General features: G+C 55.3%; 51 protein-coding genes (2 of these 51 running past the window's edge). 25 read left to right on the top strand and 26 right to left on the bottom strand.

The annotated features are described in order from the left end of the window. Together B880_RS0115010 and B880_RS0115005 are read left to right on the top strand one after the other, a co-directional pair. Positions 1 to 13, top strand: partial view of an ABC transporter permease gene (locus tag B880_RS0115010; RefSeq protein ID WP_017348258.1) — the 3' portion only. The gene continues 752 nt to the left of window position 1, outside the view; 13 of the gene's 765 nt are visible here — the last part of the coding sequence; the start codon falls outside the window, past its left edge; its stop codon occupies positions 11 to 13. A 21-nt stretch (positions 14 to 34) separates the two neighbouring features. Then, on the top strand, positions 35 to 967 hold the full coding sequence (locus tag B880_RS0115005; RefSeq protein ID WP_017348257.1) for an ABC transporter substrate-binding protein: 933 nt from the start codon (positions 35 to 37) through the stop codon (positions 965 to 967). Between the two features lie 44 nt (positions 968 to 1,011). Here the strand turns inward: B880_RS0115005 and kup are convergent, their stop codons facing one another. The 7 genes from kup to B880_RS0114970 all read right to left on the bottom strand — a co-directional run bounded on the left by kup (position 1,012) and on the right by B880_RS0114970 (position 9,582). Then, positions 1,012 to 2,877 (bottom strand): low affinity potassium transporter Kup, encoded by a 1,866-nt coding sequence (kup, locus tag B880_RS0115000; protein WP_017348256.1) that lies wholly within the window; start codon positions 2,875 to 2,877, stop codon positions 1,012 to 1,014. A gap of 178 nt (positions 2,878 to 3,055) precedes the next feature. After that, on the bottom strand, positions 3,056 to 4,237 hold the full coding sequence (locus B880_RS25095) for an MFS transporter (RefSeq protein WP_017348255.1): 1,182 nt from the start codon (positions 4,235 to 4,237) through the stop codon (positions 3,056 to 3,058). Positions 4,238 to 4,338: 101 nt separating this feature from the next. Beyond that, on the bottom strand, positions 4,339 to 5,646 hold the full coding sequence (locus tag B880_RS0114990) for an NtaA/DmoA family FMN-dependent monooxygenase (RefSeq protein ID WP_017348254.1): 1,308 nt from the start codon (positions 5,644 to 5,646) through the stop codon (positions 4,339 to 4,341). Beyond that, the gene (locus tag B880_RS0114985; RefSeq protein WP_017348253.1) at positions 5,646 to 6,440 is read right to left on the bottom strand and encodes an amino acid ABC transporter substrate-binding protein; all 795 of its coding nucleotides are present in this window, start codon (positions 6,438 to 6,440) and stop codon (positions 5,646 to 5,648) included. The genes B880_RS0114990 and B880_RS0114985 overlap by 1 nt, the downstream gene beginning before the upstream one ends. Before the next feature lie 16 nt (positions 6,441 to 6,456). After that, positions 6,457 to 7,125 carry an amino acid ABC transporter permease gene (locus B880_RS0114980; RefSeq protein ID WP_017348252.1) on the bottom strand — a complete coding sequence of 223 codons (669 nt, stop codon included), beginning with the start codon at positions 7,123 to 7,125 and terminating at the stop codon, positions 6,457 to 6,459. A 17-nt stretch (positions 7,126 to 7,142) separates the two neighbouring features. Next, positions 7,143 to 7,877 carry an amino acid ABC transporter ATP-binding protein gene (locus B880_RS0114975; RefSeq protein WP_026042677.1) on the bottom strand — a complete coding sequence of 245 codons (735 nt, stop codon included), beginning with the start codon at positions 7,875 to 7,877 and terminating at the stop codon, positions 7,143 to 7,145. A 142-nt stretch (positions 7,878 to 8,019) separates the two neighbouring features. After that, entirely contained in the window at positions 8,020 to 9,582 is a 1,563-nt protein-coding gene (locus tag B880_RS0114970; RefSeq protein WP_017348250.1) for a BCCT family transporter, read from the bottom strand. A gap of 157 nt (positions 9,583 to 9,739) precedes the next feature. On the opposite strand from B880_RS0114970, the gene betI reads away from it, so the two are divergent. The 4 genes from betI (at position 9,740) to B880_RS0114950 (ending at position 14,607) form a co-directional block, all read left to right on the top strand. After that, positions 9,740 to 10,339: a transcriptional regulator BetI gene (gene betI / locus B880_RS0114965; RefSeq protein ID WP_017348249.1), complete on the top strand. Its 600-nt coding sequence runs from the start codon at positions 9,740 to 9,742 to the stop codon at positions 10,337 to 10,339. Continuing rightward, positions 10,339 to 11,811: a betaine-aldehyde dehydrogenase gene (gene betB / locus B880_RS0114960; protein ID WP_017348248.1), complete on the top strand. Its 1,473-nt coding sequence runs from the start codon at positions 10,339 to 10,341 to the stop codon at positions 11,809 to 11,811. The genes betI and betB overlap by 1 nt, the downstream gene beginning before the upstream one ends. Positions 11,812 to 11,826: 15 nt before the next feature. Then, positions 11,827 to 13,500: a choline dehydrogenase gene (gene betA / locus B880_RS0114955; protein ID WP_017348247.1), complete on the top strand. Its 1,674-nt coding sequence runs from the start codon at positions 11,827 to 11,829 to the stop codon at positions 13,498 to 13,500. A 174-nt stretch (positions 13,501 to 13,674) separates the two neighbouring features. Further along, entirely contained in the window at positions 13,675 to 14,607 is a 933-nt protein-coding gene (locus B880_RS0114950; RefSeq protein WP_017348246.1) for a nucleoside recognition domain-containing protein, read from the top strand. Between the two features lie 52 nt (positions 14,608 to 14,659). Here B880_RS0114950 and B880_RS0114945 read toward each other — a convergent pair whose 3' ends face one another. After that, positions 14,660 to 15,433 (bottom strand): AraC family transcriptional regulator, encoded by a 774-nt coding sequence (locus B880_RS0114945; RefSeq protein ID WP_017348245.1) that lies wholly within the window; start codon positions 15,431 to 15,433, stop codon positions 14,660 to 14,662. Between the two features lie 182 nt (positions 15,434 to 15,615). Here B880_RS0114945 and B880_RS0114940 point away from each other — a divergent pair, with 182 nt between their 5' ends. Continuing rightward, positions 15,616 to 16,839, top strand: a complete 1,224-nt coding sequence (locus B880_RS0114940) for an MFS transporter (RefSeq protein ID WP_017348244.1) — start codon at positions 15,616 to 15,618, stop codon at positions 16,837 to 16,839. A gap of 65 nt (positions 16,840 to 16,904) precedes the next feature. Here the strand turns inward: B880_RS0114940 and B880_RS0114935 are convergent, their stop codons facing one another. Then, entirely contained in the window at positions 16,905 to 17,930 is a 1,026-nt protein-coding gene (locus B880_RS0114935; RefSeq protein WP_017348243.1) for a LacI family DNA-binding transcriptional regulator, read from the bottom strand. Positions 17,931 to 18,198: 268 nt separating this feature from the next. Here B880_RS0114935 and B880_RS0114930 point away from each other — a divergent pair, with 268 nt between their 5' ends. The 7 genes from B880_RS0114930 to B880_RS0114900 all read left to right on the top strand — a co-directional run bounded on the left by B880_RS0114930 (position 18,199) and on the right by B880_RS0114900 (position 26,039). After that, on the top strand, positions 18,199 to 19,224 hold the full coding sequence (locus B880_RS0114930) for a Gfo/Idh/MocA family protein (protein ID WP_017348242.1): 1,026 nt from the start codon (positions 18,199 to 18,201) through the stop codon (positions 19,222 to 19,224). A 9-nt stretch (positions 19,225 to 19,233) separates the two neighbouring features. Further along, on the top strand, positions 19,234 to 20,409 hold the full coding sequence (locus B880_RS0114925; RefSeq protein ID WP_017348241.1) for a Gfo/Idh/MocA family protein: 1,176 nt from the start codon (positions 19,234 to 19,236) through the stop codon (positions 20,407 to 20,409). A 13-nt stretch (positions 20,410 to 20,422) separates the two neighbouring features. Then, positions 20,423 to 21,418, top strand: coding sequence for an inositol 2-dehydrogenase (gene iolG / locus B880_RS0114920; RefSeq protein WP_017348240.1), 996 nt, complete (start codon positions 20,423 to 20,425; stop codon positions 21,416 to 21,418). Then, the gene (locus tag B880_RS0114915; protein WP_017348239.1) at positions 21,418 to 22,383 is read left to right on the top strand and encodes a sugar phosphate isomerase/epimerase family protein; all 966 of its coding nucleotides are present in this window, start codon (positions 21,418 to 21,420) and stop codon (positions 22,381 to 22,383) included. Before iolG ends, B880_RS0114915 begins: the two co-directional genes overlap by 1 nt. 67 nt (positions 22,384 to 22,450) lie before the next feature. Then, positions 22,451 to 23,407, top strand: a complete 957-nt coding sequence (locus tag B880_RS0114910; protein WP_017348238.1) for a sugar ABC transporter substrate-binding protein — start codon at positions 22,451 to 22,453, stop codon at positions 23,405 to 23,407. Between the two features lie 12 nt (positions 23,408 to 23,419). Then, positions 23,420 to 24,967 carry a sugar ABC transporter ATP-binding protein gene (locus tag B880_RS0114905; RefSeq protein WP_017348237.1) on the top strand — a complete coding sequence of 516 codons (1,548 nt, stop codon included), beginning with the start codon at positions 23,420 to 23,422 and terminating at the stop codon, positions 24,965 to 24,967. Between the two features lie 19 nt (positions 24,968 to 24,986). Beyond that, positions 24,987 to 26,039, top strand: coding sequence for an ABC transporter permease (locus B880_RS0114900; RefSeq protein WP_026042674.1), 1,053 nt, complete (start codon positions 24,987 to 24,989; stop codon positions 26,037 to 26,039). Positions 26,040 to 26,116: 77 nt separating this feature from the next. Here the strand turns inward: B880_RS0114900 and B880_RS0114895 are convergent, their stop codons facing one another. Continuing rightward, positions 26,117 to 26,614, bottom strand: a complete 498-nt coding sequence (locus B880_RS0114895) for a DUF2938 domain-containing protein (RefSeq protein ID WP_017348235.1) — start codon at positions 26,612 to 26,614, stop codon at positions 26,117 to 26,119. Between the two features lie 141 nt (positions 26,615 to 26,755). Between B880_RS0114895 and B880_RS25750 the strand changes: the two genes are divergently transcribed. Together B880_RS25750 and B880_RS0114885 are read left to right on the top strand one after the other, a co-directional pair. Continuing rightward, the gene (locus tag B880_RS25750) at positions 26,756 to 26,950 is read left to right on the top strand and encodes a helix-turn-helix transcriptional regulator (RefSeq protein ID WP_054963703.1); all 195 of its coding nucleotides are present in this window, start codon (positions 26,756 to 26,758) and stop codon (positions 26,948 to 26,950) included. Between the two features lie 111 nt (positions 26,951 to 27,061). Further along, positions 27,062 to 28,087, top strand: coding sequence for a LacI family DNA-binding transcriptional regulator (locus B880_RS0114885; RefSeq protein WP_017348233.1), 1,026 nt, complete (start codon positions 27,062 to 27,064; stop codon positions 28,085 to 28,087). A 208-nt stretch (positions 28,088 to 28,295) separates the two neighbouring features. Here B880_RS0114885 and B880_RS0114880 read toward each other — a convergent pair whose 3' ends face one another. The 11 genes from B880_RS0114880 to B880_RS0114830 are packed head-to-tail and all read right to left on the bottom strand — an operon-like array spanning position 28,296 to position 42,527. After that, complete coding sequence (locus B880_RS0114880; protein WP_017348232.1) at positions 28,296 to 29,288, bottom strand: ABC transporter permease; 993 nt, start codon at positions 29,286 to 29,288, stop codon at positions 28,296 to 28,298. Continuing rightward, complete coding sequence (locus tag B880_RS0114875) at positions 29,285 to 30,217, bottom strand: ABC transporter permease (protein WP_017348231.1); 933 nt, start codon at positions 30,215 to 30,217, stop codon at positions 29,285 to 29,287. Before B880_RS0114875 ends, B880_RS0114880 begins: the two co-directional genes overlap by 4 nt. Further along, positions 30,198 to 31,832, bottom strand: a complete 1,635-nt coding sequence (locus B880_RS0114870; protein ID WP_017348230.1) for a dipeptide ABC transporter ATP-binding protein — start codon at positions 31,830 to 31,832, stop codon at positions 30,198 to 30,200. The genes B880_RS0114875 and B880_RS0114870 overlap by 20 nt, the downstream gene beginning before the upstream one ends. A 10-nt stretch (positions 31,833 to 31,842) precedes the next feature. Further along, positions 31,843 to 33,594: an ABC transporter substrate-binding protein gene (locus B880_RS0114865; RefSeq protein WP_017348229.1), complete on the bottom strand. Its 1,752-nt coding sequence runs from the start codon at positions 33,592 to 33,594 to the stop codon at positions 31,843 to 31,845. A 23-nt stretch (positions 33,595 to 33,617) separates the two neighbouring features. Beyond that, a complete protein-coding gene (locus B880_RS0114860) occupies positions 33,618 to 34,826 on the bottom strand; it encodes a GNAT family N-acetyltransferase (RefSeq protein WP_017348228.1) in 1,209 nt (402 codons plus the stop codon). 9 nt (positions 34,827 to 34,835) lie between these two features. Continuing rightward, positions 34,836 to 36,056 carry an acyl-CoA dehydrogenase family protein gene (locus B880_RS0114855; RefSeq protein WP_017348227.1) on the bottom strand — a complete coding sequence of 407 codons (1,221 nt, stop codon included), beginning with the start codon at positions 36,054 to 36,056 and terminating at the stop codon, positions 34,836 to 34,838. Between the two features lies 1 nt (position 36,057). After that, positions 36,058 to 37,464, bottom strand: coding sequence for an LLM class flavin-dependent oxidoreductase (locus tag B880_RS25090; protein WP_017348226.1), 1,407 nt, complete (start codon positions 37,462 to 37,464; stop codon positions 36,058 to 36,060). Then, positions 37,461 to 39,119 carry a nickel ABC transporter ATP-binding protein NikE gene (gene nikE / locus B880_RS0114845; RefSeq protein ID WP_017348225.1) on the bottom strand — a complete coding sequence of 553 codons (1,659 nt, stop codon included), beginning with the start codon at positions 39,117 to 39,119 and terminating at the stop codon, positions 37,461 to 37,463. The genes B880_RS25090 and nikE overlap by 4 nt, the downstream gene beginning before the upstream one ends. Continuing rightward, positions 39,116 to 39,958, bottom strand: a complete 843-nt coding sequence (locus B880_RS0114840; RefSeq protein ID WP_017348224.1) for an ABC transporter permease — start codon at positions 39,956 to 39,958, stop codon at positions 39,116 to 39,118. The genes nikE and B880_RS0114840 overlap by 4 nt, the downstream gene beginning before the upstream one ends. Beyond that, entirely contained in the window at positions 39,958 to 40,911 is a 954-nt protein-coding gene (locus tag B880_RS0114835; protein WP_017348223.1) for an ABC transporter permease, read from the bottom strand. Before B880_RS0114835 ends, B880_RS0114840 begins: the two co-directional genes overlap by 1 nt. After that, positions 40,908 to 42,527: an ABC transporter substrate-binding protein gene (locus B880_RS0114830; protein WP_017348222.1), complete on the bottom strand. Its 1,620-nt coding sequence runs from the start codon at positions 42,525 to 42,527 to the stop codon at positions 40,908 to 40,910. Before B880_RS0114830 ends, B880_RS0114835 begins: the two co-directional genes overlap by 4 nt. A 225-nt stretch (positions 42,528 to 42,752) precedes the next feature. Here B880_RS0114830 and B880_RS0114825 point away from each other — a divergent pair, with 225 nt between their 5' ends. Then, positions 42,753 to 44,123 carry an LLM class flavin-dependent oxidoreductase gene (locus B880_RS0114825; RefSeq protein WP_017348221.1) on the top strand — a complete coding sequence of 457 codons (1,371 nt, stop codon included), beginning with the start codon at positions 42,753 to 42,755 and terminating at the stop codon, positions 44,121 to 44,123. 253 nt (positions 44,124 to 44,376) lie between these two features. Here the strand turns inward: B880_RS0114825 and B880_RS0114820 are convergent, their stop codons facing one another. Both B880_RS0114820 and B880_RS0114815 read right to left on the bottom strand, forming a co-directional pair. Next, positions 44,377 to 44,685, bottom strand: a complete 309-nt coding sequence (locus B880_RS0114820) for an addiction module antidote protein (RefSeq protein WP_017348220.1) — start codon at positions 44,683 to 44,685, stop codon at positions 44,377 to 44,379. 3 nt (positions 44,686 to 44,688) lie between these two features. Further along, entirely contained in the window at positions 44,689 to 45,006 is a 318-nt protein-coding gene (locus tag B880_RS0114815; RefSeq protein WP_017348219.1) for a type II toxin-antitoxin system RelE/ParE family toxin, read from the bottom strand. Positions 45,007 to 45,131: 125 nt separating this feature from the next. On the opposite strand from B880_RS0114815, the gene B880_RS0114810 reads away from it, so the two are divergent. Then, positions 45,132 to 45,683, top strand: a complete 552-nt coding sequence (locus tag B880_RS0114810; RefSeq protein WP_017348218.1) for a GNAT family N-acetyltransferase — start codon at positions 45,132 to 45,134, stop codon at positions 45,681 to 45,683. A gap of 18 nt (positions 45,684 to 45,701) precedes the next feature. Here B880_RS0114810 and ilvD read toward each other — a convergent pair whose 3' ends face one another. Continuing rightward, positions 45,702 to 47,543 carry a dihydroxy-acid dehydratase gene (gene ilvD / locus B880_RS0114805; RefSeq protein ID WP_017348217.1) on the bottom strand — a complete coding sequence of 614 codons (1,842 nt, stop codon included), beginning with the start codon at positions 47,541 to 47,543 and terminating at the stop codon, positions 45,702 to 45,704. Positions 47,544 to 47,648: 105 nt separating this feature from the next. Between ilvD and B880_RS0114800 the strand changes: the two genes are divergently transcribed. Then, on the top strand, positions 47,649 to 48,554 hold the full coding sequence (locus tag B880_RS0114800) for a LysR family transcriptional regulator (protein WP_017348216.1): 906 nt from the start codon (positions 47,649 to 47,651) through the stop codon (positions 48,552 to 48,554). A 70-nt stretch (positions 48,555 to 48,624) separates the two neighbouring features. Here the strand turns inward: B880_RS0114800 and B880_RS0114795 are convergent, their stop codons facing one another. Beyond that, on the bottom strand, positions 48,625 to 49,533 hold the full coding sequence (locus tag B880_RS0114795; protein WP_026042673.1) for a LysR family transcriptional regulator: 909 nt from the start codon (positions 49,531 to 49,533) through the stop codon (positions 48,625 to 48,627). A 128-nt stretch (positions 49,534 to 49,661) separates the two neighbouring features. Here B880_RS0114795 and B880_RS0114790 point away from each other — a divergent pair, with 128 nt between their 5' ends. Genes B880_RS0114790 through B880_RS0114780 form a run of 3 tightly spaced genes read left to right on the top strand, consistent with a single transcriptional unit; the run spans position 49,662 to position 53,341 of the window. After that, positions 49,662 to 50,972, top strand: a complete 1,311-nt coding sequence (locus B880_RS0114790) for an MFS transporter (RefSeq protein ID WP_026042672.1) — start codon at positions 49,662 to 49,664, stop codon at positions 50,970 to 50,972. 18 nt (positions 50,973 to 50,990) lie between these two features. Continuing rightward, entirely contained in the window at positions 50,991 to 52,079 is a 1,089-nt protein-coding gene (locus tag B880_RS0114785; protein ID WP_017348213.1) for a tartrate dehydrogenase, read from the top strand. 2 nt (positions 52,080 to 52,081) lie between these two features. Further along, a complete protein-coding gene (locus B880_RS0114780; RefSeq protein ID WP_017348212.1) occupies positions 52,082 to 53,341 on the top strand; it encodes a glycerate kinase type-2 family protein in 1,260 nt (419 codons plus the stop codon). A 48-nt stretch (positions 53,342 to 53,389) separates the two neighbouring features. Here the strand turns inward: B880_RS0114780 and cadR are convergent, their stop codons facing one another. Further along, positions 53,390 to 53,845: a Cd(II)/Pb(II)-responsive transcriptional regulator gene (gene cadR / locus B880_RS0114775; RefSeq protein ID WP_017348211.1), complete on the bottom strand. Its 456-nt coding sequence runs from the start codon at positions 53,843 to 53,845 to the stop codon at positions 53,390 to 53,392. 80 nt (positions 53,846 to 53,925) lie between these two features. Here cadR and B880_RS0114770 point away from each other — a divergent pair, with 80 nt between their 5' ends. The 3 genes from B880_RS0114770 to B880_RS0114760 all read left to right on the top strand — a co-directional run. Then, positions 53,926 to 56,145 (top strand): heavy metal translocating P-type ATPase, encoded by a 2,220-nt coding sequence (locus B880_RS0114770; RefSeq protein WP_017348210.1) that lies wholly within the window; start codon positions 53,926 to 53,928, stop codon positions 56,143 to 56,145. A gap of 409 nt (positions 56,146 to 56,554) precedes the next feature. Next, a complete protein-coding gene (locus tag B880_RS0114765; protein ID WP_026042671.1) occupies positions 56,555 to 57,283 on the top strand; it encodes a gluconate 2-dehydrogenase subunit 3 family protein in 729 nt (242 codons plus the stop codon). Positions 57,284 to 57,302: 19 nt separating this feature from the next. Next, positions 57,303 to 57,671: the 5' portion of a GMC family oxidoreductase gene (locus B880_RS0114760; protein ID WP_017348208.1), read on the top strand. Its footprint extends 1,401 nt past the window's final position; the window shows 369 of its 1,770 coding nt (coding positions 1-369); it begins with the start codon at positions 57,303 to 57,305; its stop codon lies beyond the right edge, outside the window.

The following is a 57,671-nucleotide window of genomic DNA, read 5'->3' as shown; positions in this document are numbered from 1 at the left end:
GGATACACATTAAAAATTTTACCAAGGAAAGACCATGTTTAAGAAAACGGCGACCGCCCTACTGTTAACCGCCTGTGTTAGTCAGGCGCATGCGGCGGAAAAACTGACACTGATGCTCGACTGGTATGTTAACCCGGATCACGCGCCGATTATGGTGGCAGAGCAGATCGGCGCCTTCAAAGCAGAAGGGCTGGACGTGAAAATCGTTCCACCTTCCGATCCTTCACTGCCGCCGCGTCTGGTAGCAGCGAAACAGGCTGATTTAGCCATCACCTACCAGCCGCAGTTGCACTTCTTCGCCGATGAAGGTTTGCCGCTGGTGCGCGTGGGCACGTTAATCAACACGCCGCTGAACACGGTCATTACCCTCGATCCTAAAGTTAAATCTCCGGCGGAACTGAAAGGTAAGACCATCGGTTTCTCCGTCAGCGGGATTGAACAGGCCACGCTGAACACCATGCTGGCCCACGACGGCGTCAGTGGCAAAGAGGTCAAACTGGTCAATGTTAACTTCCAGCTCACCAGCGCCCTGTTGACGCACAAAGTCGATGCCGTGATTGGCGGTTATCGCAATATTGAAGCGCTGGAGATGAAAATGCAGGGGGCAAACCCGGTGGTGTTCAACGTGGAAGATTATGGCGTACCTGCTTACGATGAGCTGATCATCGTTGCTAACCGCGACGAAGTGAACGACCCACGGATTAAGAAATTCCTCGACGCGCTGAAAAAAGGCAGTGACTACCTGCACGCGCATCCGGAAGAGAGCTGGAAAGCATTTGCCGCCGCGCACCCGGAGCTGAATACCGACTTCAATCATCAGGCATGGATGGCATCACTGCCTCTGTTCGCACGCAACCCGGCGAAGCTGGACAAAGCCCGCTACGACGCGTACGAAAAATTCCTGTTTGATAACAAGCTGATCAAAAAAATCACGCCGGTTGACAGCTACGCCGTCGATCCTGAGTAAGGCCTCCGTGCAGGAAACGCCGTCGCGTTTCCTGCCGCTCCAGGTTAAAACTCCTTCTGTCCACCCAACTCAATCACCCGGTTGGGCGGGATGCGGAACTGCTCGTGAACCCGCAAAGCATTCCGCTGGAAGAAATGGAAGATCCCGCCTTTGATTCGCGCCAGCCCCTTGCGCTTTTTCATCACCAGCGTGTCATGGGAAGTAAAGAATGAGGCTTCGTTAACTGAACAGCCAAAGCCTTCCATGCCGCATAAATGCAGAATCTCCTGCATTGAGGGAACTTCATGCCAACCGTAAGCCGCCGTCACCTGCCAGAAAGTGGGTGAAAGTTGCTGCATGCTCAGGCGCTGCTGATTGTATACGCGTGGCGTATCAACGGTGCGGATGTGCAACAGCACGGTACGCGCATGTAACACCCGGTTGTGTTTCAGGTTATGCAGAAGCGCCTGCGGGATTTCGTACTCTTTACGCGCCAGGAAGATGGCGGTGCCTGCTACACGCTGAGGCGGATTGGCTTCCAGCGACTGAATCATCGCTTTTAAGCCTACGGGGTCATTGTCAAGACGGCGGATCAGGCGGATACGCTCACTGCTCCAGATCCACATAAACAGTAACATGGTAAACGCCAGCAACACCGGCACCCAGCCGCCGGAGAGCAGTTTCATCAGATTGGCGCTAAACAGCGTAACATCCACCAACAGCATCACAGCGAGGCAAACCAGCACCGCAGGCAAAGGCCAGTGCCAGTTTTTAAAGGCCACAATGCACACCAGGCACGCGGTCAACACCATCGTACCGGTAACAACGATGCCATAGGCCGATGAGAGCGCGGAAGACTGGCGGAATGCCAACACGATAACCGCCACGGCAACAAACAACAGCCAGTTCACCACCGGAATATAGATCTGCCCGGATTCGGTAGACGAAGTATAGATAATGCGTACCGGCGGTAAAAAGCCCTGGCGAATCGCCTGATGTGTCAGCGTATAGACGCCACTGATCACCGACTGAGCCGCAATCACTGTCGCCAGCGTCGCCAGCACAATCAGGGGGATTTGCCCCCAACCCGGGGCCAGGATATAGAACGGGTTTTGTACTGCTTCAGGTTGCGCCAATACCAGTGCGCCCTGCCCAAAGTAGTTAATCACCAGCGCTGGCATCACCAGCACTATCCACGCCAGACGTATCGGTTTTTTTCCCAAATGGCCCATATCGGCATACAGGGCTTCCGCCCCGGTCACCGCCAGCACAACCATGCCCAACGCCGCAAATGACAAGGCTTTATGGCTGAATAAGAATTCCAGCGCATAGGCCGGGTTGATCGACAACAGCACGGTCGGATTCATCATAATGCCCCGCACGCCAAGCAGCGCCAGGGTGATGAACCATACCAGCATAATCGGGCCAAAGATCCGGCTCACTTTTTCTGTGCCGTGTTTTTGAATCATAAACAGCCCGACCAGAATCAGCAGAGACAGCGGGACAATAATATGTGACAGACTGGGGGCCACCACCTCGATCCCTTCTATGGCTGAGAGCACCGAAATGGCCGGCGTAATGACCCCATCACCATAAAAGAAAGCACTGCCAATCAGGCCCATTAAGACGATGATTTGGCTGGCACGCGCCGATACATGCTGCCTGGCTAAGGACATCAGGGTCAAAATGCCCCCTTCGCCATCATGATCCGCTCGCATCACAAAGCAGACATATTTAAGCGTGACGATCAGCGTTAATCCCCAGAAAATCAGCGAGAGAAAACCCATAATGGCGGTCGGGGAAATGTGCCCATTTGGTAAGATCGACAGGCATTCCTTAAGGGTGTAAAGCGGACTAGTGCCGATATCACCAAACACAATGCCTGCCGCTGCCAGCATCGCAGCAGGAAGAGGCTGTTTATTTGCGGTCATAAAAAGTGATGATTCCCGTCAGTTGTTGAGCAGCCAAAAATCCAGACAGGTGAGAACCTTGCCACCTGTTCAGTCAGTATAAGCTGACATCTGCGCATCAGGTATGAAGATTAGACGGGGCCAGCAAAGTCCTTATCAAGCACTTTGCTGGCGAGTAGAAAGGGGGAAACTATGCGTATCAGGCGTTCTGTGTTTGCTGTTCATCCCGTGCTGACGTTGAGCAGCACAGCGCCAGAATCACCATGATTAACACCGGCAGCATCGCCATCCGCAACCCGGCATGTTCACCAATAAAGCCCAACGCAGGTGGCCCGACAAGAAACGCGATATAGCCTAAGGTGGCGGCAATCGTCACTCTTACCGCACTGTTTTTGCCTTCACCGGCGGCTGAGATGGTCAACGGGAACCCGAGGGAAGCGCCCATGCCCCAGAACAACACTGCCGCCGCCGCCAGCCATGCGTGGCTGGAAAAAATCACCAGCGCGAGTCCGATTGCGGCAGAGGCTGCGCTGGCACGGAGCATCCAGACCCGACCAAACAGCGCCACCAGAAAACCGCCCAAAAAGCGTCCGGCTGTCATTCCGGCAGTGAAACCCACATAGATCAATGTCCCTGCCGCTGCACCGAAGTTATGACCATCGATCATCAGTAACGGGATCCAGTCGTTGGCAGAGCCTTCCGCCAGCGCCATCGCCAGAATCACCACGCCCAGTAACAGCAACCGCCGATCGCGCAGCTGTGCTTTCACCTGTGTAAGATAATTTTCCTGCTGGGCATGTTCATCTTCAACCGGCTGCGACCAGGGAAACTGACGCCACATCATCAACGCCATCAGCACGGCTACCACGAACACAAGGCTAAAGTGCAGTGCGGTGCTGATATTCAGCGCTGTCATCGCCATGCCAAGTAGCGCGCCACACAGCGTGCCAAAACTGAAAAAGCCGTGCAGCGTGGTCATAATGGTCTGACCGCTGCTTTGCTCAAACGCCGCGCCTTCAATATTGATGGAAATATCAATCCAGCCCGTGCCTGCGCCAAACAACGCCAGCCCCAAAAACGCCAGCGCGGTGCTTTGTAACGCCAGGCCTGCCGCCAGCACCGGCAACCCCATCAGCAATAAAATAAACCCGGCGGCCATCACGGTACGAATACCAAACCGATGGGTCACTTTGCCCGCACTCAGTACCCCAAACAGAGAACCACAGGAAAAACCAAACAGGATCAAACCCATCAGCTCAGTGGATGCGTGTAAGGTGTCACGCATCGCTGGCGTTCGTGTTACCCAACTCGCCCAGCTAAATCCGGGCAAAAACATTAATCCATACAGCGCGGCTTTTTGCCGCCATAACGAAACCGACATGCTCTCTCCAGCGTCCTCAACGACAAAACCCAAACAATATGCATAAGATTTTGTGATAGTGAGTCATTGTAGCGACAAATTCCCTATGTCGCTCAAGGCAATCACACTGCCGGGAGGCCAAGATGCCCGCGCAAGGTCGCATGTTGATACTCAGTACGGAAAATGCCACGCTCCTGCAACAGCGGTACGACTTGCTTGAAAAAGGCGTCTGACGCGCCGGGCACATAGGGCGGCATGATGACAAAACCATCCACGGCCCGTTCCTGATACCAGAGAGCAATGCGGGCTGCTATCGACTCGGCGGTGCCTGCCACAATGAAACCACTGCGCGCCACCCATTTAGTAAACTGGCGCAGCGTCATATTCTCAGCTCTGGCGTGATTTAACATCGGTGAGAAACGCTCACGACGGCCCAACTGGGCTGCAATATCTGGCACGGGTTCATCCAGCGCGTGCTGCGACCAGTCGTAATCCATGGTGTTCGAAAGGTGTGTTAACGTTGCCAGCGGATGATGCAACTGCGTTAGCGCTTCTAACAGCTCATCCGCCTCTTTTTGTGTCGCAGCAATAATCGGTTGTAATCCTGGCAACACCTTCAGGCTGTCTGCTTGCCGCCCTTGCCGTTCAACCAGCGCTTTAAGGTTGGCGTAATAACTTTTGGCACTGGCAAGATCGGCTTTCTCGGCGGCAAAAATAACGTCGGCATGTCGCGCAGCCAGTTCAGTGAACGCAGTGGAACCTCCCGCCTGAATCGTGACCGGATGCCCCTGCGGTGGCCGGGAGAGATTCAGCGGGCCTTTAACCTGGAACCACTGATTATCGATATCGGCATAACGGATTTTTCTGCCATCCGCATACACCCCCTGTTCACGGTCACCTTTTATCGCATCATCCTGCCAGCCATCCCAAAGTTGCGTAACTGCCTGAATAAAAGCTTCCGCTTTCAGGTAGCGCTGGTCGTGGCTAAGCAGTTTCTGACCAAAATTGCGCGCCTCTGCGGCACTGGTGGAGGTGACGACATTCCACCCGGCCCGGCCGGCACTGATATGATCCAGCGTTGCCAGCGTGCGTGCAGTAGCAAAAGGGCTGGCAAATGAACTGGAAATGGTGCCTGCCAGACCAATCCGGTCGGTTACCGCTGCCAGCGCCGAGAGCACTGAAAAGGGATCGGGCCGTTCGGTGACACGATGCTGTACCGCATCGGCAAAGTGGTCAGCATAGATGTCATCCACCGAGAGCTTATCGGCCATGAACACCAGATCGAATTTAGCAGCCTCTGCCTGCTGCGCCAGACTTTTTAGCAGGCGGAAGTCAGCAGGATGAGGCACCTCAGGCAAACCTGGCATGCGCCAGCCCGCGTAGTGACACCCCGTAGTTTCAAGAAATAGCGCCAGGTGTAAGGACATCATCAAGCTCCCTGATGGCTAGCGGGTGGTTGGCTCAAATCAGTATCAAACCATTTCTCGGAAATTTTCTTTAAGGTGCCGTCGGCGCGCAGTTGCTGAATGGCCTGATCTACCTTTTTACGCAGCTCCTCACCGCGCGCATCTTTGCGGAACGGTAATGCAGCAGGTTTCACCCCAAATGGCTCACCAACGACCTTCAATGGCAGCCCTTTCTGTTTGATTTGGCCAAGCAAAATCACCTGCCCGGAGACAAAGGCATCCACTTTGCCCTGCGCCACCGCATTGGCGACCACATCCATCCCTTCAAAAGTCACCAGTTTGATCTGATTTTGCGGGTCAAACTCCTTTAATACGTTGGCGTAATTCGAACCCAGCTCCGCAGCTACGGTTTTGCCTTTCATATCCGCCAATCCGTGTATGTTGTAATTATCTTTACTGACGGCAAGCTGGGCAGCGGAATAGTAGTAAGGCGTGGTGAAATCATACTGTTTGCGCCGTTCCGGCGTATCGGCAAAGTTGCCCACCGTATCAATCTTGCCGGTTTGTAGCGATCCCAGCACCCCGACCCAGTCAGACATCACCCATTCAATTTTCAGGTTGGCTTTTTGGGCAATCGCCGTGATGATGTCAACGCTAAAGCCTTTAAGCTGGCCGTGATCGAGAAAGTTATGGGGATAGCCTTCCGGCGTCGCGCCAACGCGAATCACCTCCTGACCAGAGGCCGCCGTGTCGGTTTTATCACAACCGCTCAGTATCAGACCCGCCAACAAAATAACCCCGGTATGCAACAGCTTCATGGGTAAAACTCCTGTTTCAGTTGTTATAAGGTTTACCGACATACTTCTCTAAGCGCCGCTGCCCTTCTCCCAGCAGAATGGTCAGCGCCCAGTACACCAGCGCGACCGCAGCGTAAGCTTCAAAAAATTTCAGCGATTCGGTTGCCGCCAGTTTGCCCGCCGAAAGCAACTCGGTGACGCCCAGGGTAAACGCCAGCGATGAGTTCTTGATCAGACCAATGTAAACATTGCCGGTCGCGGGAATGGCATTACGACAGACCTGCGGCAACAGAATGCGCCAGCAGGCCACCGGCAGGCTGAGGCCGCTCGCCAGCGCCGCCTCGGTTTGCCCTTTATCCACCGAGTCGATCCCCGCGCGAAAAATCTCTGCCAGATAAGCCGATGTATTTAACGCCAGGCCGATAATCACCGCATAAATCGCCCCCATCGCGTTCAGCACCGGGAATAACTGTGGTAAACCAAAATAGATAATCAGTAATTGCACCAGTACCGGTGTACCGCGAAAGAAGGAGATATATATCGCAGCTAAAGATTTAAGCACCCTGCCACGGCGTAATAATACCGCCATAAACACACCAATCAGGGTGGATATCACCATCGCAGCCACAGAAATCACCAGGGTGACCGGGAGATAAGCCAAAATAACCGGAATCACCTTAAACATGTAAATCAAATCAAAATTCATCGTTCTTCATCTCAAATTTAAATTTCGTAATCATTGACAAAGGCACCAATACGGCTGTTTGCTTCATGATTAAAAAATTGTTCAGGGTTGCCCTGTGCGGTAATTTTCCCCTGTTCCATGAAAAACAGGCGGTCGGAGATTTCTCGGGCAAAGCTCATTTCATGCGTCACAATCACCATTGTCAGTTTCTGCTGGGCGATGTCAGAAATCAGCCGCAGCACGCCGCGCCGCATTTCAGGATCGAGAGATGAAGTCGGCTCATCCATCAGAATGACTTCAGGCTGTAGGCTTAGCGCACGAGCAATACCTACCCGCTGCTGCTGTCCGCCAGACAAGGTTGCTGGATAGGCATCCGCTTTACTACTGAGTCCCACCGTGTTGAGATAATGTAATCCCTGTTCCCGCGCCACCCTGGCACTGAGTTTTTTGCCATATCGCAGCACTTCTGTAATATTTTCCAACGCCGTTTTGTTGCGAAATAAATTATAATGCTGAAACACCATTGACGTTTTTTGTCGGATTTGATTGATCTCTTGATGGCTTATTTTCGCCATATCGACGTTAATGTCAGCAATCGTCATTTTCCCACTGTCTGGCTTGACCAGTAAATTAAGCGATCGCAGCAGCGTCGACTTTCCCGATCCTGAAGGGCCGATAATTGAGACCACTTCCTGCGGTGCCACAGAGAAATTAATATCAGCGAGCGCCTGAAAGGTATGAAATCTTTTATTTATTCCCTGAACACTTATCATCATTTCCCCAAATGGCCATTAACCACACGGGAGTGATTATCATAATTCAACCGGGGCAAACAAAATGCTTTAACAGGGAAAGGTTATGCAGGGAAACACAATGTAGCAGGGCCAGGCAGTCGTCATTGCCTGGCCCATGTAATTACTCAGTCCGTGGAATGGCCACGCTGAGAGTCATTTCCACCTGACGGAGATCGCGGTAGAGGCTCACCATATAAAGCAGTATCACCACGGAAAACGGCAGGCCACAGAGTACCACCGCCGTTTGCATCGCGCTGAAGCTGCCCGCGGATAACAGACCAGCACACACCAGCGTGGTCACCACCGCCCAGAAAATGCGTAGCCATGCGGGGGCATCATCACTGGCTGTCCCGCCGACGCTGGAAAGGTTCGCAATCATCAGCGTGCCAGAATCCACCGGGGTCAGGAACAAAACAAAACTGATTACCACGGTGAAGCCAGCAATCGCCGTGGTCCAGGGCAGGTATTCAAACAATTTAAATAGCGCCATCGGGGGATCGCTAATGGCAATCTGCCCCAGCAGATGTTGACCGCCTTCAAGCACCAGATTAATCGCCGTATTCCCAAACAACGACAGCCAGGCCAGGGTGAAACCCAGCGGGATCAACAGTACGCCAAAGATCAGCTCACGAATGGTACGGCCTTTGGAAATACGCGCAATGAACAAACCGACAAACGGTGCCCAGGCAATCCACCAGGCCCAGTAAAACAGGGTCCATGCGCCCTGCCACGCCTTCGCTTTACCGTACAGATAGACATCAAAACTGCGGTTTACCAGTGATGTCAGGTAGTCACCGGTATTTTGTAACAGCCCGTTTAGCAAGGTGAGCGTCGGTCCGGTCACAAAGATGAAGAACAGCAGCAAGCAGAGGAACACCACATTGAGGTTAGAGAGCATGGCAATCCCTTTCTCGACGCCGGACACAGCCGCCAGCGTCGCTACCGCCATCATCACCACAATTAAAATCAACAACACCTGGGTATTCTGCGGGATGTGGAACAGATAATTGAGCCCGGAATTCACCAACAGCGCCCCGATACCAAGGTTGGTCACCATCGAAATCACCGTGACCAGAATGCCAAAGCTGTCTACCAGATGCCCAGGCCAGCCATGAATACGGTGGCCAAACAGCGGATAGAGCGCCGAACGCAGTGCCAGCGGTTGCTCACGTCGATAAGCAAACCAGGCCAGCGCCGTCGCAATCAGCGCATACAGCGCCCAGCCGTGTAACCCCCAATGGAGGAAGGTAATCGCCATCGCCTGTCGGGCCGCGGCAACCGTGCCTCCCTGGCCTTCAGGCGGTTCGAGGAAGTGATCCAGCGGTTCGTAAGCGCCATAGTAAACCAGCGCAATACCGATACCGGCAGAGAACAACATCGCAACCCAGGAAACATAGCTAAACTCAGGTTTTTCATCTTCGCGTCCAAGCCTGAGATGGCCGAAACGCGACAATGCTAACCAAAAGACAAACACCATACACACCACCATCAGCAGCATGTAGTACCAGCCAAACACATCTGACACCCAAAGCTGGGCTTTATTTAGCCATGCCTGGCTTGCCTGGGGATAAAGAACAATCAGGAGGCTGAGCAGCAGAATAACGCTGGCTGAGCCAATAAAAACAGGGAGATTTACACGTATAGGTGGTTGAGTTTCTTCAGTTTGTTGACTTATCACTGTCATGTTGAAGGTTCCGAGTTCTGAGTGGTAAGAGCCGCTCTTGCTACATCGAATATGACAACTGGCGACATTTATATGACACTTTTGCAGCATATTCGCTATTGATTGATCATTCAATCAATGAATAAAATAAAAGCCTGAACCCTACGGAGAGAACCCGGTGCGCAAAGAAATTCCAGAACAGCGCAAACAGCAGCTGATTGAAGCTGCCTTTGAAGCAATACGTAATGTCGGCCTGGCAGGCGTCACGATGTCACAAGTGGCTAAGCTGGCAGGCATGTCCACGGGTCTGGTCAGCCACTACTTCGGTGATAAGCACGGCCTGCTCCACGCCACCATGCGCACAATCCTGCGGGATTTGCAGCTCGCGGTGGCGGAATGTCGCCAGCAGGCAGAAGGCGATCCGCAGTCGCAGCTGTACGCCATCATTGATGGCAACTTCGATCCCAGCCAGACCAATGAAACCTCAATGCGGGTCTGGCTCGATTTCTGGGCCGCCAGCATGCACTGCGACGACCTGCGTCGCTTGCAGCACATCAACGATCATCGTCTGTTCTCGAATATCTGTTATCAGTTTGCTCGCGTGTTCCCCCAGCAACACGCCCGATCTGCCGCACGCGGCCTGGCAGCGATGATCGATGGCCTGTGGCTGCGTGGCAGCCTGACAGGTAATCAGTTTGATGTAGAAAAAGCCCGCTTAATTGCGCGTGACTATGTCACGCAAAAACTTTCAACTCACTCTGTGGAGAAAGCACACTAATGGCAAAGTTTCCCCTGCAACAACTCTATATTGATGGCCGGTTATGCGATGCCACCGGGAATCAAACATTCCAGACCTTCAACCCTGCCAATGGCGAATTGCTGGCAGACGTACAGGCAGCTAGCGAGGCGGATGTTGAGCGTGCAGTGGAGAGCGCAATCCGAGGCCAACGCATCTGGGCCGCGATGACAGCCACTGAACGTGCCCGCATCCTGTTGCGTGCCGTAGAACTGCTGCGCGAACGCAACGATGAACTCGCCGCGCTGGAAACGCTGGACACCGGCAAACCGCTGTCAGAAACCCAGGCCGTGGATATCGTGACCGGCGCAGACGTGCTGGAGTATTACGCCGGCCTGGCAACGGCGATTGAAGGGCAACAGTATCCGCTGCGTGACAGCAGCTTTTTCTACACGCGCCGTGAACCGTTGGGCGTCACGGCCGGGATTGGTGCCTGGAACTATCCGATTCAAATCGCCTTGTGGAAGTCCGCTCCGGCGCTGGCCGCCGGTAATGCCATGATTTTCAAACCTAGTGAAGTCACCCCACTGACGGCCCTGAAGCTGGCGCAAATCTACAGCGAAGCGGGCTTGCCTGATGGCGTGTTTAACGTGCTACAGGGCGTAGGCGCACAAGTCGGACAATGGCTGACTGAGCATCCTAAAATTGAAAAAATCTCCTTCACGGGCGGGGTGGAAACCGGCAAAAAAGTGATGGCCAGCGCAGCGGCGTCGAGCCTGAAAGAGGTGACCATGGAGCTGGGCGGAAAATCACCGCTGATTATTCTGCCAGATGCGGATATCGAACAGGCTGCAGATATTGCCATGATGGCTAACTTCTACAGTTCCGGCCAGGTCTGCACCAACGGCACCCGGGTATTTATTCATCGTTCGCAGAAAGCGGCCTTTGAGCAGGCGTTGTTGGTACGTGCTCAGCGCATTCGTCTGGGCATGCCGACCGATCCCGCAACCAACTTTGGTCCTCTGGTCAGCTTCTCACACATGGAAAAAGTGCTGCACTACATTGAACTGGGTAAACAGGAAGGCGCAACCCTGCTGACCGGCGGCCAGCGTGAAACCCGTGGTGAGTTCGCCAACGGTGCCTTTGTCCAACCCACCATCTTCACCGACTGTACTGACCACCAGCGTATTGTGCAGGATGAAATTTTTGGCCCGGTGATGAGCATTCTTACCTGGGATGACGAAGAGGAAGTTATTCGTCGTGCCAACGCAACCCACTTTGGTCTTGCCGCTGGCGTTGTTACGCAAAACCTGGCCAGTGCCCATCGCATCATCCACCAGATTGAAGCCGGTATTTGCTGGATCAACAGTTGGGGAGAATCTCCGGCGCAGATGCCGGTAGGCGGTTACAAACAGTCGGGGGTCGGGCGTGAAAACGGCATTTCCACCCTGGCACACTACACGCGTATCAAGTCAGTTCAGGTCGAACTCGCGCCCTTCAGCTCAGTGTTTTAATCCAAGGAGACTGCAATGACCACCATCAGGGAATATGACTACATCATCATCGGTGCCGGTTCTGCTGGCAACGTCCTGGCAACGCGCCTGACTGAAGATCCGTCTGTGTCGGTGCTGTTACTGGAGGCCGGAGGCCCGGATCATCGCCTTGATTTCCGCACCCAAATGCCCGCCGCGCTGGCTTACCCACTTCAGGGCCGCCGCTATAACTGGGCCTACCTGACCGATCCTGAACCCCATATGAACAACCGTCGCATGGAGTGTGGTCGTGGCAAAGGGCTGGGTGGATCTTCGTTGATCAACGGCATGTGTTATATCCGTGGGAACGCGCTGGATTACGATAACTGGGCGCGCCAGCCTGGGCTGGAAAACTGGAGCTACCTCGACTGTCTGCCCTACTTCAAAGCGGCAGAACGCCGTGATATTGGCGGCAATGATTACCACGGTGAAAGCGGCCCGGTGAGCGTCACAACCCCTAAAGCCAGCAAAAACGTCCTGTTCAACGCCATGATCGAAGCCGGTGTACAGGCGGGCTATCCTCGTACGGATGACCTGAATGGCTATCAACAGGAAGGCTTTGGGCCGATGGACCGGACGGTGACGCCACAGGGTCGCCGGGCCAGCACCGCACGCGGTTATCTCGACCAGGCACGATCGCGCCCTAACCTGACCATTGAAGTCAATGCGCTGACTGACCGTATCTTGTTTGATAACAAACGCGCCACTGGCGTGCTCTGGCTGCACGAAGAGACAAAGCATCAGGCGCGGGCGCGCCGTGAAGTCTTGCTGTGTGGCGGTGCTATCGCCTCGCCACAAATTCTGCAACGCTCCGGCGTAGGCCCGGCAGAACTGCTGCGCAGCCTGAACATTGATGTCGTGCATGATTTGCCCGGTGTCGGGGCCAATCTGCAAGACCACCTGGAGATGTACCTGCAATACGAGTGCAAACAGCCTGTTTCCCTGTCACCGGCATTGAAGCTACACAATCAACCGGCGATCGGGGCGGAATGGTTGTTTAACGGCAGTGGGATCGGGGCCAGTAATCAGTTTGAGGCTGGCGGCTTTATTCGCTCGGATGAAGAGTTTGAGTGGCCAAATATCCAGTACCACTTCCTGCCGGTGGCGATTAACTACAACGGCTCCAACCCGATTAAAGAGCACAGCTTCCAGGCGCATGTGGGCTCGATGCGTTCACCAAGCCGAGGCCGCGTGCAAATCCGCTCGAAAGATCCCCATGAGCACCCGAGCATTCTGTTCAACTACATGGAACACGAGCAGGACTGGCGCGAATTTCGTGCCGCCATCCGCATCACACGTGAAATTATGCAGCAACGCGCGCTGGACCCGTTCCGTGGGCGGGAGATTTCACCGGGTGCAGACGTCGTAACCGATGAGCAGTTAGATGCCTTTGTGCGCGAACATGCAGAAACGGCCTATCACCCTTCGTGCTCGAATGCGATGGGGTATCACGAAATGGCAGTCGTAGGTAATGACGGTAAAGTGCATGGCATGGAGGGATTACGCGTAGTCGATGCCTCGATCATGCCGCAAATCACCACCGGGAACCTGAACGCACCAACCATCATGATCGCCGAAAAAATTGCCGACATGATTCGCGGCCGTCCACCGTTACCGCGCGTTGAAGTCCCTTACTATGTGGCGAATGGCGCACCGGTAAAACGTGCGTAATACGCGACAACAGGCAGCCCGTTTGCAGGCTGCCTGTTAATTCTCACCGAAAGAGCAGTACGCACTTTCTTCACCTGTAGCAGCCGCATTGCTCCGCGATCCGTATCACATCAGAGCATGATAAGATAAACGCCTCTTATTCAGCCCCTTATCTTTATCGCATCAGGAAACCAGATGGATCTCATCGGTATTATCATGTCAGCCGGGAAAGCCTCGGTGAATGTGGCGCTTTACACACTTATTCCAATCATGGTGGTCATGTTGATTATCATGCGCTACCTGGAAAATCGCGGCATTCTTGATCGAATCGTCCACCTGATGACGCCGCTGCTACGTCCGTTTGGTGTCACCGGCATGGCTATCTTCGCGCTGATTCAACTGAACTTTGTCAGCTTTGCCGCCCCGTTGGCCGCACTGGCGGTAATGGAAAAACGCGGCATCTCCGATCGCCATATCGCGGCGGCCCTGGCGATGTTATTTGCGATGGGTCAGGGTAACGTGTTCTACCCGCTCATCCCCTACGGCCTCCACATGGGCGCGGCGGTGGCTATCTCCATCGTCGGCGGCTTATGTGCTTCCGCCCTCACCTGGCATGTCGTGGGGCGAAAGCTCTCATCCGCCACCCTGGCGCGTGATGAAGATGAACTGATGCAGGAGAAGAGTAATACCGGGTTGATCGCGATTATTAATGGCGCAGGTGCCGATGCCATTCGCCTCTCTTTAGGCTCAGTGCCAATGCTGATTTTGTCACTGACGGTGGTCGGTATTTTAACGCAGGCAGGTGCGATTGATGCGTTAACGCGCGCGCTGACACCGTTACTCAACTGGCTGACCATTCCTACGGTCTTTGTCCTTCCCGCGCTGACCAAATGTCTTGCCGGGGGAACGGCCTATTTCGGCGTGCTGAGCGATTTAATTCACAAAGGAATGGTGAATGTCCACCAGATCAATGCGTCTGCCGGACTGCTGATCCAGACCTTTGACCTGCCCGGTGTGGGCATTTTCCTCGGCCTCGCGCCGCGTTTCGTACGGCTGTTTCGCTTTGTCATTCCTGGCGTAGTTGTCGGCATCGCACTGCGCGCCGCGCTGCACATGTGGATTTTCTGACGGTATGCCTGATCTGGATGCGCTGTTGCTGGCGCTGGAAAGCGCTACGCATTCACTGCTGAAACTGCCCCGGTGTACTGCCCATCACTTCACGGAAAGCGGCGGTAAACGCTGCCGGGCAGGAGAACCCGAGTTGAAAGGCGATTTGTTTCAGTGAAATGCCATTCGCCAGCAGATCCAGCGAGGCATAGATACGCGCCCACTGCTTCCAGCCACGCAGCGTAAAGCCGGTATCTTTCACGAACTGTCGTGAAAAAGTACGTTCTGACATGGTCGCCAGCTCGGCCAGTTGGCTGAGTGAGGCGTGCCAGTTATTGTGCATCATCATTTCCAGTGCAGCACGATGCAGGCGGCTGTCCAGCGGCATCGGCAGTGCGGCTGGCAAGATCTCCGTTTCACTCAAGACCTGCAACAACAGGCTTGCCATCAGGCGATGACTTTCAGCGTTATAGCTGTGATCAAACATCCCGGCGATCAGTTGACGAAACAGATTGGTGACCGCAATAACATGCACCTCATCACGCGCCTTAAAATCCTGGCACAACGCAATAAACGGCGGCTCAAAATACACCGTTCGCAGTTCAGTGCGGGAAAACACGTTAAAGGTGTGCTCAACGTTGGAAGGCAGCCACAGCGCGCGCTGCGGGGGGATCACCCAACGCTTATTTGCGGACTCCACCAACATCACACCGGTGATGGCAAACAGTAACTGCCCCTGCGGATGTGAATGCGGTAGGCGAATATCTCCGCGCTCATAGGTACGGGCAAGGCATCCCCAACCGGGCTGGGTATTTACTTTTGGCGTGTCATCTATCTTGTTTGGCATTTCGCATTCTGAAATTACATTTAACATGGTTTCTCTGGCGCGATTGGCACCAGCACGCTTGACCTGACTTGGCTTAAGTCAGACAAGTCCTGAAACCAGTGTAGAGGTGAACAGGGCATAAGGTGAAGCGTGATTTTTTGGAAAACAGGGGCTATGGCCTCACCTGCTAACGGAATCTTACTATGTCTCTAACCTCAACCAACGCGCACGCTGCGTCGCCCAACCAGGAAACTGATGCTCAACAGTTACTGGTGAGTATTGTCGGTGCGGTAGCCATTTCACATGGCTGCAATGACTTCCTGCAATCGATGCTGCCGTCGATCTATCCGATGCTGAAAGACAGCTACAGCCTGAGCTACGCACAAATTGGCCTGATTACGCTGGTCTTCCAGATCACCGCTTCGCTGCTACAGCCGTGGATTGGTATGTACACCGATAAGCATCCGAAGCCGCTGCTGCTGCCAGGCGGCATGGTGGTTTCACTGGTGGGCGTCGGCCTGTTGGCGATGGCCTCAAGTTTCGGCCTGATCCTGCTTGCCGCCGCGTTGATTGGCGTCGGCTCCGCGACCTTCCACCCTGAAGCCTCCCGCGTGGCGCGCATGGCCTCTGGCGGACGCTATGGCACCGCACAGTCTACATTCCAGGTCGGCGGTTATATCGGCACGGCTATTGGGCCACTCGCGGCGGCGCTGCTGATTATTCCTCATGGTCAGATGTCGGTCGCCTGGATGATGCTGGTGGCGCTGTTAGCCGTGGTGATCCTGTCGGTGATCAGCCGCTGGACGGTTAAACATGGCCACGCCAACATGAAGAGAAAAGGCGGTGCCGCACTGCGCCAACTGTCGCGCAAAGAGGTTTGGCAGGCGCTGGGCGTAGTGGGCATTCTGATGCTGGCGAAGTTCACCTATATCTCGTCGATCAGTACCTATTACAGCTTTTATCTGATGCAGCGTTTCAACCTTACCCTTGAACACGCACAGTACTACCTGTTCAGCTTCCTTGCGGCTGTGGCGATTGGCACCTTTGTGGGTGGCCCGATTGGCGACCGTATTGGGCGCAAAGCCGTGGTATGGATCTCTTTTCTCGGTGTGATCCCGTTCGCACTGCTGATGCCGCACGCGAACCTGATGTGGACCGTGATCCTCACCATTTGCATCGGTCTGGTGCTGTCATCCGCCTTCGCAGCACTGGTTGTCTATGCGCAAGAAGTGGTGCCCGGACGCACCGGGATGGTGTCCGGCATTATGTTTGGGACCATGTTCGGCATTGGCGGTATTGCCGCAGCGGCACTGGGCAAGTTTGCGGATACCTGGGGGATTACGCTGGTGTATAACGCCTGCGGCTTCCTGCCACTGCTCGGATTTGCCACGCTCTTGATGCCTGAAACCCGTCTGAAAAAACAGTGATACCCGGTGGCGAGCACCTTGTGCTCGCTACGCCTTGGTTGTCTGCCTGCTTCTCACCTTGCCGATCACGGAAAATAGGAATAGCGATTAAACACATGTAGCGGGGTTTTCACGCTGGCTACGGCTTCCCCCCGCCGCATTCGGTTGACCAGCTCAAGACAGTGTTGGATTTCCGTACGGATATCATGTCCCAGCACAATATCCATCTCACCGGACTCCAGTAACAGGCGGCTCTCTTCACTCAGCTCGTGACCGATAAAGATCACGTTCTCCTGCAACTGATACTCTTTTAGCGCCCGCGCCACACCACGATTCCCCCCCGCCATGTTATAAATACCCACCATCGGCGGATTGCTCGCCAGGAATTTTTTCACGCTCTGATAAGCCCCGTCTGACTCATCATTGATATTTACGCGCTCGACCACGTTCAGCCACGGGAACTGTTCACGCAGCACGCGACGAAACCCCACTTCCCGCTCTTCCTGCGTGCGATAGGTTGAACTGTAAACCAACAAAATATTGCCGCTCTGCTGGGGTAACAATCGGCCCATAAACCATCCAGCGGTGGCGCCAGTACTGATTTGGTCAATACCAATATAGGCCGAACGCCGGGAGTTGGGCAGATCGGTAGACAGGCAGATGACATGCACGCCGTTATCCACCGCCTCGCGCACGGCTCGGTTCACTTTGAGGTGATCGCGCGAGACTAAAATGATGGCTTCACACTCACGCGCCCGTCGTGTAATGGTCAGACTGAAACGATCCGCATCAACCTGCACATTGGGCACACTGTCCAGCGTAAAGCTGATATCCGGGCGAGCGGCAATCAGCGCCCGCGCCTCTTTTTCCACCAACGTCAGGAAGCCGGAACCGGCTTCACAAATAAAAGCAATTCGCCGTTTTTCCGGGCTTAACTCCCCTACGGCCTCCGGTTTTCCCAGCCGAAACAAGGCCGCCTCCACTTTTTTACGCGTCGCTTCTCGTACACCAGGGCGACCATTAAGGACGCGATCTGCGGTGGCGGTACTGACTTTTGCCTCTGCGGCAATTTGGCCTATGGTGGGATTTTTCCATGATGGTTTCGCCAGCATCACTGTTTTCCTGATTGTCTAAACCTCATTCAATGCATGAAGCATAACAAATAGATCGCAAAAAAAGAAATCAAGCAATCTATTGATGCGTATAGATAAAGTTCATTTTGATGTTAATTAAATCAAATAAATGTGTGATTTAAATCATTATTTAAAACATAAAACATCACATTGCTTTGACTTCATCTCCCGCCAGGCCGATTAATGACGTCACATTTCACCCCTTTGCCATTGCCTGATGCAGTGGCCGTGATTGTCAGGAGCCGTTATGTCTACCCAAGCAGTAACCAAAACCGCCAACCCCGTACGCTGGGGGATCGTCAGCACCGCCAATATCGCCTGTGCCCGAATTATTCCGGCCCTGCTGGCGAGCAGTAACAGTGTTATCCACGCCATTGCCTCACGTTCGCAGGCGAAGGCCGCCGAAAAAGCGGCTGCGTTTGGCATTCCGGTGGCTTATGGCTCTTATGAAGCGTTGCTCAACGATCCCCAGATCGAAGCGATTTATGTCCCACTGCCCAATGACCAGCATGTGGATATGGTGTTAGCCGCAACCGCCAGAGGTAAGCACGTACTGTGCGAAAAACCGGTGGCTTTGAACGCCGAACAAGCTCGCCGACTGCTGGATGTGCCGCAACATCTGGTGGTGGCGGAAGCGTTCATGGTGCGCCATCACCCACAGTTTGCCCGCCTGCGGACAGAGTTGCGCAGCGGCCGTCACGGCAAACTGCAAACCGCACAGATCCTGCTCTCTTTCCTGCTGGATAACCCAGGGGACTTCCGCTTCGACGTCACCAAAGGAGGCGGAGCGCTGTTTGACCTCGGGTGTTACACGGTCATGACGGCGCGTTATCTGCTGGAACGCCAACCTGAACGGGTGTTCTGTTCCATGGTGCGCTCCCCGGTCAACGGCACCGATGAGCAGACCCACGCGATCCTCGATTTTGGTCACGGCCAACAGGTCACGCTGAGCGTGGGCCTGAAGCAGGCTGCGGCACAACGCGTACAGGTCGTGTGTGAAAAATCGCTGCTCGACCTGAATGCACCTTATGTGCCCAGCCAGGGATCGCCCGCCACATTGAGTATCAGTAGTCACGCCGGGTTGGATGATGCCGCCTTGCAGCCAGAAGCCCTGCCGGTGGTTGAACAATATCAGTGCGAAGTTGAGCATTTTTCCCGTGCGGTACGCGGGGAAGTACAGCCTGAGTTTGGCATTAACGATGCCATTGAACAGATGCAGGTCATGGATGCGCTATTCGCCTCTGCGGCCTCGGGCCAATGGGTCAAGGTTTAAGGAGACGGCATGAAACAGATCAATATTGCCATTATCGGCGCAGGGATGATTGGTGCAGCACATGCCAGCGGCTACCGCAGCCATCAGGCGCGGCTATCCACGAGCCAGCAACAATTCGTACTCCACACGGTGTGTGATGCACGTGAATCCGCCGCCGCTGAACTGGCCGCTGTCTGGGGTTTTGCGCATGTTGCCACTGACTGGCAGGCGGTAGTCAACGATCCCGAGATTCAGCTCATCAGTATTGCGTTGCCTAATTTCCTCCATGCCGAAGTGGCCGCCGCTGCATTAAAAGCGGGTAAGCATGTGCTGTGTGAAAAGCCGCTGGCGTTAACTGCCAAAGAGGCCTGGGAACTGACCCAACTGGCGCAGCAGAGCGACAGCATTTGCGGCAGCGTCTTTAACTATCGCCGCATCCCGGCGGTGGCACAGATTAAACAGTGGGTGGATGCCGGTGAAATCGGCAACTTACAGCATCTGCTGATCCAGTATCAGTGCGGCTATGCCGCCGATCCGCAGCTTCCTTACAGCTGGCGCTACCGCCAGCAGACGGCAGGTGGAGGTGCGCTGCATGACATTGGTGCTCACGCGATTGATATTGCTCGCTTTATTGCCGGAGATGTCGAAACCATCAATGGGGCATGCAGTAGCATCACCATTCCCCAGCGTTTCGTGGCATTAGGCGCAAATGCGGGTCATAGCCATGTGGCGCTGAGCAACAAGAGTGAAACCGTCGATACCGATGACATCGCTTCCTGCGTCATGCGCTTTACCTCCGGGTGCCAGGGGCTGTTCTCCGCCAGCCGCGTTACGGTGGGCATGGGTAATACCCTCTCCTTCACGCTCACCGGCAGCACCGGGACTATTCAGTTTAATTCGGAGCGACCGGGCGAGTTTCAGATCAGTCGCTTTGGCCGTGAAAACGGTGCCTTTGTCACCGTGCCGAACCAGCCCGCTTTTCCTTATCTCAGCCAGTGGATACCGGTGCCCCATGACGGTGTCGCGATTGGCTATGCCGAAGGCTTCGGCTTCATGATCGCCGAGTTTATGCAGGCGGTCAGCGAAAACCGTCCGTATCGCAACGGCACCTTCTCTGACGGCTTTGCCGTTGCCCAGATACTGGAAGCGATCCAACGTGCTGCTGAGCAGCAACGTCCCGTCGCTATCCGTGAACTCACGTTTTAACCGGGGATACATTATGTTGAAAGTTGCTGTTATCGGCGCAGGCCGAATTGGTCAGATTCATGCAGGCAATATTGCAGCTCACCCGCAGTGTCAATTGGTCAAAGTCACCGATGTCTATGCACCCGCTGCTACGGCACTGGCGGAAAAACTGGGGGCACAGGTTGCGACGCTGGATGAGATTTTAGGCGATGCGAGTATCGACCTGGTCGCGATCTGTAGCGCCACCGATACCCATGCCGATTTAATCGAAGCCGCAGCCCGGGCCAAAAAAGCCATTTTCTGCGAGAAGCCGGTGGATTTAAGCCTCGAACGGGTGCGCCGCTGTCTGGCGACCGTGCGCGAACACAACGTGCCGCTGATGGTCGGTTTCAACCGCCGCTTTGATCCCAGCATGGCGCAACTGCGTGAAAGCTTACGGGCGGGTGAAATCGGGGCCACTGAAATCGTCACGATCAGCTCACGTGACCCCGGCGCGCCGTCTCCCGAATATGTGAAAACCTCCGGCGGGCTGTTCCGCGATATGACCATCCATGACTTCGACATGGCGCGCTGGCTGCTGGATGAAGAACCGGTGTCGGTGTTCGCCTCAGCGGCCGCATTAGTGGATGAAAAAATCGGAGCTGCGGGCGATGTGGATACTGCGGTGGTGACCCTGACCTGTGCCAGCGGAAAAATGGCGGTGATCACCAACAGCCGCCGCGCCAGCTACGGCTACGATCAGCGCATTGAAGTTCATGGCAGCGAAGGCATGTTAGCGGTAGTCAATCACCCGGAAACCAGCCTGGTGAAATCCGTCGCAACCGGCGTGATCGCTCAAAAACCGATGCACTTCTTCCTGCAACGCTACGGTGATGCCTACCGCAACGAACTGGCCGCGTTCATCGATCAGCTTAGTAAAGGCACTGCGATTGCACCGGGTGGCGAGGATGGATTACAAGCCCTGTTGCTGGCGGATGCCGCACTGGAATCACTGAAAACCGGCAAACCGGTTGCGCCAGGAGCACTCTGATGCATATCGGCATGGTTACTGACAGCCTGGCGCAGCTCAGCACCGATGAGGTGCTCCATACCGCCGCCGAACTGGGACTGAAATCGGTCGAATTCTGCTGCGGCAACTGGAGTGCCGCACCACACCTGAATCTGCAACAGCTATTGAGCAATACCAAAGCGCGCGAAGACTTCCACGCCAGAGTGCGCGATCACGGCTTGACCATCTCGGCCCTCAACGCCAGTGGCAATCCGTTGCATCCTGGAAAAAGCGGCGCGGAGCACCATGCCTGTGTGGAAGGCACGCTGGAACTGGCTGGCAAGCTGGGAGTGGAACGGGTGGTGATGATGTCTGGCTTACCCGGTGGACCGGGCGATCAATGGCCGAACTGGATCACCGTAGCCTGGCCCCCCTTCTGCGCCCAAATTCTCGACTATCAGTGGAACGACGTGGCGATCCCGTGGTGGAAACAGACGGTGCGTACCGCTAATCAGCACGGTATCGAGAAGCTGTGCATTGAGTTCCACGGCGGGCAACTGGTCTACAACTTGCCGACGTTCTGGCGTCTGCGTGAGGCGGTGGGCGAGACGGTGGGCGTTAACTTCGACCCCAGCCATCTGTTGTGGATGGGTGCCGATCCCCTGGCCTGTATTGATGAACTGGGCGATGCGATTTATCACGTCCATGCAAAGGATACGTCGATTAACCCCCGTCGGGCAGCGCTGAACTCACGCCTTGAGTCACAGCAGCGTGCCCATCCGCGTGAACGTAGCTGGAACTACGTCACGCTGGGCTACGGGCAGGATGAGCGGTGGTGGAAGCAGTTCTGCTATCAGCTGCGTCTGGTGGGATATGACGATGTGCTGAGTATTGAACATGAGGATGCGCAGCTCTCCCGCCTGGAGGGAATACGCAAATCGGTGGATCTGTTGCAGCGCACGCTGGCAGCGGAGCCTTCTGACTATCAACTGCCGGATATCGGTTAATTCGCTGTACCTACAAGGGCGGTGTCATGCCGCCCTCTTATTCCTATAAAAAAGAAGAGAAAACATCATGCGTACAACGTTAAAAACCCTCGCTACCCTGCTTTGCATGTTGCCGCTCTCCACCCAGGTACTGGCCGCCAGCCCACGCGTTAGTGTGACGATGTCGGCCTTTGACGATAATTTTCTTACCGTTTTACGCAGCGCCATCGCTCAGCAAGCGGCGACGGACGGGGTCAAAGTCCAGTTCGAGGATGGAAAAAACGACGTCAGTAAACAATCGAGCCAGATCGACAACTTTATCTCCTCGCAACCTGACGCCATCATCATTAATCCTGTCGACAGCACCGGCGTACTGCCCATCAGTCAGAACGCCGCTGATGCAGACATTCCGCTGGTTTACGTTAATCGTGAACCGATCAACATCAAAACCCTGCCGCCCTATCAGGCCTTTGTCGGCTCCTCCGAAATTGAAGGCGGCACGCTGGAAGCCAACGAGGTGTGTCGTCTGCTGCACGGCAAAGGTAACGTGCTGATTATGCAGGGCGATCTGTCACAACAGTCGGCCATTCTCCGTACCAAAGCGGTGGAAGAGGTATTCAAACGTCCAGACTGTAACGGCATTAAAGTGGTCGATAAACAGATTGGCAAATGGACGCGCACCGGCGGCAACGACCTGATGGCGAACTGGCTCTCCACCAACGTGAAATTTGATGCGGTGGTCGCCAACAACGATGAAATGGCCTTGGGTGCGATTCAGGCGCTGAAAGCCTCTGGTCGGGATATGAAATCGGTCGTAGTCGCGGGGATCGACGCCACTGATGATGCCGTGGCCGCCATGAAAGCAGGCGATTTGGCTGTCACCGTGTTCCAGGATGCCAGGGCTCAGGGCCGCCAGTCGCTGCAGGTCGCCGAGCAGCTGATCAAAGCCAAACAGCAAAACCAGCCCACTGCCGTGCCCAAGTCGATCCTGATCCCTTATACCCTGGTGACCCCGGCCACGGTGAATCAGTATCCGAAAAAATAACCGGAGGCGACAATGATCTCAGCCACTCTGAATCAGGTCGCCCATAGCGGGCAGCCTAAACGTAGCACCTACAGCGGCGATTTTGTGCTGGAAGTAGACCAGGTAACGAAAGCTTTCCCTGGCGTGATTGCACTGGACAACGTGTCATTACGCATCCGCCCCGGCAGTGTGCATGTCCTGATGGGCGAGAACGGTGCCGGCAAATCTACCCTGATGAAAATCATCTCCGGTTTATATCAGCCGGACAGCGGCACGCTGCGTCTGCGGGGCAAAACGGTGCAACTCAACAGCCCACTTGCCGCCCAGCGTGCTGGTATTGCTATGATTCATCAGGAGTTGCTCTTGATGAACTCCATGACGGTCGCCGAAAACATCTGGATTGGCCGTGAACCGCGCAACCGCTTCGGCGTCATCGACCATACCCAGATGCAACGCCAGACCGAAGACTTACTACAGCGCCTGAAGCTGAATCTCGATGCGGAAAGTGAAATTCAGTCGCTCTCCATGGCGAACCGCCAGATGGTGGAGATTGCGAAAGCCGTGTCGCTGGAAGCCGATGTGCTGATCATGGATGAATCGACCTCTTCCCTGACCGAAACCGAAGTCGAACATCTGTTTGCCATCGTTAACGACCTCCGTGCCAGCGGGATTGGCATCGTCTATATCACCCACAAGATGAATGAGCTGTTTGCCATTGCCGATGAGTTTACCGTGTTCCGCGATGGTAAATATGTCGCAACGCATCCGGCCAGTGGCATCACCCGTGAGGCGATCATCAAATTGATGGTGGGTCGGGAAATCAGTCAGATGTTCCCGAAACAACCTGTGGCATTGGGCGAGGTGGTATTAAGCGTTGATCAACTCGGACTGGATGGCGTGTTCGCCAACGTCAGTTTTGACCTGCGTGCCGGTGAGATTCTCGGCTTTGCCGGTTTGGTCGGTTCAGGCCGTTCCAACGTCGCGGAAACGTTGTTTGGTATCACGCCAGCTACCCACGGCACCATCAAACTGAAAGGACAGCCCTGCGTGATCGACTGCGCCGGAACGGCCATCCGCCACCGCCTGGCGATGTTGACTGAAGATCGTAAAGAAACGGGCTGCTTTTTGCCGCTCAATATCCTGGAGAACATGCAAATTGTCGCGTTGCAACAGGGGTACAGCCAACACGGTGTAGTACGTGAAGCCGCCGTAGAACAAGCCTGTCATAACATGGCACAACAACTCCGCGTAAAGACCCCCAACCTGTATGAGTGCATTGAGAACCTCTCCGGGGGTAATCAGCAAAAAGTGCTGATTTGCCGCTGGTTGCTCACCCAGCCTGACATTCTGATCCTTGATGAACCTACGCGCGGCATCGATGTGGGGGCCAAAGCAGAGATCCACCGGCTGATTGTCGAGCTGGCGCGTACCGGTGTCGCCATCATCATGATCTCCTCGGAGTTGCCTGAAGTGCTGGGCATGAGCGACCGCATCGTCGTGATGCACGAAGGACAAGTCACCGGGATTGTCGATGCGGCAAGCGCGGATCAAGTCACCATTATGAGCCTTGCGGCTCGTTAACTTACCCTGAGAACATATTATGAGCGTATCAACAGAGAATTTTCAGGCTCCACGGGTGACACGTCAGCGGCGTGTACCGGCGGAAGTCAGTATCTTTCTGGTGCTGATTGGCATTGCCGTCTTGTTTGAGGTGGTGGGGTGGATAGTGGTGGGACAAAGCTTCCTGTTTAACCTGCACCGCTTGCAGATCATGGTGTTACAGGTGGCGGTAATTGGCATTATTGCCGTTGGCGTGACGTTGGTCATTATTACAGGCGGTATCGACCTCTCATCAGGATCGGTCGTGGCCATGAGCGCGATGATTGCCGCCACGTTTGCACAAACTGCGCAGTGGCCAACCCTGTTCTATCCATCGCTCACCGATCTGCCCTTCTTCGTTCCCCTCGCCATCGGCTTGCTGATTGGCGCGTTAGCGGGCCTTGTGAATGGCATTTTCATCAGCCTGACGCGCATTCCGCCGTTTATTGCCACCCTCGGCATGATGGTCGCCGCGCGCGGTATCAGTAACTGGTTTACCGCAGGCAGCCCGGTTTCGGGGTTCACCACCGGCTTTGCATGGCTGGGCAATGGGCTCGGACGCTGGGCACCGGTAGTGATATTCCTGTTAGTGGCGCTGCTGTTCCACCTGGTGATGCGCTATACCCGCTTTGGCAAATTCACCTATGCTATTGGCGCCAATTTGCCTGCTGCCCGTGCTTCAGGCATCAATATTGAGCGCCATCTGATCAAAGTGTATGTGATTGCCGGTTTGCTGGCCGGGCTGGCTTCCATGGTGGCTATCGCCCGTATTCAAACCGCGCAGGCTGGCATGGGGATGATGTATGAACTTGATGCGATCACCGCTGCCGTGATTGGTGGCGTCTCGCTCTCCGGTGGGCGCGGACGGGTACTGGGCACGGTAATTGGTGCCTTAATTCTCGGCGTCATGATGTCTGGCTTCACCTTTTTACGCGTCGATGCCTATTATCAGGACATCATTAAAGGTGGCATTATCATCATTGCGGTGATCGTAGACCAATATCGCCAGTCGCGAAAAACCCGGAAAAAAGCGCGTGCCTTGACCCAGGGTTAATTGAACAACCCATTTGGGAAGTGTCCCGGATGGGTTTTTTACGTTGAGAGATTCACTTTAGGAAAAGTGCCTGTGTTTTACATGAAAGCCACAAAGAGGGGTTTTAATAACAACGCGGTAATGTAAATTCCGATACCAAAGGAGGTGTGTGCGATCAGACTACGACGGCGAGCAACCGCTGGAGCGGGAGTATGAGATGCTGCGACGCCAAAACCAAATCCAGGCTGCATAATAAAAAATGGTGCGCATACGCTAATGATGCCGGTGAGAAGCGCGGGTATAAACGTGGGTTGTGTAAGCCAGTCGCGCCCTGAAAAAGCGAGCATGAAATAACAAAAAATCATGCCAATCAGATAGTGAGCACTCCATCCTAAGACAATTTCACCACACATTTTCTTTGAATTTAAAATCGTGTGGTGAACGAACTGCCCATGGGTCATGTGGAGCAGCCATCGTCCCACTAAGCGATAATCCAGGCCCGCAATGTTGAATAACCGTTTTTGTAAGATTGCCCAGATATCCATAATCAGCGTTGCCCCAATGCCAAGAAGCGCAGCCTGTAACGCAATATTCATCCTCTAGTCCTTTTAAGAAGTTTCCGGTCAAACAGCATCTTTGGTGCGACTGAACCCATTGCTTGACACTACCACTGACGAGTCATGTGTGATGTTATAACAACCAATAAGTTGATTGAATCATGAGCGAATGTTTTTCCTGTGTCAACTCACCCGATTCACAACAATCTCAATGCTTTTCATGAACTCGCAGAAGTCACCCGCACTTTGAGTAATGCCCATCGTTTGATTCTGCCCGAGCTGATTTCGCAAGGAGAACGTTGGGTGGAACGCCTGGCAGAACTTGCTGGATTGTCGATTGCCAATGATTCTCAGCACCTAAAGCAACTGAAATGATGACATCACCCGAGGTTGATGGCTGTTGCACGGATGATGTTTTAACTCGGTTAGACTTTCTTCTTTGATGCTCTATGATGTGACTCACTCATCATCAATCATGTATCCGCAATGACAAAACCCAGCATTCATAAAAAGATCACCATTCATGAAATTGCGCGTATTTCCGGGCTCAGCACGGCGACGATTGACCGCGTGTTAAATCAGCGTCCTGGCGTGCGTGAAAGTACCCGCTTGCGGGTTGAAGCGGCGATTGCTCAGTCGCAGCAGGCACAGCAACAAGAGTTAGCCACCCAGCGCATCGCCTTTATCATTGAGGCCGGTTCCAGCTTTGCCCAAACCGTACGTGAGGCGATGGAGCAGCTAAAGGCGTACTATCCGCATATCAGTTTTAGCTTTGACAGCGTCCCCGGTTACCAGTTTGACCCCGCCAGTTTCTGCCCTTTGATCGCGGCACGCAGCGCGGAAGCGGATGCCATTATTCTGGTATCACGCGACCATGTTCAGGTTAACAGTGAAGTGCGTAAGGCAATTGCCAATGGCGTACCGGTGATCGCGCTGGTCACTGACTTGCCTTCAGCCAGCGCCTATGTCGGGGTGGATGAAGTCAGCGCAGGCGCTAACGCCGCGCTGTTTATTGGTCGGATGGCACGTTCAGAGGCGAAAAAATTGCTGTTCGTCGCCAGCGCCACTTACCGCTGTCAGGAAGAGCGTGAGATGGGCTTCCGCCGGGTGATCCGCAGTGATTTCCCTGGTCTGGAGATTGAAGAGACCTTTATCTCTAACGACGAATCCGACAAGACCTACGCGTTAATGACCAAATTCCTCGCGAAAAATCCAGGCACCGTCGGGATTTATAATTCAGCGGGCGGTAATCGCGGCATTGCGCGCGCCATTAAAGAAGCACAGCTAGCACAGGATATCGTGTTTGTCGGTCATGACCTGACTGAGCATACGCAGAAGCTGCTGGAACAGGGCGACATGGATGTGGTGTTCTCTTACGACATGAAGCGTGTCGTCAAGCAGGCGATCGATATTGCCAGCCAACCACCGGAAAATATCAGTAGCTCGCGGATTATTCTGCCGCTGATCACTTACACTCGCTACTCGTGGTTTGGTGACATTAACCCGCTTTAACGTGGCGTGGGCGGGAAAAAATAGCGGCTTTTTAACAACCGGTGCAGCTTTGTGTTCAGGTTTCCTGTGCTGCTCTAACGCAACCTGGCCAACACCACCCCCACGGAATATCAGCAGCGCATATTGCAGGAACGCTACAGCACACGACTTTGCTACGCATAACGGCACCAGCGCGGGGAAATCTTCATTGCGCTGGTGCCGTTATGGTTTAATGCGTATCGCCGTAGTAAGCGCTATGCAACAGATCCGCCACCAGATTACAAATAATAAACACGGCAGCAGCAAACACGGTGGTGCCTATTACCACAGGAAAATCGCCGTCCAGGGCGGCGCTGATTGCCAGCCTGCCTATCCCGTCAAGACCAAACATCTGCTCGGTCACTATCGCCCCGCCCATAATGGCTGCCAGTTCCATCCCGGTGAGCACCAACACCGGGCTGAAAGCGGGCTTTAACGCATGGTCGAAATAGATCCGCCACTCACCCACTCCCTTGGCACGAGCCGTGCGGATATAATCGCGGTGCAGCACCTCCAGCAAGCTGGCGCGTAACACCCGTTGGAAAATACCTGCTTCTGCCAGCGCCAGCGTTAACCACGGCAGCAACAGATGGCGCGCCCACTGCCACGGATTTTCCGTTAACGCCACATAGCCGCCCGCCGGAAACCAGTTCAGGTTATGCAGCGACAGCTGATAGAAAAGGAAGAAGATGAGCAGCATTCCACTTAAGAAGGTCGGCAGCGAAAGCACGGCATAGGAAAACAGCCCCAGCAAACGATCCAGCCAACGTCCCTGATAGCGTGCCGCCAGCACACCGGTTAACAGTGAGATCGCCATCCAGATCACCAGCGAGCCCAGCGCAAGTGACAGCGTCACTGGCGCTTTCGCCAGAATAAGCTGGGTAACAGGAGTCTGAAAACGGAACGAGTAGCCAAGCGCGGGTGGCCAGTGCAATAACCCCACCGGCGCACCCTGTATTTCAGGGCCGCGCAGTAAAAAGTAGCGCAGCTGTTGATACCAGGGATCGTTAAGGTGAAGCGCACGAGCAATGGCAGCGATCGCCTCCGCCGTGGCATTACGGGGTGCCAACATCACCGCCGGATCCTGATAGGCGACGCGAGTTAAAAAGAAAGCCAGGATCAGTACCAGCAGCAACGTCAGCAAGGCACGGAGGACGGTGCTGCACAGGCGATAAACCGTCATCGGCGGGTCTCCATGTGGGGATCGAGTACATTACGCAGGCCACTGCTCAGGCAGTTAAATCCCAATACCGTCAGAAATAATGCCAGCGCAGGGGCAATCAAAAACCAGGGTTGCGCCTGGTACATCGCTGAACGCTGCACATCAGCAATCATGTTTCCGAGGCTGGCAGCAGGCGCGGGAATACCCACGCCCAGAAACGAGAGCGTGGCTTCGGCGATAATATTGGTCGGCAGTTGAATCGCCCAGTAAACCCCGACCGCGGGTAACACACCGGGTAAAATATCACGCCAGATAATGCGGCGGCTGGAGAGCCCCATCAGCTGCGCAGCGGAGACATAGGGCTGCTGGCGCAGATCCAGTACCAGGCTGCGCGTCAGACGGGCAAAATAGCCCCATGAGAAAAAGCTGATGATGAAGATCACCACCCAGGCCGGATTGACACGCGGCCCCTCGCTCCCCGCCAGATTCAGGGCTAGCAGGCTTAACGCCGTTACCACAAACGGAAAAGAGAGCACCAGGTTAATCAACTGTTGACAGAGTGCATCGGTTTTTCCGCCACGATAACCGCCCAACAGCCCCACCAGTAAGCCTGTTACCAGCGCGAGGGAAGTCGCAGGCAACGCCACCAGGAGCGAGATGCGTGTGCCATACAGCGTGCGTACCAGCACGTCACGACCGTTATCATCCGCACCCAGCAGAAATGCGCGTGACGGCCCGATGGGGATCCCCATGTCAGACAGCGCGGTGTCGCGAAACTGTTGGGTCTCAGCATGCCCGGTCAGCGTCGCGACCAGCGGTGCACAAAGTGCCGCCAACACCACGCATGCCACCAGCACAATACCGCGTCGCGCCGTTTTCTCCTGCCATAGCCGCTGCCAGAACGAAACGCCTGCCACCCCCGGTGGTCCATCAAGCAGATGCTGCGCCATAATCTCTCTCTCTGTGTTGACCAGGCAGCGCATTCAGCAGCGCCTGGGTCCATGGCTGCTGCGGCGCAGTAAATACCTGTGCCGTCAGCCCCTGTTCGATAATACGTCCGTCCTGTAGCACCATGACCCGATCGCACAATGCTGCCACCGCAGCCAGATCGTGTGAGATAAACAGTATGGCCAGCCCGCGTTCAGCCCTCAGGCGCAACAGCAGTTGCACAATGCGCTGCTGCGTAGTGATATCCAGCGCAGACACCGCTTCATCTGCCACGATAATTTGTGGTTCCAGCGCCAGCGCGCGCGCAATGGCGACTCGCTGGCGCTGTCCACCGGAAAGCTGGGCGGGATAGCGATGCCGGAGTTCGGGTGCCAGTTCTACAGTTTGCAGCAGCTGATCCACCGCGTTAGCCAGGGCCGCCGCTGACAGCGGTTTACCGTCACGTTGGCCAGCACGTATTTGCAATGGCTCCGCCAGGGTGTCACTCAGACGACGGCGCGGATTGAGGCTGCTGTAAGGGTCCTGAAACACCATCTGCACCAGATGACGCTGCGGATGGTGCCAGTCAGGCAATGCGCCACCGGCACGCAGCCATGTCGCACCGTTCAAGTCTATTTGGCCGCGATCCGGTGCATCAAGCCCCACCAGCGTGCGCCCGAGCGTTGTTTTTCCCGATCCCGACTCGCCGACCAGCCCCACTATCTCACCGGCATGCAACGTGAAGCTGATGCCGTCCAGCACCGTATGGATGTGGCCTGACCGGCCAAACAGACGCTGCTGCCGGAATTGTCGCGCCAGATCTTCCACCTGCAACAACGGCTTCGCACCCGCCAGATCGTAGGTTTTTAGGGGGATATGCCCCGCCTGTAACAAACTGCGGGTGTAGGGGTGCTGCGGTGCACGGAACAGCAATTGCGCTGGCCCCTGCTCTACAACCTTGCCCTGCTGCATGACCGCGATGCGGTCAGCAATATCCGCCACAACGCGTAAATCGTGGCTGATAAAGACCAGAGCACAGCCGTGCTGTTGTTGCAGTCGCTTGAGCAGTTGCAGAATCGAAGCCTGCACGGTGGCATCCAGTGCTGTTGTCGGCTCATCGGCGATGATCAACGACGGGTTCAGCGCAATCGCGATGGCAATCATCACCCGCTGCCGCATCCCACCGGAAAACCGGGCCGGCCGATCGTGATAACGCCGGGCCGCGTCTCTGATCCCCACCTCTTCCAGCAGCGCCAGTACCCGGGCTTGTAGCGCACGACGCGGCACCTTATGGTGTGCCAGAATCGCCTCTTCAATCTGCCGACCGATACTTTTCAACGGATGCAGGTTACTCAGTGGGTCCTGAGAAATATAGCCAATGTGAGATCCACGCAGCGCTCGTAGCTGAGACGCTGGCAGGTCTAGCAGCGACTGACCGTTTAACGTCACCGATCCTTGTGCGCGAATGCCCGGCGGTAACAAGCCAGGCACTGACAGCATGGTCAGGCTTTTTCCCGAACCGGACTCACCCACAATCGCCAGCGTTTCCCCCTTTTCCACGCTCAGGTTAACGTGCTGCACCAGCGGTGCAGCATCCTCAGGTCCCACGGTTAACTGACGGATACGAAGCAGCGTCACAGAGACCTCGTCAGGGCTTCAAAGCGATGTTGGTGATATCTGCCTGCGTCGCCAGTGAAGACCAGGTCCAGTGAGTCACCCGATCAGAGGTGATTACCACACGGCGTTTCTCAAACAGCGGTATCCACGGCAGGTCCGCTGACACCAGTTTATCCGCCTGTTGCCATAGCGGCCCGGGGTTATCAGACGCATAGGCTTGTTTTGCCAGCGCATTCAGCTGCGGGTTGCTGTAGCAGATGGCATAGACGTTACCACGTCCGCAAGGGGAGGCATCCGAGTTGAGCCAGCCACCGAGCAACATGCGTGTGGCTGGACCCTGCCAGTCCGGGGAGGTCTGGCCTAATGCCAGATCCCAGCGGTTGGTCGGACTTTGCAGATAAGCCATAAACTGGGGTGGCGGGAGCGGGATCAGGTTGAGTTTAATCCCCGCTTTAGCGACATCTTCTTTCAGGATCACCGCAATAGTGCTGAATTGGTTATTGGCACGGTAGACCAGGTCCAGCGTCAGCCCTTGTGCAAAACCAGCTTGTTGCAGCAAGGCTTTCGCTTTCTCCACATCCCCTTTACTGCCGGGTGTGGCGTAAGGATCGAAGGTTTCATGCCCTAGCAGCGTACTGGTAATGATCTGCCCGAGAGGCAGAGCGGCAATTTTGCCCCCCTGAGCCTGTACGATATGTGCTTTATCAATGGCATAGTCCAGCGCCTGACGCACGCGTAAATCCCGCAGCGCGGTTGCACCGGGACTTTTCGCCTGTGGCTGGGCGTTAATTGAAATGAAGTTAGCGGCACCGCTGTTAGCACTGTGTAAATCAGGGCTGTTGCGTAACAGATATTGACGCAGCGCAGCCTGTGGCGGCACATCCAGATACAGCGACAGGTCTGCGTCACCTGCCTGAATCCGCTGCACTACGCTGTCTTCGGTGTTGCCGGTAAAGCTGATATCGATTTGATCAACGTAAGCTTTACGCGCCGGATCGGCCTCGTGGTTGTAGCCGGGCACTTTCTTTAACACCAGTTGCTGACCGCTAACGTAGTTCGCGACCTCGTAAGGGCCACTGGAGGGGAAATTCTGTCGGAACGCCAGCGAATCCGGGAAATAGCGTGACGCGACCTCCTCCGGTAACGGCGTAACGAAGTTCATAGACAGAATGTTGAGGAAATCGTAGTTCTTACTGTCAGATCGCAGCACCAGCGTTTTATCATCTGGCGCACTGACGCCGGGGATCTCATGGCTGTCGATAAACGCTTTGCTGGCCGCCAAATCGCCGGTGGGCACTTGACTGAACGCCTTGCAATACTCAGCGAAACCGGAAAAAGCCAGGTTGAAGTAATTTACTGCGGCCACCTGCTTATTGGGATCGCAGAAGCGTTTAATCGCATAGACAAAATCCTTTGCGACGATGGGGCGCGTGGTGGGTCCGGCATAGCGGATCCCGTCCCGCAGATGGAAGGTGTAGGTTTTACCGTCGGCACTGACGTCCCACGATTTCGCCAGGTCGGGCACCAGCGTGGTGTCATCTTTCAGGCTTTTCTCCGAGCCGGGATAAGTCACCAACTGGCGCGTCACCGCACGCAGGATCTCCCACGAATCCACCGAATAACCGGTAAGAGGATCAAACGCGTCCATATCGGGCTGAAGCGAGGCAATACGCAGCGTACCGCCGGGTTTTGGTGCCTCATCTGCGCTGACGTTGGCGCTAACACCGGTCAGCAGTGCGCACAGCAGCGCACTATGAATCACAGCAGGGCGTAAATGGCCCATAGCAAACTCTCCTGGTGAAAAAATCAGAAAAAAATACCCGCCCAGGGCTGTTGATCGCTGGCGAACAGCTGTGCCAGCCGCGCCGGTGCGGTGCGGTGATGAACAGTAATCTGTTGGCTTTCGACTAACTGTCTGACCTGATGCCCGCCCAGCAATAACATTGCCAGCGCATCCACGCTGAGCGTCAACTCCGCAGGTTGCTCGGTATGACAGGCACCTTCCGGTGTCAGTTGCCAGTGCCCCTGGTTGTGGGGTAGCAGTGGGTCAACGATTGCCAGTCGGACCGATTGATCGCCGCTGAGCTGACGGGTGTTAAGCACGCGACCAACATCAATAATTCTCAGCCAGCTCTCATCTCGACGCGCTTCGGTCTGCACCGCGCGCGGGTTATCAAGCAGCAGTGGCAGCACGTCATCCACGGGACGACTGGCAAAGCGCACCAAACGGGTGATATCCAACTGCAACAGGTAGCGCAACAGGCTGACGTAGTGGCGGGCATCCGCAGCATGGAGATCGTCCACCACCAGCGTACGTTCCGGGCTGTAGAGCCAGTTATCATTGGGCTGGGCGTGATAACGCACAAAGGCCTGTGCTTCGCCCTGCTCATGCAAGAGCGCGACATAATGATTAAGCGAACTTTGCGCCAGCCGGTGCTGTTGCAGTGCCCACCACTGCGGCCAGCGCTGTAGCGTCCCGGCGCGCGCCAGCGGGAAACGCTGTGCTATTTGCTGCTGTTGTTGCCAGGCGTCACCGGCACTTAACAGCTGAATGCGGGCTTCTGAGGGGGCAGTGGCACCCAGTTCGCGCTTGTCAATCTGAACGCTGTGTAACCAGCTCGCTAGCCCGTAACCAAAGCGGCGATAGAGGTTGCCCTGAGACGCTCGCAGTGAAGCAACCGCAATACCGCGCTGATAAAATTCAGCTAACTGCTGCGAGAACAGTGCGCGCAAGACCCCGCGTCGGCTCCAGTGTGGCAGTACCCCCACGTGCGTCACCGCAGCATGGGGTACAGTGGCTCCGCCGGGTAACGTCATGGCGCTGGTGTAGCTGTTCACCGTTCCGGCCAGTTCCCCTTCCAGCCACGCGCCCCAGACGCGACCCGGCTCAAGATAATGCGCGACCCAGTTTTCGGTGGGTGTGACGCCGCCTGGCAGGCCAAACATCGCCTGGCGAAACAGCGTCGCAGCCGCTTCCAGCGTGGCGTCGTCGTCAATGATGGCAACCTTTACCATTGCGGCTCCTTAGGCCTTCGGTGGCACGTAAACCCGTGGCACCGGCAGCTTACCGCTGAGCAGGTAATCACCCACTTCACGCGTGCGATACGTCACCGGATCGTGCAGCGTATGGGTACGGACATTGCGCCAGTAGATATCCAGCCCATAGTGATTCCCGGTTGAACGTCCGCCAGTGAGTTCGAACAGTTCATGCGTCACTTTTAGCGCCACATTGTTGGCAATCACTTTGGCCTGATCGGTTAAGATCGCCAGCTCACCAAACTGCTGTTCCGTGAGCGTATCGCCAGCGTGGAAAGCGGTCTGATACGCATGCGCGGTTTTTTCGGCCAGCGCAATACCCGCGGCCAGTTCAGAGGCCAGCTCACCGGCTTTCAGGCGGTGGTAGGGATCGTCCAGTGCCTGTTCAACGCCAGACTCTGGCCAGGGTTTCACCGTCTCGCGGAAATAGTGAGCCGCCTGCTGTAACGCCCCTTCTGCTATGCCTAAATAGAAATGAACGAAGATCAACTGACTGAATTGATTACGCAGTGCGTTGCGCAATACCGCGCTTTCCGGCTGCTGTTCTAATCCGCTGAGCCGATCTTCTGGCCGCAGGCGCAGACGGTTGAACTGCAACGTGCCGCTGGCGGTGAGCCGTTGGCCAAGATTATCCCAGTCATCATTGAACTGGATCTCCGGGCGATCGGCAGTGATCTGGTACTGCACCAGCTGGTCTTCCACCCAGACGGCAATGGTCATCACCTGTGAGACAGCGGCTCCGGTGGCGAACGTGCGCCGTCCGGACACCAGTAAATCTTCGCCGTCCCACTCAATTTGCAGGCGCGGATCGCGCGGATTACTGATACTGGACTGGAACCAGCCCTGTTCCGCCACGCCCTGAGCAATAAACTGCCACTGCTCACGGGTACCCAGAATGTAGCTCCAGACGCCGTTAGAGTAGTGATAGGCAATTAACTGTCCCAGGGAGCCGTCCGCCGCTGAGATGATGCGGCTGATCTCCAATGCCTGGACCAGATCGGCCCCGCCGCCACCCTGTGATTTGGGTACTGCCAGTTTGAGCAGCCCGCTCTGGCGCAGCCAGTCGATCTCTTCATGGGGGTGCTGATTGGCCCGATCGCGCGCCAGCAGGCTACTGCGCAATTTTCCGGCGACCTGGTGTGCTACCTGTTTCCAGTGGGTGAACTCAGCAGGACTGACACCTGCGTAAATATCCTCGGCGTGACTCATGTTATTCCTTAGTGGGTGTTGAATAGTGGTGGGGAAGATGACGGAAGCGCACGCCGGGATGGTCATCGCGCAGACGTCGTTGCCCTGCCCCTTGTAACCGTTCCCGCAGCGTTTGCACCGGGCCGCTGGCGCTGCGCATCCGGCCACGTGCCTGTAACTCCGGCACAACCCAGCGAACGAAATCCTCAAAGCTGCCGGGGCTGATGGCATACGCCAGGTTAAAGCCATCTACGCCGGATTCATCGGCCAGAGTTTCCAGTGCATCAGCGACGCTTCTGGCATCGCCCACCAGCGTCGGGTGAATACCGCCGATGCCGATGTAGTCACTGATATCTCCAACCGTCCACTGCCGTTCAGCATCAATGCGCGTCAGACCGGCCAACGCTGAACGCCCAGCGTTGGTTTCGATATACTCCAGCGGCTGGTCCAGCGCCCAACCCGACCAGTCCACGCCGGTCCAGGCGGAGAACAGCGCCAGTGCGGCTTCCTGGCTGGTGTAACGCAGATAATCCTGGAATTTGGCATGGGCTTTTTCATCGCTTTCATCGACCACCACACTGATAGCGGTGATAAAGCGAATCGCCTCATCACCCCGCCCTGCGGCACGCGCCAGCACGCGAATGCGTTCAATATTGTTGCGGATCGCCTGCGCGGTTGTGCCGCCGAGGAACACCACTTCCGCATTCTCCGCAGCAAACTGTCGCCCGCGATCGGAAGTGCCCGCCTGGAACAGCACCGGGGTGCGTTGTGGACTCGGTTCCGACAGATGGGCATCTGGTACCTTGAACCAGCGCCCCTGATGACGGATGGGATGCACCCTGGTCGGATCGGTATACACACCGCGCACCCGATCGCGTTGCACCGCATCCTCTTCCCATGAGCCTTCCCACAGTTTGTAGGTGACTTCCAGAAACTCCTGAGCCCGTTCATAGCGCTCATCGTGGTCCATTTGCTGCTCCAGCCCGAGATTACGCGCCGCAGATTCCAGCACCGATGTCACCACGTTCCACGCCACGCGCCCCTGCGTCAGGTGATCGAGCGTCGAGAACTTGCGTGCCAACAAATAAGGCTGCTCATACGTGGTTGAGACCGTGATACCAAAACCGAGCTGCCGCGTAGCCGCCGCCATAGCGGAAACCAACAGCAGCGGATCGTTCACCGGCGTTTGTGCCGCCGTACGCAATGCAGCGTCAGGTTTCCCCTGATAGACATCAATCTGTCCCAACGCATCGGCGATAAACATTGCGTCAAACCCGGCCTCATCCAGTAATTTGGCAATCTCCAGCCAGTAGTCGAGCGAAGTGTACTCACTGGCGCGATCGTCAGGATGACGCCATAACCCTGCGGAGACATGCCCCACGACATTCATCATAAAGCCGTTAAAAATCAGTGGCCGTTTACTGCTCACGCTGTCACTCCTCTTGGTACATCGCTGTGATACACGCCACTGTGGGTCGGCAATGCATCTTCGGGCAGCAGATAACTGGCCGCCAGTAACCGCTGCGTTACCGGATGCCGCTCTTGGTCATACAGCGCCTGACGCGGAAAATCATCCACGACGCGCCCCTGCTCCATCACCACAATGCGCTGACAAAACTGCGCAACCAGCGCAAGGTTATGACTGATAAACAGACAGGTCAGCGCGTGACTCAGATGCAGCTGCCGTAGCAGTGCGATCACCTGAGCCTGTACCGAAAGGTCCAGTGCTGATGTGGGTTCGTCGAGGATCAGGCAACGCGGATCGGTCACCAGTGCCCGCGCGATATTGGCGCGCTGACGTTGCCCACCGGAAAGTTGATGCGGATAGCGGTTTAGCAGTGTGGCGTCCAGCCCGACTTCATTAAACAGTGCCGCTGCACGGGTGGCGGCCTGCTGACGCTGGTCGGCACTGCCGAGACGCAGCTGGGCACGGATCAGCTGTTCTTTGAGGCGCAGTCGGGGATTAAAACTGGCGAGGCTGTCCTGAAAAACACACTGTATCTGGCGACGAAATTCCGCCATTTGGCCGACATTCTGGCGGTTAATCGGGTTTTGTTGCCAGGCGACTGAGCCACGATCGGCTGGCAGTAACTGAGCCAGCAAGCGCGCCAGGGTAGATTTCCCTGATCCAGACTCACCGATAATCCCGACAATTTCGCCTTCTCTGATGGTCAGCGTGACGTCATCCACCGCCCTGACCGCAACCTTGCCTGACCACCAGCGGCGAGCATCGCGCCGCCAGAAATCCCGCCCAACTTGTCCGGTGCTAAGCAGTATGTCACCGTGCTTCACAGGGATTTCCGATCTGACATCTGGCTGAGGAACCGCCGCCAGCAGGGCGCGGGTATAAGCATGCTGCGGGCGACCAATACACGCCTGGGTTGTCGCGCTTTCCACAATGTTGCCCTGTTGCATCACCAACACTCGCTGGCTTAATGCCGCGACTACAGCAAAATCATGACTGATCAACAGCATCGCCATCTGCTGTTCACGACACAGCGCCTGCAACAGTTCCAGCACTTCACGCTGCACGCTGGCATCCAGCGCGGTCGTCGGCTCATCGGCAATCAGCAGTTGGGGGCGACACATGGCCGCCAGAGCGATCAGCACCCGCTGTCGCATCCCCCCGCTTAACTGATGGGGATAGAGCTGCATCACCTGCTGCGGCTGACGGATGTGCATCCGTTTCAGCCAATCTAATGCTGATTCGCGTAGCGCTTTTCGCCCCCAGGTGGGCTCCAGCCGCCGCAGGTTGTGCTGTAACTGTTTGCCGATAGTCCAGGAGGGATCGAGCGTAGAGAGCGAATTTTGAAACACCATGGCGATCGCCTGCCCGCGCAGGCGATTCAGCCCGCTTGGCGACAGGCGCAAAAGATCCTCGCCGGAAAAGTGAATGTCGCCTCGTACCTGGGCCGCTGAGGGCAGTAACCCAAGAATGGCAGCCGCGGTCACGCTTTTACCTGAACCCGACTCCCCCACCAGCGCCACCACTTCACCCGGCTGAATCTCGAACGAAATGCCTTTGACAACCTCGGGCTGGCGATCAAATTGCACCTGCAATCCTGCTACCGTCAGTAAGCTCACCCTTCACCTCCTGACCGGTGTGGATCAAGCAGGTCGCGCAGGCCATCGCCCAACCAGTTAAACGCCAGAGAGACCAGAACAATGGCCAGTGCGGGCACCGTCGCCACGTGGGGGGCACCCATAATCATGAGCGGAGATCCCTCCCCCACCATCCGGCCCCAGTCCGCCTGTGGCGGCTGAACACCTAATCCCAGAAAACTTAAACCGGCCAGAAACACCACCATGCCGCCTAACAGGGAAGTGGTGTAGGTCACCAGCGGCGTAATGACATTGGGCAGTAACTCGCGCCATAAAATATCCCCATGGCTTGCCCCCTGTGCATGCAGGGCTTCAAGGTACTCTTTCGCCATTTCACTGCGCGTCGTGCGGTAGACGATACGAGTCAGATAGGGGATCACGCTGCAAATCAGCGTGACGGTCACAGTGAGATACCCCGACCCCAGCACCGCAGACAGGCCGATGGCCAGCAGCACCATGGGGAAGGCAAACAGCATATCCATCGTGCGCATAATCAGGGTGGAGAGTAGCGTTGGGCGATAACCTGCCAGCATGCCCAGTATCAGACTCACCAGCGCGGCAAATAACACGGGCAGAATAGCGGCCCCCAGCGTACTACGACCGCCCCAAATCAGCCGGCTGAGGATATCGCGCCCCTGATTATCCAGTCCCAACAGGTGCTGCGGTGTACCGGGTGGTGCGAGGCGCAGTCCATCAAAAGCACGGAGAGGATCATAGGGCGCCAGCCAGGGTGCCAGTGCACTGATGGCAATCAGGCTCACTAGCAGCAGTAACCCGAGCAGCGCCAGCCGCTGCCGGGCAATATCACGTAGCAATGTCATCAGAAGGTCTCCCGATGGCGCGGATCCAGCCCATCCTGTAGCAGATCGCTCACAAGGTTGACCAACAGGAAACAGGTCGCCACCAGCATGACCCCGGTTTGCAGGGTGGGATAATCCTGTCCAGCCGCAGCGTTGTACAACTGCGTACCAAGGCCTGGCCAGGCAAAAATTTTTTCAATAAACAGCACACCGCTCAGCAGGTAGCCCACCTGCAAGCCGGTAATACTGACAATCGGTGCCAGCAGATTGCGCCCCAGATGACGCCAGAGCAGCACCCGTCGTGAGTAACCCAGTGCGCGATAAGTGCGCATAAAGTCCGCATGCATAATATCAATCACGCTGCTACGTACCTGACGGGCAAGGATCAGCATCGAGATCAGCGCGGTGGAAAGCGCAGGCAGGAACAAATGCCATAGCAGGTCGCCCATTCCCTGATCGCCACGCATGTCATACATACCCGACACCGGAAACCAGCGCAGTTTGACGGCGAACAACCAGATAAAAAAGACCGCCAGCCAGAACACCGGAATGTTGTGACTGAACTGCACCAGCAGCATCACCAGACGGTCGCGTTTCTTCCCCTGCCACAGGCCACAAACCACCCCAACCACCACGCCGGGGATCAGGCACAACACCACCGCTGCAAGGGTTAAAATCAGCGTGTTGATAAATGCCGGAGCCAGCACTTCCAGCACGGGCGTGCGCATAGTCAGCGATACCCCCCAATGGCCGCTGAGCAGGTTCTTGAGCCACAGCAAATATTGCCAGCTGGCAGGCTGGTCGAGGCCGTAAAGCTGACGAATTTGCGCAATGGCATCAGGCGAAAGCTGCCCGGCCAACGCATTGCTAATGGGATCGCCCGGTGCCAGCTTCGCCAGCAAGAATACCGCTACTGACATCAGCACCAGCAGGGGTATGCCCTGGATCAGCCTGAACAGGATGAGGCGTATCATGTGCGTAACCAGACCCGCGTCAGATCATAGAAATTTTGCGCAGGAACATTGAAGCCCTGCACCGCAGCCGAACTGGTGAATACCCGGTTTTGTGCCAGTAGGGGGACAAAGGCCGCCTGCTGCTGGAACTGCTGGTTCACCTGATGCCACAGCGCCAGCGCCTGGGTTTTGTCGGTTGTCACAGAAGCCTGTTTAATCAGATCGGCCACACCGGTAATAACTTTCTCACCTTTGCCCCGGCCAAGTATGTAGTTGGTCCAGGCCACATTCAGCCACTGTGGTGAAATCAGCCCCCACTCCATGGTGAATAACCCTGTATCCTCGGCCAGTGTCGCCAGGTGAGAGCTGTAAGTGATCCACTCCTGTGAAACGACCTTGACCGTGATGCCTATTTTGGCGAGATCGCGCTGGATCCACTCAATGATCGACTGATTTTGGTCGTAGGTGATGATGGTGAAACTGACCTCACCGGGTTTGAAACCCGCCTCGGCGAGCAGTTTTTTTGCCCCTTCCGGGTCGTACAGATAATCTTTCTGGCTGGCGAGGAAAGCCTCATTGGCATGATTAACAATGTTGTAGCTGGCGACCGCATGTCCATTCAGCAATGATTTAACCAGCCCTTCACGATCGATACCCTTGATAACGGCCTGTCTGACTGCCAGTTGGCTGGTGTAGCGGTTGGCGAAATTCCAGCCGAGAAACAGCTGATTCGCCTCCTGACTGTCATGCACGTTGAAACCGCTCTGGCTGAGCAGATCCACGGCGTCGGTTGGCGTTCGCGATAAAATATCCACCTGACCAGACTGCAATGCGCTAATCCCGGTGCCGCCGTCCAGAATTGGGCGAAAGATAATTTTCTCCATGTAGGGTTTTTTGCCCCACCAACCGTCATTGCGCACCAACTCCGTTCGGTCATTATGCACCCGCAGGACAAAGCGGTACGGCCCAGTGCCGGTGGGGTGATCGGCAAGTCCATCCTGTCCCCACTTTTTCAGCGCTGTCGGGCTGAAAATACCCGAGACCCAATTCCCCTGCGGCAAAAAACGCAGAAAATCCGGGAAAGGTTGGCTGAAATGATAGGCGACGGTCGCGGCATCAATCACTTCCAGTTGCGTCAGGTGACGATAGACCTGAGCCATAGTGGCTTGTGAACGCGCATCAAAGTATTCGAACTGCGGATCGGTAAAGCGGCGCACGTTGAACTGCACCGCTTCGGCGTTAAAGGGTGTGCCATCGTGAAAGCTCACGCCCTGGCGCAGATGAAAGGTATACACCGTGGCCTCGGCGTTGACTTCCCAGTGGGTCGCCAGCGCCGGGATCAGGGGCGGCGTGCCCTGAGCAGCCGGCACGGATAAGTCTTCCCCCACCAGTGATTCATAGATATGGCGATCAACGCGATAGGTTTCATAGGAGTACTGGCGGTTTGGGTCGTAGAGTGTCGGTTCCAGCGCCTGCCCAACCACCAGCGTTTTACCATAGCGCTGGCGCTCTTCGTCTTCAGCCAACAGCGGCTGAGAGAACCCCATGCCGAGAAAAGCGGTGGAAGCCAAAGCAGACAGTTGCAGAAACTGACGACGCGAACGGCTGAAACGCAATGGCGGCGTTTTGGTTTGCATGGTGATCCCCGATAAATTTCACACGGCCCAACACGGTGAGGCTGAGACTGTTTTTGATATTTTCCGGGACGGTAACACGCGTTTTTTCGCGGGTTAAATGCACATTTCGCAATTGATTTGCCAGCATTTTTATTTCCTTAGGCCGCAAATCTATAGCCGGAATTAATGGTTAGGCCAGGTCAAATAATTCTTTATCATCGCCGCTTTTGACCCAGGCAGATGCCCATGACACAGCCCAAGCCCATCATTCTCAGTGCCTTTACCATGGCGGCGGTTTCTCACATTAATTACGGCATGTGGCGACATCCTGATGAGCAGGGCTGGCGTTACAACGATCTGAGTTACTGGACTGAACTGGCCCGTTTGCTGGAAGATAATCACTTCGATTGCCTGTTTATTGCCGATGCACTCGGGCTGCTGGATAACTGGCAAGCTTCGCCTGCCGCTTCGCTGCGCCAGGGAATTCAGTCGCCGCTGATCGATCCGCTGCTGCTGGTTTCTGCCATGGCGGCGGCCACAAAACGGCTGGGATTTGGCATTACCGTGTCCACCACTTATGAACAGCCCTATCTGCTGGCCCGCAAATTCACCACGCTCGACCACCTGACCAAAGGGCGTATCGCATGGAACGTCGTGACATCGCAACTCGACAGCGCGGCGCGTAATCTGGGCCTTGATGCACAGATGGATCACGATGAACGCTATGAACGTGCGGATGAGTTTCTGGAGGTCAGCTATAAGCTCTGGCAGTACTCCTGGCAGCGTGATGCGCTGCGGCGGGATAAACAGACGGGCATCTATACCGATCCAACCAAAGTTCGCCCGGTCAATCACCATGGTCGCTGGTTTTCAGTGCCTGATGCGCACCTCTCTGAGCCCAGTCCGCAACGCACACCGGTGCTGTTTCAGGCGGGAGGTTCGCCACGCGGCATCGACTTTGCCGCACGTCATGCAGAGGTGGTGTTTGTTGCCGGTCTGGATGCGGCGGGCGTACGCCGCCAGGTCCGTGCGATTAAACAGCGTGCGCGTGACTATGGGCGCGGGCCAGAGAGCATCCGGTTTATTAGTGGCGTGACGGTCATCACCGCGGAAAACGCTGCTGCCGCCCAGCATAAATTTACCCAACTGCGTGAATATTATGATCTCCAGGGCGCGTTAGTCCATTATGCCGCCAGTACCGGCGTGGATCTTTCGGGCCACGATCTCGACTCCCCGCTTGACTGGCAATACACCAATGCCAATCAGTCACTGCTGAAAATGGTGACTGGCGAGCCAGGGCAGCCACGCAAAACGCTACGTGAGGTGTTCCTGCCCGCGCAAGGCCTGGGGCGTCAGCGTGTTTTTGTGGGTGATGGCGAGCAGGTGGCCGATCACCTTGAGCAGTGGCTTGAAGAGAGTGAGACAGACGGCATTAACCTTGCCCAATGGCTGGCACCCGAGAGCTTCCGGGATTTCAGCCAATGGGTGATTCCCGTTCTACGCGCACGCGGTCGCCTGAATCCGGCGGGTACTCACGCCACACTGCGTCAGCGTCTGTTTCCGTCCGGCAATGATGAACCCCCTGCCGATCATCCCGCGCAGCAGCTCGCCGACTGACGCTTATATGTCGATAAAACCGGTTTTTTTAAACATGTCCAGTCAACATGTTGATGTTATCGACACGTTCCAGCGATATGTCGATAAAACCGGTTTTTTTAAACATGTCCTGCCAACATGTTGATGCTATCGACACGTTCCGGCGATATGTCGATAAAATCGGTTTTTTTAAACATGTCCTGGAAGAAATGTTGAAGCGATGTTGAGTATTTTGCTGAAGGTGGTCTGAATGCCTGATTTCATCAGGCGTTCATTACGTACAGGCAAGTGAAGAGAACTGAAAACCAGTAGCATGAATAACATTACGCAAGGTTTTTAAGGTCGGATTACCAGAGGGAGACAAGGTGCGATAGAGCGATTCGCGTGACACCCCCGCTTTTTGCGCAATAGAAGCCATTCCACCTCTTGCTTCAACAATGTGACGTAAAGCCAGCAAAAAACCTTCTTGCCCGCCGTCCTCATCAATATCAAGAAAGGCCTGATGCAGATAAGCCAGAGCAAAATCAGGATCATCTCTTAAGGCTTCAACCATAACATCATCATATAAACGTTCTTTGACCATACATCACCTCATCAAATAATCTTTAAGGCATTGAATAGCCTTGTTAATATCCTCATCCTGAGTACGCTTATCGCCAGCCAGCAGTAATAATACGACTTCCCCATTAACCAGGCTGTAATACACTCGATAACCTGGCCCTTGGTCGATTCTAAGCTCCCAGACACCTTCCCGACAGGGTTTATGATCACCAAAATTTTCAGCTGCCATCCGGTTGATTCGCGACGCTATCTTTGCTTTAGCAACGGGGTCTCGTAGCTTGTTGAAAAACTCAGCATACAGGTTTTGGCCATCATGAGTCAGATAGGTTTTAATCGTTTTCATACTGCATTGTAGCTTATAAGCTACTTCTGTCAACGAGGGAGAAAATTGTGATAGCTCTTTTTCTTATTACCCAACACAGCCAGACAAGCGCAGAATGTTCGCACCCTATAAAAGGACTTCATCCGATGCATCATGACGCCACTGCTGAACATTTGTTGTCGATTCGCCCTGCCACCGCCCAGGACAATATCACTGCATTGACCCAGTTACTCCATCGCGCCTATCAGAGGCTAGGAAACATGGGATTACGGTACATGGCGGTGGACCAAACGGAAGCCGTGACCCAGGAAAGGATGGCACAGGGCACCTGTTTACTGGCCTTTTATCAAGGCAGCTTATGCGGCACCATCCTGCTGCGTAATGCGCAGCAAACCAACGGGTGCCCGTGGTACAACCAGCCTCAGGTGGCTTCTATCGGGCAGTTTGCGGTTGATCCCGACTTGCAGGCTCAGGGCATCGGCTGGCGCTTAATGCAGGCAGCTGAGCAACTGGCACGGGAGAGTGGCGCAAAGGAGCTGGCGCTGGATACCGCCGAACAGGCTGAACACCTGGTCGGCTGGTACCAACGGCTTGGGTATCGCTTTATTGAAACGGTGCAGTGGGGCCATACCAACTACCGCAGTGTGATTCTCAGCCTGAAGCTGCACCAGGAAGCACAGGAGGTGCTGAGCTTATAGCGCAATCCCTGAGCCGTTTCATTCGTCATCTTCCAGCATACGTACCGCGCCAAAGGCGGCACTGGAGGTCATCGCGGCGTAGGCTTTCAGTGCTGCGGAGACACGACGCTGGCGCTGAGCCGGTTTCCAGGCTTGCTTGCCCAGTGCTTCACGTTTCTGACGGCGCAGCGCCAGTTCGTGATCGTCGAGCTTCAGTTGAATGCTGCGATTCGGGATATCAATTTCGATCAGGTCGCCATCTTCAATCAGCGCGATGTTGCCACCTGCTGCCGCTTCCGGTGAGGCGTGACCGATGGAAAGGCCGGAAGATCCGCCCGAAAAGCGCCCATCGGTAATCAATGCGCATTTTTTATTCAGCCCTTTGGATTTCAGGTAGCTGGTAGGATAGAGCATCTCCTGCATGCCCGGCCCACCGCGCGGCCCCTCATAGCGCACCACCACCACATCCCCCGCCTGCACCTTACCGGAGAGAATGCCTTCGACTGCCTCATCCTGCCCTTCAAACACTTTGGCCGTGCCGGTAAAGCAGATCATGCTGGGATCGACGCTGGCGGTTTTCACGATGCAGCCATCCTGGGCGATATTGCCGAACAGCACGGCTAAGCCACCGTCCTGGGTGAAGGCATGTTCAGTGCTACGCAGGCAGCCGCTTTGGCGATTGGTATCCAGCGCGGGATAGTAGTTGCTCTGGCTGAAAGCGACTTTGGTTCTGACGCCACCCGGTGCGGCGCGATAAAATTGACGCACTTCCTTGTTGCGGGTGGATTTGATATCCCACTCCTCCAGCGCTTCGCCCAGGGTCGCGGCATGCACCGTGGTTGCGTCGGCATGAATCAGCCCACCACGGTTCAGTTCTGCCATTACTCCCATCACACCACCGGCTCGGTGAATGTCTTCCATATGCACGTTTTCAATCGCGGGGGCGACTTTGCACAGCACCGGCACTTTACGTGACAGGCGGTCGATATCCGCCATGCTGAAATCCACTTTTCCTTCATGCGCGGCAGCCAGCAGGTGCAACACGGTGTTGGTCGAGCCGCCCATGGCGATATCCATCGCCATCGCATTTTCAAACGCCTTGAAGCTGGCAATCGAACGCGGCAATACGCTGCTGTCGTTCTGTTCATAGAAGCGACGGCACAGGTCCACAATGCGACGGCCCGAATCGAGGAACAGCTGCTTACGCAAGGCGTGGGTGGCCAACATCGACCCGTTGCCAGGTAACGCCAGTCCCATGGCTTCTGTCAGGCAGTTCATAGAGTTGGCGGTGAACATACCCGAACAGGAACCGCAGGTTGGGCAGGCGGCTTCTTCGACCGCTTTCACCTCTTCATCACTCATGCTGTCATCAGCGGCCACCACCATCGCATCGATCAGGTCAAAGGCGCGTTTTTCCCCACGCAGCGTCATTTTGCCGGACTCCATCGGTCCGCCAGAGACAAAGATCACCGGGATATTAATACGCAGCGCCGCCATCAGCATGCCGGGGGTAATTTTGTCGCAGTTAGAGATACAAACCATGGCATCCGCGCAGTGGGCGTTGACCATGTACTCGACGCTGTCCGCGATCAGCTCGCGGGAAGGCAGGCTGTAAAGCATGCCGCCGTGGCCCATGGCAATCCCGTCATCAATCGCAATGGTATTGAACTCTTTCGCCACACCACCGGCCTGCTCAATCTCACGTGCGACCATTTGCCCCAGATCTTTGAGATGCACATGCCCCGGTACGAACTGAGTAAACGAGTTAACGACAGCGATGATCGGTTTATCAAAATCAGCGTCAGTCATGCCTGTGGCGCGCCACAAGCTACGTGCGCCAGCCATATTACGGCCATGGGTAGAAGTACGGGAACGATACATTTTCGGGTGCCTTAATTGTTCTGGTAAGGCCCCAATCTTAGGATGGACAAATTGTGCGGTGAAATATATTCTTTTGTACTGATTAAGTCACTGTGGATATAAGTCATGGATGTTCGACAACTGAAACACTTCGTTACAGTCGCCGAGACGCTACATTTTGGTAAGGCAGCGGAACGCCTCCATATGACGCAGCCTCCGCTCAGCCAGTCAATAATGGCGCTGGAAAAAGAGTTAGGTCACGCCTTGTTTTTTCGTACCAAAAGAAATGTCCAGTTAACGCCTTTCGGCGAGCAATGGTTATTTCACGTTAAAAATAGCCTCAGCAGCCTCAATGCCCTACCGGATATTGCCGACCGGCTAAGTAAAGGGGAGTCAGGACAATTATCACTCTCATTCATCAGCAACGCGGGATATAACATTTTACCGCGCTTAGTCAGTGAATTTCGCCAGCGTTTTCCCTCGGTTGAACTGGTCCTGACCGAAGCCACCAGCGACGTACAGCTGGCCGCACTTATCGCTGAAGAGATCGATGTAGGGATTGTGATCCCACCGCCTGAAGAGAGCTTTCCGCCCACGCTGGATTACCAAAAAATCCTCTCCGAGCCCCTGGTAGCCGCGGTTCCTAAAAGCTGGCTGGAGAGTGACAGGATTTCTCTCACTAGCGGTAAACTCTGCCCGCATCAGGTGATTGCGTCGCCATTGATTCTGTTTCCGCAAAAAGTCGCCCCCTCTTTCCATGCTTTAGTGATGCGTTATTATGCTGAACAGGGTGAGAAACCGAATATTATTCAGCAGGCAATACAAATGCAAACCATTATCAGTTTGGTGGCTTCCGGAATTGGCATTGCGCTGGTGCCAGACTCATTACGTCATCTGGCACGAACCGGGGTGGTTTACGTTGACCTGCTGGAAAATCCGCCTCTGCTGGATATCGGCTTTATCTGGCGCAAAGATAATCCCTCGCCGCTGCTGCAAAAATTACTGTCTTTAAATAAGAATAACGAAGAATAATCCATTACCTTCCTGGCACCATCACCAGAAATATCCTTCTGGTGATGAAAAAATGCATTTCTGGATGCGTCTACAGATCCTTAACTAATTCCTGATGATAACGCGTCAAAATATCCAGAATAATGGTAACAAAACGGTCTTCATTACCGGCATACCACATCACGCTCAGCGGTAATCCAGGGACGTTTTGATCCAGTTGCAGATCTATATATTTCACACCATCGGTATTCATATTGCGGTACGAAGCAGGCACCAGCGCCAGCCCAAGGCCCGCCGCCACCATGCTCAGGATGGTTTGCTTTTCGTCGGCATATTGCGCGATAACCGGGGTTAACCCGACGCTTTTGAAGATATTCATGGTTAAGTCATGACTGTGTGGACGGGTTCTGCGCTCGGGCATAATAATCGCTTCATCATGAAAATCCGCCACACTCACCTGTTGGCGCTGGGCCAGAACGTGCTGCGCCGGTACAGCCAACACCGTCGTTTCACGGGTGATAAAACGTGCCGCCAGATTGACGTCCAGCGTCTCAGGTGGACGCACAAATATCACATCCAGCCAGCCAGAACGTAAACGCGGGATCAGGTTGCTGGTTTTGTCTTCTGTCAGATGGATATCTGCATCCGGATATTCCCGCACAAACAGATTAAGCAGCCCCGGTAACAAGCCGCGTGCAGCGCTGTCAATCACGCCAATGCGCAGGGTTTTTCGCTCGCCGCGTTTGGCTTCACGGTAGCGCGCGGCCAGCGCGTCAAAGGCGGCGACGACCTGTAACGCTTCGTGCAGAAACTCTGCGCCGCGCGGTGTCAATGACACGTTGCGCGTAGAGCGGTTGAGCAGACGCAATCCGAGGTCATCTTCCAGCAAACGAATAAAACGGCTCAGTGACGCAGGCATCATTTCCATTCGCTGCGCTGCACGGCCAAAGTGAAGTTCCTCACCTACCGCGATAAAGCAACGCAATTGATTTATATCCACATTTTCCTCGCCACAATATTATTCAAATTATTTATATAAAGCACTGCCGATGATAAAGCCCGGCAAAAACGCATACTCAGTCTCACTAAAACACAAAAAACCCTACACAAACTGCGGAGCACTCTAATATGAATTCTCACCTGGAAAAAAGGGTGATGCGCAAAGTCACATTGCGCATTATTCCCTTCATCATGCTGCTCTATTTCATCGCTTTTCTTGACCGCGTCAATATCGGTTTTGCCGCGCTAACGATGAATAAAGATCTGGGTCTGTCGCCCGCCATTTTCGGTATCGGCGCGGGGATCTTTTTCATCGGTTACTTTCTGTTCGAAGTACCGAGCAACCTGATTTTACATAAAGTCGGCGCGCGTATCTGGATTGCTCGCGTCATGATCACCTGGGGCCTGGTGTCCGGCTGTATGGCTTTCGTCCAGGGCACCACCAGCTTCTATGTGTTGCGCTTCCTGCTGGGTGTTGCGGAAGCGGGCTTCTTCCCCGGCATCATTCTGTACCTTAGCTACTGGTTCCCGGCAGCACGTCGTGCGCAAGTGACGGCACTGTTTATGGCCGCAGCACCCATCTCAACCGCGCTAGGCTCTCCGATTTCCGCCGCGCTGCTGGAGCTGCATGGCTACCTTGGCTTCGCAGGCTGGCAATGGATGTTTGTACTGGAAGCCGTACCCGCCGTTATCCTGGGTGTTGTGGTGCTGTTCTACCTCACCGATCGCCCAGAAAAAGCACGCTGGCTGGATGAAGAAGAGCGTACCTGGCTGAAAAACACCATGGAAGCTGAGCAGCTGAGCCGCAGCGTTAACAAAGCCAGCCATAGTGCATGGCGTGGCCTGGCAGACCGTCGCGTACTGGCCCTGGCACTGGTTTATTTCGGTACTTCCGCCGGGCTTTATACCTTGGGCATCTGGGCACCGCAAATTATTCATACCTTCGGCGTCTCGGCACTGGAGACCGGATTCCTGAATGCGTTCCCTGCGGTAGTGGGTGTGATCGGCATGGTGCTGTGGGCTCGCCACTCTGACCGGACATCTGAGCGCACCTGGCACGTGATTATTGCCTGCATCATCGCCGCTGTCGGTCTGATTTGTGCCGGCAGCGTCAGCACTTTGCTCGGCGTCATCCTGGCCTTGACCCTGGTTAATCTTGGCATCAGCGCGTCTAAACCGCCGCTCTGGAGCATGCCAACCCTGTTTCTTACCGGCCCGGCTGCGGCCGCAGGGATTGCCGCCATTAACTCAATCGGCAACCTCGGCGGCTTTGTCGGGCCCACCGTTATCGGCGTTATTCGCCAACAAACTGGCAGCTATGCATGGGGACTCTATTTTGTCGCCGGGCTGCTGATGCTCTCTGCCTTAGTGGTGCTGTGGCTCTCCACTAGCCAGCGGAAAGTGCAGAACACTGATTTAACTCATCCTGAAACACACTGATTCGATTTGGAGAAAACAATGCGTACTTATTCTATTGCTGCTATCCCTGCTGACGGTATTGGCCCAGAAGTGATCTCTGCTGGTGTTGAAGTGCTGCGCGCGCTGGAACGCCAAAACAGCGAGCTGAAATTTGATATCGAAACCTTTGACTGGGGCTCAGATTACTATAAGCAGCATGGCGTGATGATGCCGGAAGATGGCCTGCAAACCCTGAAAAAATTTGATGCGATCTACTTCGGCGCGGTGGGCGCGCCAGATGTCCCGGATCACATCACCTTATGGGGCCTGCGTCTGCCGATTTGCCAGGGCTTTGACCAGTACGCCAACGTGCGTCCGACCAAAATTCTGCCGGGTGTGACCTCGCCACTGCGCAACCGCGGCCCAGGCGATTTGGATTGGGTGATCGTACGTGAGAACTCTGAAGGTGAATATTCTGGTAACGGCGGTCGTGCGCACCGTGGCTTACCGGAAGAAGTGGGCACTGAAGTGGCGATTTTCACCCGCGTGGGTGTCACCCGTATCATGCGTTATGCCTTTAAGCTGGCGCAGTCTCGCCCACGTAAGTTACTGACGGTAGTGACCAAGTCTAACGCCCAGCGTCACGGCATGGTGATGTGGGATGAGATTGCCGCTGAAGTGGCGCTGGAGTTCCCGGACGTGAGCTGGGACAAAATGCTGGTCGATGCGATGACACACCGTATGACCCTGCATCCACAAAGCCTGGACACGATCGTTGCGACTAACCTGCATGCGGATATTCTCTCCGACCTGGCAGGCGCACTGGCTGGCAGTCTGGGTGTTGCGCCAACCGCCAACATCGATCCAGAACAGCGTTTCCCTTCCATGTTTGAACCGATTCATGGTTCTGCATTTGATATCACCGGCAAAGGGATTGCGAACCCTATCGCGACCTTCTGGACTGCGGTGCAGATGCTGGAGCACCTCGGTGAACATGATGCGGCGAAGTTAATCATGGAAGGCATTGAGGATACCTGCGCCAAAGGCATTCTGACTCCTGATGTCGGCGGAAAAGCCAATACTGCTGAAGTGACGCGCGCTGTCGTGGCGTACATCGAAGCCAAAATCAACGTGGCAGAAACGGTATAACTATGCGCAATGAAGACGCCAGATCCCTGCTGTGGGATCTGTTTTCCTCTGCGGTTGACAGCGCCCGGCCGGGGCCTGTCGTCCCTCCGGCACTACCGGAAAAACCCGCTGGCCGCTGCGTGGTGATTGGCGCAGGCAAAGCATCGGCGGCGATGGCAGCGGCGGTGGATGCAGCATGGCCGGATGTGGATGTGAGTGGCGTGGTGGTAACACGTTATGGCCATGCTGTCCCGGCCGGACGCATCACCATTTTACAGGCGGCCCACCCGGTCGCCGATGAGATGAGTGAAAGCGCCGCACGTCAGGTAGTCGAAGCGCTACAAGGGTTAACCCCGAATGATTTAGTGCTGGCGCTGATCTCAGGTGGCGGTTCTGCGCTGCTGGCACTGCCAGCCGCAGGACTGACGTTGGCAGACAAGCAGGCCATCACCCGCTCACTGCTGCACAGCGGGGCCAACATCAAGGAGATGAACCTGGTGCGACGTCATCTTTCCGCCATTAAAGGCGGCAAGTTGGCGAAACTGGCGCGCCCTGCTCGTCTGGTGTCGCTGATCATCAGCGATGTACCGGGTGATAATCCGGCTGATGTTGCATCAGGCCCGACGGTAGCGGATGACAGTACCCCACAACAGGCACTCGCGCTGCTGGATCGCTATCAGATCCCGTTGCCGGATGCGGTGCGCCGTCATCTGAGTCAGACCGTCGCCAGTGAAAGTGCGGACGATAATGCGCAAACGCACCTGATTGCCACGCCGTCACTCGCACTGCAAGCGGCGGCAGATGCCGCCCGCCGTCATGGCATTACGCCCCTGATTTTAGGGGATGCCATTGAGGGTGAAAGTCGCGAAGCGGCGATTGTGATGGCTGGCATTGCCCGTTCGGTAAAGCAGTACGGTCAGCCCCTTGCTGGCCCGGCAGTCTTGCTTTCCGGCGGCGAAACCACCGTTACCGTCAGCGGCGGCAAAGCCGGTAAAGGCGGACGCAACACCGAGTTCCTGTTAAGCCTGGCCTGCGCGTTACAAGGCGAGAGCGGTATTTGGGCTATCGCTGGCGATACCGATGGCATTGACGGCACCGAAGATGCCGCCGGCGCGATTATCGGCCCCGATACGCTACAACGCGGCAACGCCGCCGGTGTTAGCGCGCGTGATTATCTCGATGCCCATGACAGCTACAGCTATTTTCAGGCCACCAACGAGCTGGTGATCACCGGCCCGACCCTGACAAATGTGAACGATATCCGTGCCATTTTAATTGTTTAACGCTTTTCTCTGCTTTGCCTGGAGTCGGTTAAGGGCTCCAGGTTTTTTTTAATGCGAATGCACCCCAGCAAGATGCCCATTGGGGATCTCCAGCAGACTGTTATCCCCTTCTGTCGGCTCTTTCAGTTCGCGCAAAATACCGCACTCACTCATACTCCGATCGGCATTACAGTGCTGATTCAACGCTTTGAGCTGTTGTTCCAGCGCCTGCAACTCCTGAATACGTTGCTGAACGTGGTGCAGGTGCTCACTGATGATCGCATCAATTTTGCCGCAGTGCGGTTCCTGCGACTCTTTGGCTTCGAGCAACGCACGGATTTCATCCTGGGTCATATCCAGCGCGCGGCAGCGGCGAATAAACATCAGCCGCTCAACGTGGGTGTGATCGTAGTGACGGTAATTATTTTCGCCCCGCAGCGGCGCATGCAGCAGACCCGACTTTTCGTAATAACGCACCGTCTCTACCGGGCAGCCCGCGAGCGTCGCCAGTTCACCTGTCTTCATTTATTTTTCCTCTTCGGCTTGACCCTGTAGCAGCTTCAGGGTTTTTAATGCCAGTATAGTTAATCGACTGGACAAAGAAAATGCGTCTGATTCCTGATGAAAACCCTCGCCCCTCCGCGATCGTGAAACCCACCGCGTCAGCCTCCGATAGCTGCGCCCAAAGCTGCTGCCAGGCAGCCAGCGAAACCTTAACGCACCTGGCAGGCAGCGAACAGGTGGCGGGTGGAGTGAAAACCGCGATTCGTATCATGCAGATGGATTGCCCGGTTGAAGAGACGCTGCTACGGAAAAAACTCGGCAATATGGCGGAAGTCAGCGCGCTGGAATTTAACCTGATGCAGCGCGTATTGCTGGTTACGCATCAGCCTCAGGCGCTGGAACGCGTACTGGAGGCGATCCGCTCTCTGGGGTTCACACCCGAAACCGGCACCAACCCGGCACCCGTTAACACTCAAGCCAAACCCTGGTGGCCCCTCGCCTTAGCGGGTGTTGCCGCCGCCGCCGCTGAAATCGCAGACTGGATGACCTTACCGCAAGGGGTGGAAGCAGTGCTGGCGCTGGTAGCGATTGCTGCCTGCGGCCTGACAACCTATAAAAAGGGCTGGATTGCGCTACGTAATCTTAATCTCAACATCAACGCGTTAATGAGTATTGCGGTTACCGGCGCACTGCTGCTCGGTCAGTGGCCCGAAGCCGCGATGGTAATGGTGCTTTTCACTATTGCTGAACTGATCGAGGCCCGTTCGCTGGATCGCGCCCGCAACGCCATCAGTTCCCTGATGCAGCTCACACCCGACACCGCTACCGTGCAGCAAGCGGATGGCAGTTGGCAATCCTGTGCCGCCGCTAGCGTAGAACTGGACCGCCTGGTGCGGGTGAAACCCGGTGAACGCATTGCCCTGGATGGCGAGATTGTACGCGGGCAAACCACGATTGATCAGGCACCGATCACCGGTGAAAGTTTACCCGTGGACAAAAACGTGGGCGACAAAGTTTTTGCTGGCACCATTAACCAGACCGGCAGCGTCGATTATCGCGTGACGGCCAGCGCCAGTAACACCACTCTGGCGCGTATCATCCACGCCGTCGAACAGGCCCACGGGGCAAAAGCCCCGACTCAACGTTTTGTCGATCGCTTCTCCCGCATCTATACCCCGTGCGTATTCTTGCTGGCACTGGCCGTGGCGATTATCCCGCCGCTGTTTGGCCTCAGCGGCTGGCAACCTTCCCTCTATAAAGCGTTGGTGATGCTGGTCATCGCCTGCCCGTGTGCGCTGGTTATCTCAACGCCGGTCACCCTGGTCAGCGGTCTGACCGCCGCAGCCCGACGCGGTATTTTGATCAAAGGTGGCGTCTATCTGGAACAGGGGCGCAAACTACGCTGGCTGGCGCTGGATAAAACCGGCACCCTGACTCAGGGCAAACCGGTACAGACGGATGTCATCAGCTGCACCGGATTGCCGCAACAGCAGGTGATTGCGATTGCAGGGAGCCTTGCCAGCCAGTCAGACCACCCGGTTTCTCAGGCCATCGCCCGCGCCAGTGCTGACACACAGCGCGCCAGCCTGCAAGCCTTTATCGCCCTGCCCGGTCGAGGCATTCGCGGCACGCTAGACGAGCAAACCTATTATTTGGGCAACCTCCGCCTGACGCGGGAAACCAGCGGCTGCGATGCGCAAACCGAACGCAAAGTCCGCGAGCTGGAGAGCATCGGCAAAACCGTGGTGCTGCTAAATGACGGCACGCAAGTGCTCGCCCTGTTCGCCGTTGCGGATACGGTTAAAACCACCAGCCAGCAGGCTATCCAGCAACTGCATGCGCTGGGCGTAAAAACCGTGATGCTGAGCGGCGATAATCCCCACACCGCTCAGGCTATTGCCGCGCAGGTCGGTATCGATCAGGCCCTGGGTGACCAGTTGCCCGATGACAAACGTCAGGCGGTAGAAAATTATGCCGGTGAAGGCGTCACCGGCATGGTGGGTGACGGCATCAATGACGCACCGGCCTTAGCCGCTGCCAACATAGGCTTTGCCATGGGCGCAATGGGAACGGATACCGCGCTGGAAACCGCCGATGTGGCACTTATGGATGATGACCTGCGTAAGATCCCGCAATTTGTGCAGTTATCCAAACGTACTTACGCCATTCTGATGCAGAACATCGCCCTCGCGTTGGGCATCAAAGCCCTGTTCCTCGCCCTGACCTTTGCCGGCATGGGTACGCTGTGGATGGCCGTATTTGCCGATGTCGGTGCCAGTTTGTTGGTGGTGGCTAATGGATTGCGCCTGTTACGCTACTGATCGTTTCTCGCCTGCAACCGAGGTTGCAGGCTATCTCTATCTCGCTGATTTGCCTGTTTTTCCAGCATCTCGCCTGTTCTCTTCAACGCCCCAGTAAGCAAAGCCGCACTTGATGTAAGGGAATGTGTCTGGGTGAGATATTATGTTATTGATTTTATTAAATTAAAAACACCGCTGTCATTATTCAAATAGTTTATATAAACCCGCGCTAATGATAATCCCACACAAAAGCGCATACTACGCGCGATTACAACTCAGTAACAGATTGTCTACATCACGTTCAGGCGGTTAATTCACCTGAGCGGTGATTTTTGTTTGGTCAAAAGGGGAGATTATCACGTTCAGGATTTATTTAATAATGACACCAGGTTATCGGCTTAATAATCAATAAGAACGAGTTAATATAAAAATGACAGTAGAAAAAACCGGCATCGGCCGGCGGCCCTTTATTTTAGGGTCATTGATAGGTATTGCTTCTTTAGGGATGAAATGTGGCGTCAGTTCAGTATTTGCTGCCGTACCCGATGCTAAGGAAGCATTGAGCAATTACCAACCGGAATTTTTCACTCACGATGAATGGCAGTTTATTATGGCTGCCTGCGATCGCCTTATTCCCGCCGACCATGAAGGCCCTGGTGCATTAGACACGCACGTGCCGGTTTTCATCGATAAGCAAATGCTGACGCCTTATGGCAAAGGGGATGACTGGTACATGTCCGCCCCCTTCAACAGCAAAGCCAGCAAGCTGTTCGGCTATCAGATGCCGTTTAATTTGCAGGTGCTATACCGCAAAGGCATCGCGCTGACCAACCAGTATTGCCGCATTACCTTTAATCAGGCGTTTTGCGATTTACCGGCTAAAGTCAGGGATGATGTCCTGACCCGATTAGAACAGAACAGTGTGAACTTCGCCGAATATGGAGAAGCCGACCTGAATGCCGGTTATTTCTTCACACGCTTACTGGAAAATACCAAAGAGGGTTACCTGGCCGATCCGCAATATGGCGGAAACTTTAATATGGCCGCCTGGAAAATGATTAATTTCCCAGGGGCACGCGCCAGTTATCCGCAATGGATAAAAATCCATAATGTTAAATACCCTCTGGGTCCAGTTGCATTAAATGGCGACACTGCCTGAGTTCTAACCGGAATTAAAAATGAAAAAAATCAATCAACACGTTGACGTTGTCATTGTGGGCTTAGGCTGGACCGGTGCCATCATGGGTATCGAACTGGCAAAAGCAGGACTCAAAGTCCGTGCACTTGAACGCGGTGAAGATCGCCTGAACGGCGATTACGCTTATCCGAAACCGGCTGATGAGTTGGCCTACACTAAGCGCCATAAAATCATGCAAAGCCCGCATGATGCAGCCTTTACAATTCGCCACAATCAAAGCGAAACGGCACTGCCAATGCGTGAACTGGGCGCGTTTCGCCTGGGCGACGGTGTGGGCGGTTCCGGGCTGCACTGGACAGGGATGATCACCCGTCCTACCCCGGTTGATTTGAAACTCAAAACCTACGCT

It is taken from the genome of Pantoea sp. A4, from assembly GCF_000295955.2.
In the GTDB taxonomy this organism is placed as follows: domain Bacteria; phylum Pseudomonadota; class Gammaproteobacteria; order Enterobacterales; family Enterobacteriaceae; genus Pantoea; species Pantoea multigeneris.
The sequence above is the reverse complement of the archived record's forward strand: the minus strand, read 5'-3'. Positions and strand labels throughout refer to the sequence as shown.

Coding starts and splice junctions, on each gene's coding strand:
- kup (WP_017348256.1), bottom strand. CDS start 2,877: ATGACCGCAAATAAACAGCCTCTTCCTGCTGCGATGCTGGCAGCGGCA.
- B880_RS0114855 (WP_017348227.1), bottom strand. CDS start 36,056: ATGAGTCACGCCGAGGATATTTACGCAGGTGTCAGTCCTGCTGAGTTC.
- B880_RS0114820 (WP_017348220.1), bottom strand. CDS start 44,685: ATGGTCAAAGAACGTTTATATGATGATGTTATGGTTGAAGCCTTAAGA.
- B880_RS0114935 (WP_017348243.1), bottom strand. CDS start 17,930: ATGCTGGCGAAACCATCATGGAAAAATCCCACCATAGGCCAAATTGCC.
- B880_RS0114950 (WP_017348246.1), top strand. CDS start 13,675: ATGGATCTCATCGGTATTATCATGTCAGCCGGGAAAGCCTCGGTGAAT.
- B880_RS0114840 (WP_017348224.1), bottom strand. CDS start 39,958: ATGACATTGCTACGTGATATTGCCCGGCAGCGGCTGGCGCTGCTCGGG.
- betB (WP_017348248.1), top strand. CDS start 10,339: ATGGCAAAGTTTCCCCTGCAACAACTCTATATTGATGGCCGGTTATGC.
- B880_RS0114875 (WP_017348231.1), bottom strand. CDS start 30,217: ATGGCGCAGCATCTGCTTGATGGACCACCGGGGGTGGCAGGCGTTTCG.
- B880_RS0114975 (WP_026042677.1), bottom strand. CDS start 7,877: ATGATAAGTGTTCAGGGAATAAATAAAAGATTTCATACCTTTCAGGCG.
- B880_RS0114990 (WP_017348254.1), bottom strand. CDS start 5,646: ATGATGTCCTTACACCTGGCGCTATTTCTTGAAACTACGGGGTGTCAC.
- B880_RS0114970 (WP_017348250.1), bottom strand. CDS start 9,582: ATGACAGTGATAAGTCAACAAACTGAAGAAACTCAACCACCTATACGT.
- iolG (WP_017348240.1), top strand. CDS start 20,423: ATGTTGAAAGTTGCTGTTATCGGCGCAGGCCGAATTGGTCAGATTCAT.
- B880_RS0114860 (WP_017348228.1), bottom strand. CDS start 34,826: ATGGTAAAGGTTGCCATCATTGACGACGACGCCACGCTGGAAGCGGCT.
- B880_RS0114910 (WP_017348238.1), top strand. CDS start 22,451: ATGCGTACAACGTTAAAAACCCTCGCTACCCTGCTTTGCATGTTGCCG.
- ilvD (WP_017348217.1), bottom strand. CDS start 47,543: ATGTATCGTTCCCGTACTTCTACCCATGGCCGTAATATGGCTGGCGCA.
- B880_RS0114780 (WP_017348212.1), top strand. CDS start 52,082: ATGCGCAATGAAGACGCCAGATCCCTGCTGTGGGATCTGTTTTCCTCT.
- B880_RS0114940 (WP_017348244.1), top strand. CDS start 15,616: ATGTCTCTAACCTCAACCAACGCGCACGCTGCGTCGCCCAACCAGGAA.
- B880_RS0114790 (WP_026042672.1), top strand. CDS start 49,662: ATGAATTCTCACCTGGAAAAAAGGGTGATGCGCAAAGTCACATTGCGC.
- cadR (WP_017348211.1), bottom strand. CDS start 53,845: ATGAAGACAGGTGAACTGGCGACGCTCGCGGGCTGCCCGGTAGAGACG.
- B880_RS0114980 (WP_017348252.1), bottom strand. CDS start 7,125: ATGAATTTTGATTTGATTTACATGTTTAAGGTGATTCCGGTTATTTTG.
- betA (WP_017348247.1), top strand. CDS start 11,827: ATGACCACCATCAGGGAATATGACTACATCATCATCGGTGCCGGTTCT.
- B880_RS0114895 (WP_017348235.1), bottom strand. CDS start 26,614: ATGAATATTGCGTTACAGGCTGCGCTTCTTGGCATTGGGGCAACGCTG.
- B880_RS0114810 (WP_017348218.1), top strand. CDS start 45,132: ATGCATCATGACGCCACTGCTGAACATTTGTTGTCGATTCGCCCTGCC.
- B880_RS0114915 (WP_017348239.1), top strand. CDS start 21,418: ATGCATATCGGCATGGTTACTGACAGCCTGGCGCAGCTCAGCACCGAT.
- B880_RS0114770 (WP_017348210.1), top strand. CDS start 53,926: ATGCGTCTGATTCCTGATGAAAACCCTCGCCCCTCCGCGATCGTGAAA.
- B880_RS0114830 (WP_017348222.1), bottom strand. CDS start 42,527: ATGCAAACCAAAACGCCGCCATTGCGTTTCAGCCGTTCGCGTCGTCAG.
- B880_RS0114880 (WP_017348232.1), bottom strand. CDS start 29,288: ATGACGGTTTATCGCCTGTGCAGCACCGTCCTCCGTGCCTTGCTGACG.
- B880_RS0114930 (WP_017348242.1), top strand. CDS start 18,199: ATGTCTACCCAAGCAGTAACCAAAACCGCCAACCCCGTACGCTGGGGG.
- B880_RS0114835 (WP_017348223.1), bottom strand. CDS start 40,911: ATGATACGCCTCATCCTGTTCAGGCTGATCCAGGGCATACCCCTGCTG.
- B880_RS0114985 (WP_017348253.1), bottom strand. CDS start 6,440: ATGAAGCTGTTGCATACCGGGGTTATTTTGTTGGCGGGTCTGATACTG.
- B880_RS0114785 (WP_017348213.1), top strand. CDS start 50,991: ATGCGTACTTATTCTATTGCTGCTATCCCTGCTGACGGTATTGGCCCA.
- B880_RS0114885 (WP_017348233.1), top strand. CDS start 27,062: ATGACAAAACCCAGCATTCATAAAAAGATCACCATTCATGAAATTGCG.
- B880_RS0114905 (WP_017348237.1), top strand. CDS start 23,420: ATGATCTCAGCCACTCTGAATCAGGTCGCCCATAGCGGGCAGCCTAAA.
- B880_RS0114925 (WP_017348241.1), top strand. CDS start 19,234: ATGAAACAGATCAATATTGCCATTATCGGCGCAGGGATGATTGGTGCA.
- B880_RS25095 (WP_017348255.1), bottom strand. CDS start 4,237: ATGTCGGTTTCGTTATGGCGGCAAAAAGCCGCGCTGTATGGATTAATG.
- B880_RS0114765 (WP_026042671.1), top strand. CDS start 56,555: ATGACAGTAGAAAAAACCGGCATCGGCCGGCGGCCCTTTATTTTAGGG.
- B880_RS0114945 (WP_017348245.1), bottom strand. CDS start 15,433: ATGCCAAACAAGATAGATGACACGCCAAAAGTAAATACCCAGCCCGGT.
- B880_RS0114900 (WP_026042674.1), top strand. CDS start 24,987: ATGAGCGTATCAACAGAGAATTTTCAGGCTCCACGGGTGACACGTCAG.
- B880_RS0114800 (WP_017348216.1), top strand. CDS start 47,649: ATGGATGTTCGACAACTGAAACACTTCGTTACAGTCGCCGAGACGCTA.
- B880_RS0114825 (WP_017348221.1), top strand. CDS start 42,753: ATGACACAGCCCAAGCCCATCATTCTCAGTGCCTTTACCATGGCGGCG.
- B880_RS0114865 (WP_017348229.1), bottom strand. CDS start 33,594: ATGGGCCATTTACGCCCTGCTGTGATTCATAGTGCGCTGCTGTGCGCA.
- B880_RS0115005 (WP_017348257.1), top strand. CDS start 35: ATGTTTAAGAAAACGGCGACCGCCCTACTGTTAACCGCCTGTGTTAGT.
- B880_RS0114815 (WP_017348219.1), bottom strand. CDS start 45,006: ATGAAAACGATTAAAACCTATCTGACTCATGATGGCCAAAACCTGTAT.